This is a genomic window from Trichloromonas sp., assembly GCF_034006665.1.
GTDB lineage: Bacteria > Desulfobacterota > Desulfuromonadia > Desulfuromonadales > Trichloromonadaceae > Trichloromonas.
Genome location: NZ_JAVESI010000002.1, coordinates 115,063 through 162,992, shown reverse-complemented (window position 1 = coordinate 162,992; position 47,930 = coordinate 115,063). Strand labels below are relative to the sequence as shown.

Below are 47,930 nucleotides of genomic sequence, written 5' to 3'. Positions count from 1 at the left end.
CTTGCCGTTCAGCTAGCGGTTCCCGTCATCAGGGTCCGCAGAGGACTTTCACCTCCAAGTCACCATTCAGACACCACAGCTGAATGGATGGTGCTTTCGCACCACGCGCCATGCCGGGCGCACAAACAAAAAAGCTGACGATTTCTCGTCAGCCCTTGTTTTTTGTCTGGTGCCGAAGGCGAGACTCGAACTCGCACGGGCCTACGCCCACTAGACCCTGAACCTAGCGTGTCTACCAATTCCACCACTTCGGCATGAAGCGAGGGTGTTTATAACAAAAGGCTTTTGCCATTGCAACAAAAAAAATTTCATCCCGGGTTTTTCCCGGCATCTTTTTCCAGGCGGCGCGGCGCTGCCATCAGGGTCCGTTCCGGCTCGGCCAGAACCAGGCCGGGGCGGGCGCCCTTGGGCTTGCGCACCTGCTTTCCCGAGGTCAGCATCACTTCGACCTTGCGGTCTTGTCGCCCCCGGGAATAACCCGCCGCCAGCGAGGCGGCGTAGGCGATATCCTCCTCCGGAATCTCCCGCCGTCCGGCGCGCTTCAAGACCAGATGGCAACCGGGCAGATGATGCGCATGAAACCAGAGGTCGTCGGCATCCGTCAAGGATTTGCTGACCCGGTCGTTGACGCGGTTGTTCAATCCCCAGAAGATGGTCAGTCCCGAAGGACTGAGGGTTTGCCGGAGGCCCGCCTCGGAGCCGGAAGCCGCCGGACCTTTAGCGAGAGGGCGGGCCTGCTTGAGCAGTCCGGCAGCGGCCAGCTCTTGCCGCAGCGGTTCAAGTTCAGCAAAGCCATCCGCCTCTTCCAGAGCCAGCGCCACCCCTTCCAGCCAGTCGAGTTCCTCCAGCGTTTCGCGCCGGCGGCGCTCGGCGTGCTCCAGCCCCCGCTTTCCCTTGCGGTGACGTTTGAAACGGAGCTCGGCGTTTTCTTTGGGGGTCAACGCCGGGTCGAGGGGAATGGTCACGGGGGTCGGCGGCTCGGCATACCAGTCGTCCACGGTGATTTCCGTCATTCCCCGGCGCAATCGGGAGAGATTTGCTAAAAGCAGTTCCCCCCACTGGCACCAGCGTTGGTAATCGCCCATGCGCGCCGTTTCCGCCTCGATCTGCTCCAACCTCCGGCGCAGCCGGGTCCGAGCCTTGCCCAGCGTGCGCGCCAACTCACCGCGACCGCCGCCGAAAACCATCTCCCGCGCGCCATCGCGGTAATAGGCTTCGGTCGCTTCGGAGACGCTGGCGAAAGGGCGCACCGACTCCAGCTCCAGATACGCCGGAAGGAGCGGCGTCAGCCACAAACGCCCCCGCCAACCGACGACACCGGGCGAAAAGCGCTCAGCGAGCCAAAGGGCGCGAAAATCCTCCAGAACCGTTCGGGGATCGCCGCCGCAGGCGACGGCGGCATCCAGATCAGCTGCCAAGAGCGGCGTCATGGGCGTCACCGCCTGATTCAGCCAGTCGACGAACGGCCGATCATCCGGCGGTTCCGGAAGGTCGGCAAAGAGATCCAGCCGCTCAAGAACAGGCGGCGGAACGTAGACCGTACCGGGCAAAGCCGGTCGCCCCGTTTCCGTCTGCCGCTTCAGGCTGTCGACGATTCGCCCGTCACCATCGAGGAGCAGCAGATTGGCCTGCGAGCCGTGGAGTTCGGCAACCAGGGTCCAGCGGCTCGCCCCTTCCCCGCTGAAAACCAGGTTCAGGATGCGCTCACTGGGAACCCGGTCGATGCTCAGCAGGCGCCGTAGCCGCGAGCGCAGCAGCCGGCAGAAACGCGGCGGCGCCTGGGGATTGGGCGGGTTCTCGGCGGTGAGATGGAGGCGCGGGGCGCGAGCGGAGGCGGAGATGAGCAGACGCGGATTCTCCCGCCCGGTCCACAGACGCAGGATCAGCTCATCGGCACCGGGTTGGTGAATTTTGCCAATCGCCGCGCCGGTGAGCAGAGGCTTGAGTTCGCGGACGACTGCGTCGAGGGAAAGAATATCCATGACGACCAGCATAAGGGAGGAAAGGGAGAAGGGCAAGCCTTCATCCCGCTTGCCTGATTCAGGGATTAGTCCTTTTCATTCAAGCCATTTCTGCTATGATGCCGCTTTCCATATCCGTAGCGAGGAGGCCTCCATGAACAAATCCTGGAAAATCGAGACCCAGGCGGTCCAGGGCACTTATGCGCCAAAAGCAACCGAAGCGCGCATTCCGACTATCTGCCAAAGCACCACCTTCAAATATGACAGCGCCGAGCACGTCGCCAAACTCTTCGACCTCGACCTGCCCGATCCCTTCTACACCCGCCTCGGCAATCCCACCACCGATGCCTTCGAAGGAAAGATCGCCCTGATGGAAGGGGGCGTCGGCGCCCTCGCCACCTCGTCGGGACAGGCCGCCACCGCCTTGTCGATCATGAACATCTGCCGCGCCGGTCAGCATATCGTCACCGCCGGCACCCTCTACGGCGGCACCTATTCCCTCTTCGCCAACACCCTGCCGAAACTCGGCATCGAAGTGAGCTTCGTCGATCCCGCCGCGACGGCGGAAGAGATCAAGAAGCATTTCCGCCCGGAGACCAAGGCCCTCTTCGCCGAAACCATCGGCAATCCCGGCCTGAATGTGCTCGATTTCGAGAAGTTTTCCGCCGTCTCCCGGGCGATGGGAGTGCCGCTGATCATCGACAACACCTTCCCCACCCCCTACCTCTGCCGCCCCCTGGATCACGGCGCCGATATCGTCGTCCATTCGGCGACCAAATACATCGACGGCCATGCCAGCAGCGTCGGCGGGGTCATCATCGACGGTGGCAAATTCGACTGGACCTCGGGCAAGTATCCGGAACTGACCGAACCGGACAGCTCTTATCACGGCCTGCGCTACGTGGAAAAATTCGGCCCGGCCGCCTACATCGTCAAGGCCCGCGCCCAGTATATGCGCGATCTCGGCGCCACCCCTTCCCCCTTCAACTCCTTCCTCTTCCATCAGGGGCTGACTACCCTGCCCCTGCGCATGGAGCGGCACAGCGCCAACGCCCTGGCCCTCGCCCACTTCCTGCAACAGCACCCGAAGGTTTCCTGGGTCAACTATCCCGGGCTGGAGAGCCACCCGAGCTATTCCCTGGCGCAAAAATACCTGCCCAAAGGGGCGAGCGGGGTTTTGACCTTCGGCATTCAAGGAGGACGGGAGGCGGGCACCCGTTTCATGGAAGCGACGAGAATCATCGCCCTGGTGGTGCATGTGGGAGACGCTCGCAGCTGCGTACTGCACCCGGCCAGTACCACCCATCGGCAACTCTCCGAGGCCCAGCAGATCGCCTCAGGAGTCACTCCCGATCTGATCCGCCTCTCCGTCGGCATCGAGCATATCGACGATCTCATCGCCGATGTCGACCAAGCACTCAACGCCGGCTGATCCCGGCAAACATCCCCATTCCCCGGGCGGGCTCGCAAGAGTCCGCCTTTTTGTTTTCCCCATAAGTTGCTAGTTTTTTAATCAAAAAGTGTTCTTGACATAATTACTTTGTATTGCTAGATAAATATACAAATTAAATTGACTTTTAAACCCAAGAGAAGCTTTCCATCTTTCAATATCATAGAGGAGATGATCATGAGTGAATCCCATCCCCAGGGGATCGGCACCCGCGCTCTCCACGCCGGACAGGTTCCCGACCCGTCCACCGGCTCCCGCGCCGTTCCCATCTATCAGACCAGTTCCTACGTCTTCAACTCCACGGAACACGCTGCCAACCTCTTTGGCCTGAAAGAAATGGGCAACATCTACACCCGGTTGATGAACCCCACCACCGACGTGCTGGAAAAACGCCTGGCCGCCCTCGACGGCGGGGTCGGCGCCCTCGCCTTGTCTTCCGGGTCCTCGGCGATCTTCCTGGCGGTTCTCAACCTCGCCCAAGCTGGCGACAACATCGTGTCGAGCAGCTCCCTCTACGGCGGCACCTACAACCTCTTCCGTCACACCTTCGGACGCATGGGCATCACGGTGAAATTCGTCGACGCCTCGCGCCCGGAGACCATCGCCGCCGCCATCGACAACCAGACCAAAGCGGTCTTCACCGAAACCATCGGCAATCCCAAGAACAATGTCGACGATTTTGCCGCCATCGCCAAAATCGCCCACAACCACGGGCTGCCCTTCATCGTCGACAACACCGTCGCCACGCCCGCCCTCTTCCGCCCCATCGAGCACGGCGCCGACATCGTCTGCTATTCGTTGACCAAGTTCATCGGCGGCCACGGCACCAGCATCGGCGGCGCCGTGGTCGACAGCGGCAACTTCGACTGGGCGAGCGGGCGCTTCCCCGAATTCACCACGCCCGACCCGAGTTATCACGGCCTGATCTATCACCAGGCCCTCGGCCGCCTCGCCTACATCCTGAAAATGCGCCTGACCCTACTGCGCGATCTTGGCCCCTGTCTCTCCCCCTTCAACGCCTTCCAGTTGCTGCAGGGGTTGGAGACGTTGCATGTGCGCATGCCCCGTCACTGCGAAAACGCCCTGGCCGTGGCCCTCTTCCTCGAAGAGCATCCCGCTGTCGCCTGGGTCAACTATCCCGGCCTGGAAAGCCATCCGGACCACGGCAACGCCTTGCGCTACCTGCCCAAGGGGCAAGGGGCGATCATCGGTTTCGGCATCAAGGGCGGGACCGCCGCCGGCGCGCGCTTCATCGACGGAGTGAAACTGGCCAGCCATCTCGCCAACATCGGCGACGCCAAGACCCTGGTCATCCATCCGGCCTCCACCACCCACCAGCAGCTGACCCCCGAGGAACAGCGCGCCGCCGGGGTCACCGAGGATTTCATCCGGGTCTCGGTCGGCATCGAGGATCTCGACGACATTCTCGCCGATCTCGATCAAGCCCTGCGCGCCGCCGCCCACTAAGCCGCGCCCAGCCGCCATTTTAGAGGGATTTTCGCTCCAAGCGGACCCGGCTTCCGGGTCCGCCTTTTTATTGCCCCGGGTTCTCTGAAATGCTACACTTCGCGCCCGTAACCAACCTGGCGGAACGCTTTACCCCCGCCGCGACGAGGCGCCCATGACCCCATCCCATGACCACCCCGCCCCCCACGGCTTCCGCAAGCAACCGCGAGAAAAGCGACACAGCCGCGCCCGCTACCGGCTCGAATACCTGCTCTTTCTGACCCTGGCCGCTCTGACCCGCGCCCTGCCCCGCGTCACCGCCCTGCGCCTGGGGGCAAAGCTGGGGGAACTGGCGCGCCTGACGCAGAAAAAGCGCGTCACCACCGCCAGCGACAACCTGCGCCGCGCCTATCCGGAAAAATCGAGTGCGGAGATCGAGGCCGATGTACGGGCAGTCTTTCGGAATCTTGGGGTGGGCGCCGTCGAGATGCTGCGCATCGACCTGTTTCGCGGCCAGGCCGACCTGGATCGCTACTTCACTCTCATCGGCATGGAACATCTGCACCAGGCCCACGCCCTGGGCAAAGGGGTACTGCTTTTGACCGGGCACATCGGCTTCTGGGAGGTGGGAACCTTTTTGATTCCGCAACTGGGCTTTCCCGTCGATTTCGTCGCCAAGCGCATGAAAAACCCTTACGTCGACCGCTATTTCGAACGATTGCGGGAAGCCGGGGGGGGCCGCTGCCTAGAGAGTAAAAAAGGCGCCCGGCGGATTTTGCGGGCCCTCGGCGAAAAACACATGATCGCCATCCTCCTCGACCAGCACATCAGCCGGAGCGAGGCGGTCCCCGTCGATTTCTTCGGGCGCAAGGCCTGGACGACGCCGATTATCACCCAACTCGCCATGAAGCAGGGCATCCCCATCGTCCCCATCTATTCTTACCGCACCGACGATTTCCGTTACGAAATCATCGCCCAGCCGCCGATCCTCTTCGCCGACGAGCCGGGGGAAGAGGCGGTAATCCGCAACACCGCCCACCTGACCGCCAACATCGAAGCGGCAGTGCGGCGGGCGCCGACCCAGTGGTTCTGGGTCCATCGCCGCTGGCGGGACTGAGTCCGTGACCGCGCCGCCCTTTCACATCGTCCTGGTCGAGCCGGAAATCCCCCCCAACACCGGCAACATCGCCCGGCTCTGCGGCGCCACCGGCACCATCCTCCATCTGGTCGGCAAACTCGGCTTCAGCATCGACGACCGCCAACTGAAGCGCGCCGGGCTCGACTACTGGGAAGCCATCGACGTGCGCCGCTGGGACTCCCTCCCCCAACTGGAAGCGGCCTTTCCCGGCGGGCACTGGTGGTACACCTCGAAAAAAGCCGCCCGCAGCCATGTCGAAGCCAAGTTTCTGCCCGGTGATTTTCTCGTCTTCGGCAAGGAGACCGAAGGGCTGCCCGCAGACCTGCTCGCCGCCCACCCCGAGCGCTGCCTGCGCATCCCTATCTTCTCCCCTATCGTCCGCAGCCTCAACCTCTCCACCGCCGCCGGCATTGTTTTATACGAAGCCTTACGGCAAACGGGACGCCTCTCCTAAGGGCTGACAAAAAACGCCAAGGCCGCTCCGGTATCATTCCCAAAGCGGCCTTGGCGTTGTGCGCGAAAATTCTGCCCTGAGCTGTTCCGGCGTCAGATCTCCACGGATACCTTGAACTCTTCCATTTGCACGATCGCATCTTTCCCTTCCCCGATCAGATGAAAAGAGAAGGACCGCCGTTCTTCCGGGTTGTCGAAGAAGAATTCGACCGTCCCTTCCTCTTGCGCACGCAGAACGGGGAACTCGGGGTAAGGGATGCTGTTGATGGTATGTTCCCACATCTTCAGAATCAACTTGAGCTGCACCCCTTCCGGCGGCGCCTGAAGCATCTTCACCCGGATCGAGACATGAACCCTGGAGTTCGCCGGGAAATCGAGCCCCTGGGCACCAACCAGGGTATCGGACCATTCGCTGCGGATCTTCTCCGGCAGGGAGCGGATTTCGCCGTCGGCAAAGTCCAGCACCCGCGCCCCCGCCTTGGGAAGAAGCTTGCGGTCGAGAGCAGCGTCGATGAGAAAGACCGGATTTCGGCGTCCCTGCGTATCCCGGGTGAACTCGGCCGGGGGCGGCCCAAGCAGACTGTCGGCCTTTCCGACCCGGCAACGACCGTCATCACTGCATTCGTAGCGGAGGTTGTCGGCCGTATGCCGACGGCGTTTGGAAGCGGTGAAGGCGACCATCTCCCGAGGCGTTTCGTAATCACGGAAGAAACTGCGGCCGATAACGCCCTCCGGCACCGGCAGGCCGAGATAATCGAGGATCGAAATCTCCGTATCGACCAGACCGTAACCCCCCGGTTTGAGACGCGGCAAGGCCTCGTCTTCCGGCGCCAGAATCATCCCCAGCCCCCAACTGCTGGTCCAGTCCCCGATTTCCGCGCCGTGAGATTCGTCTGAAGCGATGATCACCAAGGTATCCTCCAGCACCCCGTCCGCGCGCAGATCGTCGATGAAGCGGCCGAGGGCCTGGTCGAGCTGATCGACGGTGGCGGCGCGGCGGTCGGGATAGCGGGCGACGATTTCATCGGGCACAGCGTAGGGCTGATGGGTGCCGACAGTCAGCAAGGTCAGCATCCAGGGCTTCTCCTTCTTCCGCAGGTCGGCGATATACGCGCGGGCGCCGCGAAAGAGGACCGCGTCGATCGCCCCCCACTCAAAGGGATAGGGGTTGGGTTCGGTGAACCATTCCGAGCCGTGCACCTCATCGAAACCGATCAGGGGCATGAAGCGGTCTTTGCCCATGAAGGCGAGCCCGGCCCCTTGCAGATAGTGGTTCTCCCAGCCATGGGCGGCAAGCTGGGCGGGCAGGCATTGTGCGGCCCGCTGCGGATTGCCGGAAAGCTCCACCGCCTTGGCCGTACTCCAGGACTGTTTGCTGAAATCGCCACAGAGCAGGGCGTAAAGACCGCGAATCGTCTGATGGCTGTGAACGGTGAAGTCCGGGATCAGCATCGCCCCGGGGGTGCTTTCGGCCAGGCGGGTCATGGTCACCTTGTCGTAATCCCTCACCCCCATGGCCTGACGGATCTCGGGATGGTAGAGCCCGGGAATCCCCTCCAGAGTGATGATCAGCACATTTTTGGCCTTACCCTTGAGCATCAGGGGACTGCCGTCGAGATCGGCCCGATCAAGCCCTGAAGGAAGTTGGAAGTTGGCCAGATCCTCGGCGGTCAAGGGCGGCGGAGCAAAGAAGGTATCGATGATAAACCAGTGCAGGGCGTTGTGCCGGGGGATGACGGCGAGGTCGTCGCGAGCGAGGCTCAGATGGGTGTGCAGACCGAGAATGGCGACACCGACGGCAAGTAGAGGCACGGCATAGCGAAGACGCGGCCGGGCAAGGGGCAAGACAGCGACCAGCAGCGCCGAGACCGCCAGCGGCCAGACCAGCCCGGGAGCGGAAAAATTGAAACCGGAGGCGCTCTTTTGGACAAAATCGGGATTGGTCAGGTAGTGCAGATCCTGCCAGGTCGGCAGACGATTCATCGCCGCCACCAGTTCATGGGCGCCAATCATGAACGCCGTCCAGAGCAGGGCGAGCAGGATGCGCACCGGCCGAGGCGCCCAGACGAGCAGGACCAGCAGGAGCAGACCCACCCCGGCGTCGGAGAGCAGCCCGATATATTCACCGCCGCCGCTGAGCGCAAGGCGGCGGAAAAAGGGAGTCAGGGTGAGAACCAGCAGAGACAGATAGGCCAGAAGCTTAAACATGGGCAGTATGCTTATCGACAAAAAAGGTTGTTTTAATATCAGGGGCCGGTGAACAAACGCCGCACCACCTCGGGGAGATCCCCCTTCGGAAAGAGCTTGTTGTTCCGGCCCACTTCAAAGATCCCGAACCACTCCTCGGGGTCCCCCGCTTCGTGGCGGAACTCGTCCTCGGGGGTCCAGCCGATCTTCCACCACTCGTCCTGAAACTCGAAAAAGACCAGGCCGCAGAAGCGGTCGGCCCCGCGCGCGCTACGGATATCCTGCCAGACCGAACGGAAACCCTCGGCGACCCGCTCCGCCCGGTTGCCGCCGTAATCGGCCAGTTCCGGCCGGGGCATGATCGGCGAAGTCGAAAACCCCACCTGGGTCACCAGGATCGGCAGGCTGGTGGTCGCCGCGAGTTCCTCCAGATAGCCCTGATAGCTGGTCCCGGTCACCGACCCGGGCGGCGAGGTTTTCACCCCGTTGGCGTAGGTGTAGACATTCAGGCAGATGAGATCGCCCATGTCCGGCGCCAGCAGGTGCTCGCGGGGGAGTTCCAGGTCGGGGCGATCGGCGATGGGGCCGATGTGCGTCCAGCTGGTGTGGGTGTAGAGATGGCGGCGGCCGTAGCGGGTCAGCTCATAATCCATGGCCTGGTCGATGAGTCGGGCCAGGGCGACCTCGGACGCGGTGCGCCCGGTCACGGTCAGATATTTGCCCCGGTAGTCGCGCACTTCGGGATGAAGCTTGTTGGTGCGCTCCACCGTCGCCGCCTGCAACTCGTCGCCGATGGAGAAGAGCACCAGGCGCTCGGGCCGACCGACGGCATAGGTGTGGTCGATGACCTGACGGATAGTGGCGAGGGTCTTCGCTAGGTAGTCCTCGTCCAGCAGGTCGGTGGTGAAGGGGTCGATCCAGATATCCTGACCGTAAACCAGATCGGTGGCGTCGAGGGCAGTGAAGAAGTTGGCCGGCATGCGCAGGGGGAAGACGTGCAGGTAATTCACCCCCATCTCCTTGAGCAGCGCCAGATGCTGGGTATAGCGCCCGTCGTTTCCCGGCCCCGCCCCGTGCTGGGGGGTCTCCCCCGGCATATAGGGGGAATAGCCCATGCCGCGAAAAAAAACCGCCCGCCCGTCGGCGTGGTCGACAAGCCGCGTCCCCTCGACCACGAAACGGCTGGGCTGGGGGGTGTCGGGATGAATCCGGGCGGTCTTCCCGGCGGCCCGGGCCATGCCGGGGGCCAGGATAAGCATCAGCACCAGAAGAAAGATCGAGCGTTTGACCAGCATGAATTTGGACATGGAAGATCTCGCCGGGGGAATGGGGATTGCGAACGGACGATGAATAGCCGAGGACTAGGTGGTTGTCAACGGCATTCTTCGGAACGGCGCCAGTAAGGCAAAACCCTCCTGATTCCGAAGCTTTCGCATATTTTCCCTTTGGCTCAAGATCGTTGCAGCGATAGCCTATGCTACGGTTCCAGACAGACAGGAGGTTTTACTGATGAAAAGATTCATCCGACCATCTTGACCTTACCTTGTTGCCGCCCTCGTCAGGGCGCAATATCCGGGATTTTTATCACTTTCTGCTGGCCCGTCACGGGGAACCGAAGAAATCGGATCGGGGGACAAAGGGGGACTTCACGGACCTCTGCGAGAGATTATCCTGGCAGGGGATGCCTTGGCGGCTTAACGGAGCCTACGCGAGGTGTGGTAAACCACGTTCTTAAAATTTCCGTGAAAGCTACCTGCAGTAAAAATTGGCAAATTGTAGCGTTGCAAGATTTGCCCTCCCCCTCCACTCTCCGGTTACTGATTGCCAAAGACCAAGAAAACGATCGAGTGGTCATTTGTCCCAGTACACCGCCTTATCGGGGAAAATCCACCGTACACCGCCGCGCGGGTCGAGCATGTCCCCGGCATAGCGGGGGATCAGGTGGATGTGCAGATGCATGACGGTCTGACCTGCCGCGGCACCATCGTTGATGCCGATATTGAAGCCGTCGGGTTTTCGCTCTTCAATCAGACGCTGCCGCATTTCGGCAAGGAGGGCGAGCAAATCCGCCTGCTCTTCTCTAGTCGCCTCAAAGAAAGAGGCGATATGACGTTTGGGGATAATCAGGGTGTGACCAGGTGTGACGGGGAAACCATCGGGGATGGCGATGGCGTTGTCGTTGGCCGTGAGAACCCGGGATGTGTCCGAATTGCAGAAGGGGCAAATACTCATATTGGTCTTTTCTTCTGAGCAACTTAACCATAAACAACTGAATTTACCCATTTAACGACTCACACCCCCTGCGGCTGCGTGAGTCGTTAATAGTCTTTTCTCGACCATTGCGTCCCGCAAAACCGACGTTAGCCTAAAGCCCGCTGCCGGACAAGGCGAAAACTGCTCCCCCCTGCCCCCCAGCAAGAAAAGCGCCCGCAAGGGCGCCTTTCTTGTTATCGGAGTTCCTGAAACGGGAAAGATTCCCATGCTGAATTATTGCCCCAAAAACGGACTCATGAGCAAATAAACAATCCCCCCCATGGTAGCGGAAGCGGGGATGGTAAGCACCCAGGCCCAGACGATGCGGTAGGCCACGTTCCAGTTGACGGCCGTCATTCTCTTGGACACCCCCACCCCCAGAATCGCCGAGGTGATGACATGAGTGGTGCTGACCGGCATCCCGATGGACGCGGCGCCCATGATGACCCCAGCGGCCGCGGTTTCCACGCAGAAACCGTGAATCGGCTGCAACTTGACGAAATCCTTGCCGATAGTCTTAATGATACGCCAACCACCGACAGCGGTTCCCAGCCCCATGGCCACGGCGCAGGTCACCTTGACCCAGGTCGGAACGACAAAGGCGGACAGGGAACCGTAACTCACCAAGGCCAGGGTGATAATGCCCATGGATTTCTGGGCATCGGCGGTGCCGTGGGCAAAAGCCATGACCGCCGCCGAGAGAATCTGAAGTCGCCGGAAATTCCTGTTGAGTAGATAGGGCGCGCTGTTACGGAAAATCCAAAGGATGATCACCATGAAGAGAAAACCGACGGCGGTGCCGACAATGGGGGAGAGAATCAGGGAAAGGATAATTTTCTTGAGCCCGGCCCAGTGCAGGACCGAGGAGCCGGCATGGATAACGGTGGAGCCGATCATGCCGCCGATAATGGCGTGGGACGAGGACGACGGCAGTCCGTAATACCAGGTGATGAGATTCCAGGCGATGGCCCCCAGGATCGCCGCCAGCACCACCATCTGGGTCACGTTCACCGGATCGACGATTCCCTTGCCGATGGTGGCGGCGACCTTGGTCGAAACCATCGCGCCCAAAAAGTTGAGACCGGCGGCCATGATGATCGCCGATCTTACCGAGAGTGCCCGGGTCGACACGCAGGTGGCGATGGCGTTGGCCGTGTCGTGAAAGCCATTGATGTAATCGAAGACCAGGGCCGCCAGGATCACCAGCACCAGCAGGAGGAAAGCCGCTTCAGGCATTTTTCACCACCACACTTTCCAGAATGTTGGCGGCATCCTCGCACTTGTCTGTGGCCGTTTCCAGGGTCTCGTAGATCTCCTTCCACTTGATGAGTTGAATGGGATCTTTTTCCTCGTCGAAAAGTCGGCTGATGGCCTCGCGACAGACTCGATCCGCCTCGTTTTCCAGGGCGTTCACCTCCCGGCAGTGCTCGGCGATCTGTTCGAATTTGCCCCCCAAACGGGCCAGGGCCCGTTCGATGGTCTGGCAACTCTTGAGAATAATGAAAGCCAGTTCCTTGGATTCGGGCGTGGGCTTCTCCACGTTATACATAACGATGCGCTGGGCGCTGGCGTCGATGAGGTCGAGGATGTCATCCAGGGCCGCCGACAGGGCGTAGATGTCCTCCCGGTCGAAGGGGGTGATGAAACTTTTGTTGAGTTTCTTGATGATCTCGTGGGTCTGATGATCCCCCCGATGCTCCACATCCTTGATGCGGCGCTGACTTTCGACAGGATTTTCAAAATCGTTCAGCATCACCCGCAGGAGTTCGGCCCCCTCGGTGACGATGGTGCCCATCTCCTTGAACATCTGAAAGAATTTCTCGTCCTTGGGTATGAGTCCGAACATGGCGTAATCTATCCTCCCGGTGTCTGTTAAGGGATAACTGGAACAACTAATTTCTATAACACTCAGATGCGTTTCGTGAATACACAAATAACTTTAATTTCGTAAAAAACCGTCCCCCTCATTAACCGGGGTCGGAATGACGCCGAATAAAGCAAGACTCCCACTGCCCCGCCAACAAGAAAGGCGCCCTTGTGGACGCCTTTCTTGTCTTCAAACTCGGCTGAAATCTTCCCTACCCCAGCTCGTTCTCGATGCGGATGAACCGGCTCTGTTCCTTGATTACCGCCAAAGCGTCGATCTCAGCCAGGGCCTTGCGCACGTTGGCTTCTTTGGCGTCGTGGGTCATCATGACGATGGGCACGCCGCCGCCGATCTGCCGTTCGGGCTGCATCATCGAGGTGATGCTGATCTCGTACTTGCCGAGGATACCGGATATCTGCGAAAGCACGCCCGGCTTGTCGTCGGCGGCGAAGCGCAGATAGTACTGGCTGACGATGTCGTCCATCGACTTGATCGCCAAATCCTTGATCGCCTCGGAAACGTAACCCAGCGCCGGGGTGCGGCCGGCGACGCCGCAGAGCATATCCCGGGAAATGGCCATGACATCCCCCATGACCGCGCTGGCGGTGGCGTCCATCCCCGCGCCCCGGCCGTAGAGCATGGCCGGTCCGAGGAAGTCGCCGACCAGGCGCACGGCGTTGAAAGCGCCGTGGACATCGGCCAGGGGGTAGTTGTCGGGAATCATCGTGGGATGGACGCGGGCCTCGATCTGGCCGTTATCGTTCTTGCCGATAGCCAACAGTTTGATGCGATAGCCGAACTGGCTGGCGAAGTGGATGTCGAGGGCCGAGACGTTACTGATCCCCTCGGTGTGGATGTCCTTGAAGCGCACCCGGGTGCCGAAGCAGAGGGAGATGAGGATGGCGAGTTTGTGGGCGGTGTCGATCCCCTCCACGTCGAAAGTCGGGTCGGCCTCGGCATAGCCGAGTTCCTGCGCATCCTTGAGCACCGCGCCGTAATCGTCGCCGTCGTTGGTCATGCGCGAGAGGATGTAGTTGCAGGTACCGTTGAGAATACCAAAGATGCTGGTGAAGCGGTTGGCGCAAAGATTTTCCCTGATCGCCGAGATGATCGGAATGCCGCCACCCACCGCCGCTTCGAAATAGACATCCACCCCTTTTTGCTGGGCGGCCGCGAAGATCTCGGCGCCATGCAGGGCGAGCAGAGCCTTGTTGGCGGTGACTACGTGCTTGCCGTTGGCAATGGCCTTGAGCACGAAGCTGCGCGCCGGCTCGTAACCGCCGATCAGTTCGATGACCAGATCGATAGCGGGATCGGTAAGAACGGCGTCGGCGTCGGTGGTAAGCAGTTCGGGCGCGACGGTGACGGCGCGAGGGGTGGTGATGTCGAGATCGGCGATGCGGGCCAAGGTCAGCTTGGCCCCGAGACGATCCTGCAGAAGTTGGGCATTGTTCTGAAGCACCTTGACCACGCCGGTGCCGATGGTGCCGAAGCCAAGCAGGCCTATGCTGATTTCTTTCATGGAATCCTCGTGTTTGGCTGGTACATGAAGGACCGGAAACGAATCCTCAGAGATCGTCATCGATAGTCAAAAGACATTCCATTTTGGAACCGGCGGTCTCGGCCAGAATCTCGCCCAACGCCTCTTCCAGGGTTTCGGCCTCCTCCGCGTCGGCTGCGCTCAGGCCAATGGCCAGACGACTGAAGCCGGCCTGGCGGCAGACGTCGAGGAGATGGCGCAGAAGTTTGCGGGAGGAAGCGGACAGCCGCTTCGGAGCGGTCCCGCCGCCGACGAAAAGCGCCCAGTCGGCGGCCAGCTTGCCGTTATTGGCGACCAGAATATGTTCGCCGAGCCCACCTTCGGCCTCACCGTGGAGGAGCATGCGGCTGAGGCGCCCGTTCAGTCGCCAGTCGAGCAGAGCGGCGCCGCCCCGGGGTGGACGAACATCGGTGAAGATGAAGGCGGCGGCCACTTCTCCCGGCAACCGGTCGAGAGGCTCATCAGACCGGCTCAGACGGCTCATGATCCGGCAGGACGGCAAGCGCGGGATATTTTGTCGAGAATGCCGTTGACAAAGGCCGGGGTGTCCTTGGTGCCGTAGATTTTACCGATCTCGATCGCCTCGTTGATGGCGACGCTGGTGGGCACGTCAGGACGGGCCATCAGCTCGTAAGCGGCCAGCCGCAGCAGCGAGAGATCGACCCGGGCCATGCGGTCGAGGGCCCAGTTGGTGGAAAGCTCTTCGATCATCTGGTCGATGCGTTCGAGGTAATCGGCCACGCCGCGCACCAGTCCCTCGGCATATTCGCGCACCTCAAGCGGAATCGGGAGGTTGAACTCGTCGAGGGGATCGCCGAGGACATCGTCGCGAAAACGGAAATTCTCCCAGAAATCGGCGAAGACCTCTTCTAAGGACGAATCCTGATCCTGCAAGCTGTAGATGAGTTTCAGGGCCAGCTCCCGCCCCTGCCTGCGCATTCCCTTGGCCATGAATCCTACAGTTTCTTCAAGAAGTTGACCATTTCGATGGCGGTGACGGCGGCCTCGAAGCCCTTGTTCCCGGCCTTGGTCCCGGCCCGCTCGATGGCCTGCTCGATGGTGTCGGTGGTGAGCACGCCAAAGGCCACCGGCAGCCCGGTCGCCAAGCCGACGGAGGCCAGGCCCTTGGAAACCTCGGCGGCGACGTAATCGAAATGGGGGGTGGAACCGCGAATCACCGCGCCGAGGCAAACCAAGGCATCGTAACGGCCACTCTGGGCCAGACGTTGAGCCGCCAGCGGCAGTTCGAACGCACCAGGCACCTTGGCAATGTCGATACTCGCGGCATCGGCACCGTGACGGACGAGAGCGTCGACGGCTCCTTCCACCAGACGGTCGCAGATGAAGCTGTTGAAACGGCTGACCACCAGTCCGAAGCGCAGCCCACCGGCGTCCAGATGTCCTTCAATCACATGGCTCATATCGTTTCTCCCCCAATCCGGCTCAGAGATTTTCCAGCAGATGGCCGAGTTTCTCACGCTTGGTGGTGAGATAGCGCTTGTTCGTTTCGCAGGCGGGCATCTGGATCGGCACCCGCTCGACAACCTCCAGACCGTAGCCTTCGAGGCCGATGATTTTCTTCGGATTGTTGGTCATCAGACGGATCTTGCGCACCCCCAGTTCCGAGAGAATCTGGGCACCGATGCCGTAATCGCGCAGGTCGGCCTTGAAGCCGAGGGCTTCGTTCGCCTCAACGGTGTCGCAGCCCTGATCCTGCAAGGCGTAGGCCTTGAGCTTGTTGATCAGACCGATGCCCCGCCCTTCCTGACGCATGTAGAGGAGAACCCCACAGCCTTCCTCGTTGATCTGGTGAATGGCGGCATGGAGTTGCTCGCCGCAGTCGCAGCGCTGGGAAGCGAAGACATCCCCGGTCAGGCATTCGGAGTGAACCCGCACCAGAACCGGCTTTTCCGGATCGATCGTCCCTTTGACCAGGGCCAGATGCTGGGCATGGTCAACGTCGTTTTCGTAGGCGATGGCCGCGAATTCGCCACAGTCATGGATGGGAATGACCGTTTCAGCGGCGCGCCGCACCAAGAGCTCCTTGCGCATGCGGTAGGAAACCAGATCGGCAATGGAGATGATTTTCAGTCCGTGCTGCTTGGCGAACTTCCTCAGTTCCGGCAGACGGGACATGGTGCCGTCTTCGTTCATGATCTCGCAGATCACCCCGGCTGGTTTGAGTCCAGCGAGGCGAGCGAGATCGACGGACCCTTCGGTCTGACCGGCGCGTACCAGCACGCCCCCCTTTTTCGCCCGCAAGGGGAAAACGTGACCGGGACGGGCGAGATCGCGAGCAGTGCTGTCATCGGCGATGGCGACCTGGATGGTGCGCGCCCGGTCGGCGGCGGAGATGCCAGTGGTGACACCACGGCGGGCCTCGATGGAGATGGTGAAGGCGGTGCCAAAGGACGAGCTGTTGTTCTGGACCATGAGAGGCAGATCGAGGTGATCGGCCCGCTCTTCGGTCAGGGAGAGGCAGATCAGGCCGCGTCCCTCCCGAGCCATGAAGTTGATGGCCTCGGGGGTGACCTTTTCGGCGGCCATGGTCAGATCGCCCTCATTTTCACGGTCTTCGTCATCGATAAGAATGACCATTTTGCCTTGGCGGATATCCTCCAAGGCGGCTTCGATCTTGGCGATAGGCATGAGAAAAACTCCTTTTTTTCGGCCCGCCACTATGTCACAGAAATCCATGCTTGGCAAGGAATTCAAGATCGACGGCAGCGCGGGTCTCGTCCCGGGGAGAGCGCCCGAGCAGGCGCTCCACATACTTGCCGAGAATATCCGTTTCGATATTCACCCGCATCCCGGCCCGGGACTCCTTGAGGGTGGTCATTTCCAGGGTATGGGGAATGATCGCCACGGAAAAGGTTTCGTCGCCGACACTGTTGACGGTGAGGCTGATGCCGTCGATGGCCACCGAACCCTTCTCCACCACATAACGGTTGACCTCTGCGGGAAGGCGAAAGGTCAGGCGCCAGGCGTTACCATCCAGCCGCCGTTCTTCCAGGATACCGACCGCGTCGACATGCCCGCTGACCCAGTGTCCGCCGAGGCGATCGCCGAGGCGCAGGGCCCGTTCGAGATTGACCCGGTTGCCGGGGAGGAGTCCGCCGAGACTGGAGCGCCCCAGGGTTTCGGGGGAGACGTCCGCGGTGAATGAGCCGCCGCCGAACCCCGTCACCGTCAGGCAGATGCCATTGACGGCGATGCTTTCCCCCAGTGCCAGTTCCTCCATGGGGATGGCGGTTGCCACGGTCAGACGAGCGCCGGCAGCCCCCTTGCGTAGTTCACGCACCGTGCCCAGATCCTCGATCAGTCCGGTGAACATGACAGCACCTCCCCGTCGATCAGCAGATCGTTTTCAAAGCGGCTGAAACGCACATCCTCCAGGCTCAAGGCGTCGGCCAGGCGCAGCACCCCGGAACCGGCGAAGATACCGTAGCCATCCGCCCCCCCCACCAGCTTCGGCGCGATAAAGGCGAGCATGCGGTCAATCAACCGCCGACGCAGAAAGACCCCGTTGAGGCCGCTTCCCCCTTCGAGAAGCAGGCTCTGCACCCCCCGGGCACCGAGCAGGCGCAAGAGAGCAACGAGATCGACATGGCCGTCGGGACCGTCGATGACCTGTACCTCCACCCCCCGCGCGCGCAGGCGCTCCAACTTCTCTTCAGGAGCGGCGGAAGTGACGGCAAGCAGGGTCGGCGCTTCGGTCGTGTCGAAAATACGGGCATTGGCGGAACAGCGCAACTGCCCGTCGACAATCACCCGCAGGGGATTGCGCCCGCCCTCAGGGAGGCGGGTGGTCAGTTGCGGATCGTCGTGGAGGACGGTACCGCTGCCGACGAGAATGGCGTCGATGCGGTCACGCAGGCGATGCACATGCAAACGGCTGGCGCCGCCCGAGATCCAGCGGGAGTCCCCGGAGGCGGTGGCGGTCTTGCCATCCAGGGTGATGGCGGTCTTCAGGGTGACATGGGGCAGACCGGTGCGGATGTGCTTGGCGAAGGGAGCGATCAGACGCCGGCAATCGCTTTCACAAACCCCCACCACCACCTCGATACCGGCATCTCGCAGGCGACCGATGCCGCGACCGCTCACCTGGGGGTTGGGATCCTCGCAGCCGACCCAGACCCGGACGATCCCGGCGGCAATCACCGCGTCGGCACAGGGACCGGTACGACCATAATGACTGCAAGGTTCGAGCGTGACATAGAGATCGGCTCCCCGGCTCCGTTCCCCGGCCTGGCGCAGAGCAAAAATTTCGGCATGAGGCTGTCCCGCCGCCGGATGAAAACCCTCTCCAACCACCTCGCCGCCGGCAACCACCAGCGCCCCCACCGCGGGATTGGGGCGGGTCCGGCCCTCGGCCCGCCGTGCCAGGGCCAGGGCCTGTTCCATATAGTCCACAGCGCTGGGCATACACAGCTCCGAAAAGAAAAAACAGCAACTCCCCGGCGGCGCGAACCGCCCGGGGAGCACAAAGGACAACCGGCAACGCAAGAACTCAGGGAGACTTTTTGCCTCCCCCCTTGGCGAGAATATCGGTCAACTCGGCCATGAACTCGTTGATGTCGCGGAATTGCCGGTAAACCGAAGCGAAGCGAACATAGGCGACCTCATCCAGTTCATGAAGGATGTTCATGACCGCCTCGCCAATACGGCTCGATTCGATCTCCTTCTCGCCGCCTTCCTGCAGAGACTGCTCCAGACGATCGACCTCCTTCTCAATCACGGCGATGGAGATCGGCCGCTTTTCACAAGCGCGCTGCATGCCGGCGATGATCTTGGACCGGTCGAAGAGTTCTCTGCGGCCGTCCTTTTTGACCACCAGCGGCAGGGTCTCTTCGACCCGTTCGTAGGTGGTGAAGCGTTTTTCGCAGGAGATGCACTCACGGCGGCGGCGGATGTTGTTCCCCTCGCGACCGAGCCGGGAATCGACCACCTTGGTGTCGTGATAGGAGCAGAAGGGACATTTCATCGACGATCCCCCCGGCTCATTTCGACAATCTGGCTGAATTCCAGAACCTCGACCCCCGACTCGGCGAGCATCTCCATGGAGAGCAGGTCGGGATAGCCTTCCTGATAGATGATCCGCTGGATCCCGGCGTTGATGAGCATCTTCGAACAGATGATGCAGGGGGAATTGGTGCAGTAAAGGGTAGCGTCGGCGATATTGATGCCGTGCTTAGCCGCCTGGATGATGGCATTCTGCTCAGCATGGAGGCCGCGGCAAAGCTCGTGGCGCTCACCCGAAGGGACATTGAGCTGCTGCCGCAGGCAGCCGACCTGCGCACAGTGGGTGATCCCCGACGGAGTACCGTTATAGCCGGTCGCGAGGATATTCTTCCCCTTGACCATCACCGCCCCCACCTGGCGGCGCAGACAGGTCGAACGCCGGGACACCAGGCGCGCGATCTCCATGAAATACTCCTCCCAGCTCGGCCGCTCCATTTAGATCAGCCGGTGGGCGTAGAGGGGGAATTTCTTGCAAAGCTCCTTGACCTCGCCGCGGATTTTTGACAGTTCCTCGGCATTCTCCACATTCTTCAGGGCACGGTCAATCCAGCCGGCGACCAGCTCCATCTCCGCTTCCTTGAGGCCGCGGGTGGTGGTGGCCGGCGTGCCGATGCGGAAGCCGCTGGTGACGAAGGGGGAGCGGGTATCGAAGGGAACGGCATTCTTGTTGACGGTAATCCCCGCCTTCTCCAGGGTGGCCTCGGCAACCTTGCCGGTCAGTTCGCTACCGGAAAGATCAACCAGCATCAGATGGTTGTCGGTGCCGCCGGAAACGAGATTGAACCCCCGCTTGGTCAGGCCGGCAGCCAGAGCCTGGGCGTTTTTCACGACCTGGGCGGCGTAAACCTTGAACTCCGGGGTCAGGGCTTCCTTAAAAGCCACCGCCTTGGCGGCAATCACGTGCATCAGCGGCCCGCCCTGGATGCCGGGGAAGATGTTGCTGTTCAGGGTCTTGGCGAACTCCTCACGACAGAGAATCATCCCTCCCCGGGGCCCGCGCAGGGTCTTGTGGGTGGTGGTGGTAACAAACTCGGCGTGGGGAACGGGATTGGCGTGCTGACCGGCGGCGACCAGACCGGCGATGTGCGCCATATCGACCATGACCAGCGCCCCGACCTTGTCGGCGATGCGCCGGAAGGCAAGGAAATCGAGGGCGCGGGGATAGGCGCTGGCGCCGACCACGATCAATTTTGGCTTGTGCTCGACGGCGAGGCGCTCAACCTCCTCGTAATCAATGGTGCCGGTCTCTCTCTTGACGCCGTAGGGAACGATATTGAAAAGCTTGCCGGAAAAGTTGACCGGCGAGCCGTGGGTCAGGTGACCGCCGTGCGCGAGATTCATGCCGAGAATGGTATCGCCGGGATTGCAGACGGAAAAATAGACAGCCATATTGGCCTGGGAACCGGAATGAGGCTGAACATTAGCGTGCTCGGCACCAAAGAGCTCCTTGGCCCGATCGATAGCCAGCTGCTCGGCCTCGTCGACGAACTCACAGCCGCCGTAGTAACGCTTGCCGGGATAGCCCTCGGCATACTTGTTGGTCAGCACCGACCCTTGAACTTCAAGAACCCGTTCGCTGACGAAGTTTTCCGAGGCGATAAATTCAAGATTGTATTCCTGACGCTCGGTTTCCCGACGGATGCTGGCGGCGATTTCCGGATCGAACTGGGCAAGTTTCTCGGACATGATTTAAAGACCTTTCAGAGCGAGGCATTCCCCGCGAAACATGATGGCGTCGCAAAAACTCACCAACTGCTGCGTTGCTGCAACCGGCTCACTACTTTGACGTACGTAAGTACGCCTCATTGCTTGCCAATTGCGCGCCTTGCATTTGGCGCTTTTTGCTTAGCCATACAATCCTGATGCTTTCTGCGAAAGCATCAAACAGGAGTGGCTAAAAACAAAAGGGCAGACCCGCCGGCCTGCCCTGAAGCGCCGGCCGTCAACGGGCGGCCTTGCGAACTTCGTCCTCGATCCGGCTGATTTTATCGAGACGCCGCTGATGACGATCCCCCTCGAACTGACTGTCGAGCCAGATCTCGACCAGGCGACAGGCAACCTCGGGGGTGATGACCCGCCCCCCCATCACCAGCACGTTGGCATTGTTGTGTTCCTTGGCCATGCGTGCCGTAAAGGGATCGTTGACCAAGGCGGCACGTACGCCGGGAAATTTGTTGGCGACAATGGACATGCCGATACCGGTGCCGCAGATCAGGATACCTCGTTCGGCCTCACCGCCGGAGACGGCCCGCGCGACCTTCTCGCCGAAATCGGGATAGTCGACGGAATCACCGTTGTCGGTGCCGAAATCCCGGACGGAGAGGCCACGGGAAACGAGGCACCTCTTGATGGCATCCTTGAGTTCAAGTCCGCCGTGATCGCTCGCGATGACCATCATCATCAAACCTTTTTGAAGATCAGGGTGCCGTTGGTACCGCCGAAACCGAGGGAGTTAGACATGGCTACCCGGACCTCGGCCTGACGGGCCACATTCGGGACATAGTCAAGATCGCATTCGGGATCGGGTTCCTCGTAGTTGATGGTCGGCGGAACCGCGCCGCGCTCCATGGCGAGCAGGGAATAGACCGCCTCGATACCGCCGGCGGCGCCCAGGGGATGACCGGTCATGCTCTTGGTGGAGCTGACCATGAGCTTGCGCACGTGCTCGCCAAAAACGCTCTTGATCGCCATGGTTTCATAAAGATCGTTGAAATGGGTCGAAGTGCCGTGGGCGTTAATGTAATCGACCTCTTCAGGGTTCATGCCGGCGTTTCTCAGCGCCATCTTCATACAGCGTGCCGCGCCTTCACCATCGGGACCGGGAGAGGTGATATGATGGGCATCGCCGGTGGCGCCGTAACCGACGATCTCGGCATAGATTTTAGCGCCGCGTTTTTTCGCCGATTCGTACTCCTCCAGCACGACGATACCGGCCCCTTCGGCCATGATAAAACCGTCGCGTCCCTTGTCGAAAGGGCGACTGGAGGCCGCCGGATCATCATTACGGGTGGAGAGGGCTTTCATGACGCTGAAGCCGGCGATCCCCAGGGGCGTAATGGTCGACTCGGCGCCGCCGGCAATCATCGCGTCGGCATCGCCACGCTTGATGATGTGATAGGCATCACCGATGGAATGCGTCCCGGTGGCGCAGGCGGTGACGGTGGAGAGATTCGGTCCCTTGGCACCAAAACGGATGGAGATATGGCCGGGCGCCAAGTTGATGATGAGCATCGGGATGAAGAAAGGCGTGACCTTCTTGTAACCGCTGTTCATCAGTACGCCATGATATTTCTCGATCGCCGGTAAGCCGCCAAGACCGGCACCGACGACAACGCCGACGCGCTCGGCGTTCTCCTCGGTGACCTGCAAACCCGAGTCTTGCATGGCCATTTCCGAGGCGGCCAGGGCGTAATGGATGAAGCTGTCCATCTTCTTGACTTCTTTTTTGTCGATGAAGTCTTCGGGATTGAAGTCTTTGACCTCCCCGGCGATCTGGCTGGGCAGGTCGGAGGCGTCAAAGCGGGTAATCCGGCCGATTCCGGACTTGCCTGCCATCAAGGCCGACCAGTTCTTTTCGGTCCCGGTGCCCAGGGCGGAAACAACACCGACTCCCGTCACGACGACTCTTCGCATGGTTTCTTCCTCCATCGACGCGCGCTTTGCTGCCGCGGATTATCTATTTAAAGTCAGAAATTATAGAGACGATTCAAGGTCAAGAAAGCCGACAAGGTGGGATTAACCGATGAAGGAGGAGAAAACCCTGCTTCTCCTCCTTCATCGTGGAGCGGCTAATCAGGAGTTTTCACTAAGGTAATCGATAGCGTCCTGAACCGTCAGGATCTTTTCGGCATCTTCGTCGGAGATCTCGATATCAAACTCTTCTTCGAGAGCCATGACCAGTTCCACGGTGTCGAGGGAATCGGCGCCCAGATCATCCATAAAGGATGCGTCGTTGGTCACCTGGTCGGCGTCCACACCCAGTTGTTCCGCCACAATCTGTTTTACTCTTTCGTCAATAGAAGCCATCTGCTTCACCTCCCTTTGTGATTCGAGCCGATCTCCGATCGGGCCGGTATTTGGTGTTTCTGTTACGATTCCTACATGTACATTCCGCCGTTCACGGCCAGCACCTGTCCGGTGATGTACCCCGATTTCTCCTGGGCAAGGAAGACGACGGCATGGGCGATATCTTCCGCACTGCCGAGCCGCTCCAAGGGGATCTGGGCCGCCAGTTCCTCACGGGTCTTCTCAGGCAGGGCGTCGGTCATATCGGTAGCGATGAAGCCGGGCGCCACGGCGTTGACGGTAACATTGCGCCGGGCAAGCTCACGGGCGTTGGAACGGGTCAATCCCATGAGCCCGGCCTTGCTGGCGCAGTAGTTGGCCTGACCGGCGTTGCCCATCTGCCCGACCACCGAAGCAATGTTGATGATCCGTCCGTAGCGCTGCTTCGACATAACCTTGGCAGCCGCCCGGCTGCACAGGAACGCCCCCTTCAGGTTAACGTTCAGCACCGCGTCCCAGTCCTCATCCTTCATCCGCAGCAAGAGGGCGTCGCGAGTGATCCCGGCGTTGTTTACCAGGATATCCACCCGCCCGAAAGCCTCAACGGCTGCCTGAACCATCTTTTCGGCGTCGGCTGTCAGAGTCACGTTCCCCGGCACTGCGATCGCCTCGGTTCCGCCAGCCTTCAGTTCGGCGACCAAGGCCTCAGTGGCGGCCAGGTCGATATCGACAGCGACAATCTTGGCGCCGCAAGCCGCCAGGGCCAGGGAAATGCTCTTGCCGATTCCACGGGAAGCCCCGGTGACAATCGCGACACGGTCTTTGGCCATGGTGATTCCTTTCTTTACCAGTAAAGGTTCTACCCTGTCAATGCGCCATTCGGCAGAAATGGGCAGATAGCGATTACAGTTTTTTCAGACTAGCGACATCCTCGACATTCTGCGCGCCAGCCCCCTTGACGATACGCTTGATCAATCCGGAGAGGACTTTACCGGGGCCGATCTCGACAAAGCGATCCACCCCGAGTTCGGCCATGCAGACCACTGATTCGTCCCAGCGCACCGGGGCGCTGACCTGACGAACCAGCAGTTCTTTGAGACGGGCCGAATCCTGGTTTGGACGGGCCTCGACATTGGAAACCACGGGCAGGTTCATGGGGGCGAAGGCAATGCCGTCAAGCACTTCAGCCAGACGCCGACCCGCCGGCTCCATGAGGGCACAGTGGAAGGGAGCGCTCACTGGTAACGGCAAGGCGCGTTTGGCACCGGCCGCCTTGGCCAACTCGATGGCGCGATCGACCGCTTCGACATGACCGGCGATGACCACCTGCCCCGGGCTGTTGAAATTGGCGGGAGAGACGACCTGCCCCTGAGCGGCCTGAGCGCAGATCCCTTCGATGGCGCCCTCTTCCAGACCCATCATCGCCGCCATCGCACCGACCCCCACCGGAACCGCTTCCTGCATGAAAGCGCCCCGCTGTCGCACGGTGCGCACGGCATCGGCAAAGCTAAGGGTTCCGGCGGAAACCAGGGCGGAGAATTCTCCGAGACTGTGGCCGGCAGCGTAATCGGGACGCAGCCCGGTCTCCTGCTCCACTACCCGCAGGGCGGCGACACTGACGGTGACGATCGCCGGCTGGGTATTGGTGGTCAGTCGCAAGTCCTCCTCGGGCCCGTTGAAACAGAGGGCAGCGATATCAAAACCGAGGACATCGTTGGCTTCTTCGAAAATCTGGCGCGCCACGGGAAAGTTGTCGGCCAGATCGCGCCCCATGCCGGCAAACTGGGATCCCTGACCGGGAAAGACAAAAGCGAGCATTGAACGACCACCTTCCTTGCAAGGGTGCATCAAAATTTTTCTTTCACGACCGGCGATTACGCCACGGGGCTCAGATCCCGGCCGCTTCGACGACGGGCCCGGAACCCTCTTCCTGTCGCTCAAGCAGTTCAGTGAGCGACTTCTCATCGAAGAGACTCTTGCTCAACTGGACAACAAGGGCATTGTTGATGGCCTTGGCCACCGATTCCCGCGCCTGGAAAATGGCATTGCTGAGCGCCTTGACGTTGGAGCCGCCATGACAGATCACCCCGGTTCCTTGGATGCCGAGTAGGGGAGCGCCGCCGTATTCGGCATAATCGACCTTTTTCTTGAACGCTTGGAAGGCCGGACGAGCCAAGAGATAACCCAATTTAGCGAAGAACCGGTTGGAAATCTCCTGTTTGAGCATGGAGCCGATAGCCTCGGCCAACCCCTCGGAGAGTTTGAGAACAACGTTACCCACAAAACCGTCACAAACGACTACGTCGACGGAGCCGTTGAAAACATCGCGACCCTCTACATAACCGACATAACCGGAACGACTGCCCTTGAGCAGTCCGTGCGCGCCGCGAGTCAGATCGTTCCCCTTGCACTCTTCCTCACCGTTCGAGAGCAGCCCGACACGGGGAGCCGTCTTGCCCAAGACATGACGGGCGTAAACCTCCCCCATCAGCGCGAACTGGGCCAGATGCTGGGGCTTGCAATCGACATTGCCGCCAACATCGAGAACCAGGGTGTTGTCCTTGCGATTGGGCATGATCGTCGCGATCGCGGGGCGGTCGATCCCCTTGATCCGGCCGAGGACAAACATGCCGGCCGCCATGGTTGCACCGGAGTTGCCGGCGCTGACCACCGCCTGGGCCTCACCGCCCTTCACCAGATTGAAGGCGACGCGGATCGACGAATCTTTCTTCCGGCGCACCGCATCGGAAGCCGAATCGTGCATGCCGACAACTTCGCTGGCATGACGCACGGTGATGGGCAAATCGGCGGTCTGGTGTTTTTTCAGTTCGGACGCGATACGCGCCGAATCCCCAACCAGAAGGATGGAAATACCCCAGCGTCGGGCGGCCATGACCGCCGCTTCGACCTCGACCACGGGAGCATTGTCGCCGCCCATAGCATCCACCGCTACGACGATTTTCTCACTCAAGGAGAGAATTCCTTAGTCTTGAGTGCTGACGACTTCTTTGCCCTTATACGTGCCGCAAGCGGCACAGACCCGGTGGGGCTGCTTGGGCTCCTGGCACTGGGGACAGATGGAGATGCCGGGGGCGGTCAGAAAATCATGGGCGCGGCGCATGTCGCGCTTGGATTTGGAAGTCTTTTTCTTGGGTACAGCCATGATTCGTTACTCCTTGTAGGCCGGATCAGTCCGGCGGTCGTTCACCATCGCCTTCCCGTCCTTACGGTTAAGGCGCGCCCCATCAGGGCGGCGGTCATTTATTGATCTTGAAATCCTTGAGCGCGGCGAATTTCAGGTTGAAATCCGTCGGTGCGCAACGACAGGTCTCTTCGTTGAGGTCGGCACCACACTGGGGGCACAAACCCCGGCATCCGGGAGTGCAAAGAGGATGAAAAGGAATCGCCAGGACGACCTGTTCCTGCACCGCCTCGCGCAAGTCGATCTCGTCCCCCTGCAGAAGAATCAGGCCCATCTCCTCGGCGCTGATCTCCCGCCCCTCCTCGTCGTCTTCCACATCGATCTCGGGAAGTTCGCGGGCATAGGACAACTCGAAGGGGATGTCCAGGGTCAGAAGGGTCGGCTTGAGGCAGCGGGAACAGGGAACTTGGATTCGGGTCGAAATTCGACCGGAAACCTCAAAAAGCCCCCCCGCCGGCTGAATGCGCAAGGCAACCTGCAGAGGCTCGGGAAAGCGACATTCACGGCGCTCCTGAAGCTCGGCAAGCACCGGGAAATTCTCGGCCGGCTCGACAAATTCCAGAGCCAGTCCTACATCCCTGATGTCATGAACGGAAAGACGCATACCACCCCCAACCACTCAGAAAGGAGTTATGTATAGGAACTTCCCCCGCTTTGTCAAGGGAAAACCTGGGTCACCCCATCCCCTTCCGAAGGCCGCCCCTTGTATCCCAATCAGGCGGTTTTTGCAAGAGATTAATTGCCCCGCGCTCCGCTCTTATTGAAATCCTGCCGCGCATGGGTTAGGGTCTTCTCCTGACGTGTTTCGTTTACCTTCTTTCTTAAATACAAAGCGACCGACACCTATGTCTACCCCTTCCGCCGACCCCGCCGCGACCGAACTTTCTCGACTGTTGAGCATCATGGAACGCCTGCGCGCCCCCGGGGGGTGCCCCTGGGACGCTGAACAGACGCCCGAAAGCCTGAAACCGTACATTATTGAAGAAGCCTACGAGGTCATAGAGGCGATCGACCGGGGAAACGTCGCCGAACTGCGGGAAGAACTGGGAGATCTCCTGCTGCAGGTCGTTTTCCAGTCAAGGATCCATGAAGAGCGGGGGATTTTCGCGATGGTCGACGTGATTCGCGCCATCGCCGACAAACTGGTGCGTCGTCATCCGCACGTTTTTGCCGGCATGCCCACCGGCGACGCGACCATGCTCGCTAGTCAGTGGGAAGCCATCAAGCGGGCGGAAAAGCCGGAGAATCCCGGTGAACACCCCTTGGAGCATCTTCCCCGCCAACTTCCCGCACTGCAAAAGGCCGGCAAACTTGCCAAGAAGACCGGTTTCAACGAAGCGGCGGGAGGATGTGCCGGATTTCTGGAACAGGCCGAAGGGGATATGCAGGCTCTGGGCCGTTCCCTCGCCCGGGATGATCGCGCCTTCGCCCGTAAACACTTGGGAAGTCTGCTTTTTACGCTGGCCGGATTGGCGGCCGCCATCGACGACGACGCCGAAGACATCTTGCGTGATCACAATCGCCTCGTTTTGTCGCGCCACATCGAAAAATTAGAAAATCGAAATTTCCCCGAATTGCCCGAGACACAAAAAAACAAAAAGCCCTGAACTCTCAAGGGCGTGGCGGGCTTTTCCACATTTTTTGTGGAAAAGCTGTTGAAAACCATGTGGACAGATAGCCAGAGATCACGCCAGACAAGCTCTTGACCTCCATGCCTATTTTTTAGTCAAACAAAATATAAAATAATTTCGAATAGTTATAAAATTAATACAAAATTTCAGCATGCCAACGTAAAATCACACACCATTTTCGAGGTTTTCGCATGTTTATCCGCCTGTTGCTGCTGTTTACCTTCATTCCGGTTCTGGAACTAATCATTCTCATCAAAGTCGGAGCCTGGATCGGTGTCGCGCCGACCATCGCCCTGATCCTCCTCACCGGCCTCGCCGGTGCTTATCTGGCCCGCACCCAGGGCCTCGAACTCGCCTTCCGTATACAGCGGGAGCTGAATCAAGGGAGACTCCCCACCGAGGAACTCCTTGACGGCGCCATGATTCTGGTCGGCGGCATCCTGCTCTTGACTCCCGGGTTCTGTACCGACCTGTCCGGCTTCATCCTTCTGGTGCCGGTCACCCGACAGATCTGCAAAAAAAGCGTACGCCTATGGATGAAGCGTTATATCGACCAGGGGCGCATGACGATCCACCGTTATTGACATAAAGTTTCATATCCCCCTCTCAACCGGGAATACGCGGACATTGCTATTGCCGAGGCGTCCTATCCTTCCCTCCCCGGACGGGCCCCCGTCGGTCTGGGCAGCCCCCCCCGCGTTGTACCAATTCGTTGAAAAAGAGGGGTTCCTGACAGTATTGCATGGGCGACTCCAGGGTGACTTTGTGCTCCCGCACCAGCTGCGCCAGGCTCACATCAAGCGACCAGAATTCGTCCATGTTCTGCTGCATCAGTCTGCGGATCTGGTTTTCCTTGCGATCCCTGATGAGATTTCTGGTACGTGGGGTGTTCTCCAGTTTTTCGAAAGCCAATACTCGCCCTTTGCCGTCCTTGCTCACTACCAGTCGCTGATTGAGGATACAGACAAAGTTGTCCGCCAGTTGGGCACGCACCTGATGCTGCTGCTCCGGCGGGAAGATGTCGATGATGTGGTTGACCGCCATCACCGCGTTGTTGGCGTGCATGCAGCTGATCACCAAATGGCCGCTGTCGGCCGCCTGCAGGGCGATGGAGAAGCTTTCCAGGTCGCGCATCTCGCCGATAACGATGACATCCGGCGCCTCGCGGAAGATGCGGCGCAGTCCCGCATGAAAGGATTCGATATCGACCCCCACCTCGCGCTGGTTGACGTTGCTCGATTTGTGGGTGTGTAGATACTCGATGGGATCCTCGATGGTGATGATATTCTTCTTCTGCCGGGTGTTGATGATGTCGATCAACGCCGCCAAGGTCGTGGTCTTACCGTGGCCGGTGGGCCCGGTGATGAGGATGAGGCCCTGGGTTTTCAAGGCGAAATTTTCAAAGGACGGAGGCAGCCCGAGGCCGGCGAGACTCGGAATCTCCTCGACGATATGACGGATCGCCAGGGAAATGCTCTTGCGCTGGCGGTAGGCACTGACCCGGAAGCGCCCCCACTCGGGAAGTGAATAGGCGAAGTCCGCCTCCTGGGTTTGCAGAAACTGGTCCCACTGAAAATCGGTCATCATCCCCCGGGCGTAATCATGTACCGTCTGCGGCGTCAGCACCGGCAAAGGAAGGCGCACCAGTTCGTTGTTAAGCTTGAGGCTCGGCACCGCGCCGGCCACCAACAGCAGATCGGAAGCGCGGTTGACCACCAGCTTGCCGAAGAGGTCGCGCACATCGGGAAGCACCGTCTCCTTGGGTTTGGAGACGCAGGCCCGGGCGATATCAGCTCCGCTAATCACTTGCCCCGAACGGCTCTCGATCAACCCGAGGGCGGCGATCATCTGGAAGGCAGGGACCACCAGTGGCCGGATCGACTGACCGAGAATGAATTGCAGTTCGCCCAGGGTCTGGATATCCCCCGGATTGACCATGGCCATGGCGATCTTGCGATCCTTGGCCGCCACCGGAATAACCTGATGCTTTTTCATCGTTTCCAGGGGCAACAAGGCAAGTAGGGCGGGCTGAAGATCGATCCGCTCCAGATCGAGTCCCTCCACGCCACATTGCATGACCAGGGCCTTGACCAGATCGTCGACACTCAGATACCCCAGCTCGACCAGTGTCGAACCGAGCTTGTGCCCTTCGAACCCCTGCTGACGCCGGGCATTCTCCAGCTGTTCCGGGGTCACAAAATGATTTACCAGCAGCAGTTCTCCCAGACGCAGGGTGCGCCGACTCTTGTTCTCTTGGGTCATGACCACCTCCTTACCGGTGCGACCGGCGCTCAATGCGAAAGGCCGGGGAGCACTTCCCCTCCCCACCTTTTTCCTCTTTCAAGTCTGCGGCAAACCTTTTTCACGCAGCAGTTCCAGCACCTGGCTCGACCGTGGCCGCTCCAGATGGCGAACTTCACCGCCAAAAGCCCGGGCCAACCGGGCCATCTCCTGATGCCGCCCGTCCGGCGGACAACTGTCGATAACCAGGGCGGGAATCCCCTCGCTACTCATGCGCGCGGCGATATCGAGCACTTCCTCGATGACCTTGCGCCCCGGCTCCAGGGGGACATTCGCTTCGCCGTCGGAAATCACCACCAGCAGCGGCCGCGCCCCGGGGAAGCGGGCGCGCTCCCGGCGAATCAGCCGCCAGGCGCTCCACAGTCCGTCGGCCAAGGGCGTGGCGCCGCCGATCGGCAGCCGCCGCAGCCGTTCCCGCGCCAGGGCGATGCTGCGAGTCGGCGGCAGAAGAATCTCGGCCCCTTCCCCCCGGAAAGCCACCAGCGCCACCCGGCAACGCTCGATATAGGCCGCGCGTAAAAGGACCAGTACCGCCCCCTTGGCCGCCGCCATGCGTGCCACCGCCCCCTCCCCCATCGATTCGGAAGCATCGACAAGAAAAACGATCAGGGGATAGCGCCAACGTCGACGGATCTTCTTGTGCAGATCGGCGGCCAGAACCCGTCCCAGGCTCCCGCTCCGTCGCGCCGCCGCCCGCAGACTCGCCTCCAGCGCTACTTCGAAACCCCGTTCGCCGGAACACGTCGGCCGCACCGCCGTGACCGGACCAGCGGACTCCTGCCCCCGCCGCCGCAGGCGCGGCGGCAACCGCCGGGGACTGAGTTCAAGATCGCCCAGATCGATCCGGTCATCAGCCTCTATGAAGGTTTCCGGACTTTTTTTTTGAGGAAGGCGAAGAGAATGCTCCCCGCCGCCATCGATCCGGGAACTTCCATGGAATCGGTCATTTCGTCCAGAACTTCAGGGACTTCGGCCTCCACCTCGGCCGGACCGGGGGGCTCTTCACCGGCGATCAGGCGGCCGATCACCCCAGCCAGACGCTCGTCGAGATTGGCGTCGCTATCGAGGGGCGAACGGGCCATGCGGTGCGGCAGCGCCAGCCGCGCCGCCTCGGCGATCTCCGTCGCCGTCACCGTCGTCTTTTCGAGAAGAGCGGCCAACGCCCGCGCCCCCTTGATGATGGCCAGATCGGCGCGGTGCCCCTGGGCGCCAACCTCGATGGCCAGGCGCACAGCCAGATCGACCATCGCCTCAGGGACGGCGACAAAAGACAACCCTGCCCGGGCTTGAACAACCTGGTCGGCAAGCAGGCGCTCCTCCGCTTCCCAGCGCCGGTGAAAAGCGGCGGCATCGGCCTCGAACGCGAGCCGTCGGGCGACGATCTCACGGCGAGCGGCTACATCCTCCAGTCCCTGGGCGCTGACGCAGAGGCCGAAACGGTCGAGGAACTGGGGGCGTAGCTCTCCCTCTTCGGGATTCATCGTCCCGACCAGCATAAAGCGCGCGGGGTGCTGATAGCGCAGGCCTTCCCGCTCGACCAGATTGATCCCCGAGGCGGCGGCATCAAGAAGCAGATCAACCAGATGGTCGGCGAGAAGATTGACTTCATCAACATAGAGAATGCCCCGGTTGGCGGCGGCCAAAAGACCCGGCTCGAAACGGCGCTCGCCGGTCTTGAGCACCTGCTCCAGATGCAAGGATCCGACCACCCGGTCTTCGGTCGCCGACAGGGGTAGATCGACCACCGGCATCGGTCGGCGCAAGCGCGGCAAGGTCTCCCCCCGGGCCAGACGTTCGGCGCATTCGGCGTGAGGCGTGGCGGCATCGTCCGGATCGCAATGGCAGGGGCAACCGTCGACCACTTCGATCTCCGGCAGCAGCGCCGCCAAGGCGCGGGCCGCCGTCGACTTGCCGGTCCCCTTCTGACCGCGAATCAGCACCCCGCCGATGCCCGGATCGACAGCATTGATGAGCAGCGCGGTCTTCATGGCATCTTGGCCGAGAATCGCAGAAAAGGGATAAAAGATCACGGGCATGGGGAATTCCTTTAAAAAATCTGGAGAGTTGCAAACAGTTTTACTAAAAATAACAGAGCCCGGGCTGGCAAAGCAAGAATCTCGTCAATCTCCGTCACCGTAGCGGGCCAGATAGCCCTTGACGGAAAACTTCCGAGCGGTGTTCTCCGAACTCATGTAGCGCACCGTGCCAAAAATCGGCCGCTCCGGTCCCCAAGGGCGGTCATAGAGCCCCAGGCACCAGCCGATGCCGCTTAGGGAATTGGGATCGCGCCCGTCCAAAGCGTAGCGGTCGTTGAGTTCCCGCAAGATCGCCAGTGCCGCCTCGGGACTCGCGCTCCATTCGAGAATCTTTTTGCCCCAGAGCATGCGCAGATAGTTGTGCATCCGCCCCTCCCGCCGCAACTGGCGCTGAGCCGCGTTCCACAGGGGGTCATGGCTGCGCGCTTCGGCGAAATCCGCCAGATCGTAGCGATAGGGACGAAAATCGTCGCGGTGCTTCGCCAAGGTCAGGCGTGACCAGTCCGGCAGGGCCTGCCAGAGGTCGTTCAGTTCACCCAAGGCGCACCCGTTGAAACCGAGTTCACGCCAGGTCACCAGTTGATCGACAAAGGCCTCAGCCGCCGCACTCAACCCCCACCAACCGCTGCGCTTGCCCCGGCTCTCCGGCGAAAGACGGCCGGGAGACCAGCCTTCGCGGGCAAAAAGTGCCGTCAGTATTTCGTGACTGCCGATCTGTCCAAAGTGCAGATAGGGGGAGAGACCGCTGGTGAATTCCCCTTCCGGCTCGCTCCGATGCTCGCCATAAAAAGGTAGACGCGCTTCAAGAAAGTCTTCTAGGATTTCCCGGGTCGCCGCGAACCCGCCCCGAATCGGCGCCGGCGGAATCTCATGGTCGATGGGCAGACGGGCCAGGGCCGCCGGATCACCGGCCAACAGCGCCTCGTCGGCGCGGGGCCAACGGCCCGTGATGCCCTCCGGCAAGGATTTCAGCGGAGGAAGATTCACCCCTGCCAGCGGATCGGCCTCGGGAAACTCCAGCAGATGGCCGGGCAGGGTCTTTTGCAGAAAGCGGCGAAAAGCATAAGCGGTGGGAAAGGCGCGATCGGCGGAGCGCAGGGGGAGGATACCGTTGGCATCGACCGCCTCCAGCAAAACCGGGACGCGGCCGGCGGCAGTCGCGACCATGCGCGGCAGAAAAAAGGCTGGATAATCGTCGGAAACGATCAGACAGGAGCGCGCGGCCAAAGCTTCGAGCAGCCCCCGTCCCGCTCGCGGAGCTGCTTCAACATAGGGATAGTAAAGCACTGAATAATCGGCGAAATGTCGGACATGGTCGGCCATGCCGTCGAGCACGAACCGATGCAGGCGATCGCTGGCGAAGGGATAATCGCAGCGCAGCGCCTCGAGTATGAGCAGCGGCTTGCGCAATGCCAGCGCCCGCTCCACCGCCCGCTGCAGGGCGAAATTATGAACAGGGCGACGAAAGGCGGTCATCCAATGGAGCACGAAAGCGCCGTCGGGATTGATCGGGGCGGCGTTGAGCGGGCGCAACCGCTGGGGGGAGATCTTGTTCATAGCGAATCGCGATTTCCTTTCCAATACCGGAGTTGGTGCCGCCACCGCGGCACGACCTACCCCGGCAGCAGGATGTCGACAATCAGTCCGCCGTCTGGAGCGTTGGCGGCGACGACCGTCCCCCGTGCCGCCGAACGGCGCGTTCGACGATGGCCAGGCCGATGCCGCTGCCGCCACTCTGGCGGTCGCGAGCCACGGCGGTACGATAAAAGGGCTGAAAAATTTTTTCCAGTTCCTCTTCGGCGACGCCTAGGCCGTGATCGCGAACCCGAATACCGACCCTCCCCGTTGCCGCGTCTTGGGTCAGCGCCACCTCGACGGCGCTCCCCTCCCCGGTGTAATGCACGCCGTTGCGAATCACGTTTTCGATCCCCCGCCGCAGCAACTCCCGCGAGCCCTGCACGGCGATGCGATCCGTTCGCCGAAAAACCACCGCGCGCTGGCGATCGCGCGCCTCAAAATCGGCATCGGCGACGATTTCCGACACCAGCGCCGAGAGATCCACCTCTTCCCGGGGAATTTGCCGGGTGCCGGTTTCCAGCAGGTTCAAATCGAGCAGTTGGCCGATCATCTCGTTCATGAGCTCCGCTTCCCGCCCGATCCGGTCGAGGGCGGCGGCGGATTCGCTTCCAACCCGCCGCCGCGCCAGTTCCAGGGCGATGTTGAGACGCGTCAGCGGGGAGCGCAGTTCGTGGGAGATGTCCCGTTGCAAGCGTTGCTGCGAATCGACCAGATCGGCGATGCGTTCGGCCATCCGATCGAAATCCCGCGCCAATTCGCTCAATTCGTCCTTGCCGCCGATCCCTTTGCCGACCCGCGTGGTAAAATCCCCGGCGGCGAACTTCCGCGTAGCTTCGCGCAATTTCCGGATGGGCGCGGTCAGCGAACGGGTCAGCCAGAAACAGATGCCGCCGCCGATCACCAGAAAGATCGCCAGTTGGCCGACCATAAAACCGGGCGGGGGGCCGTGTTCCGGCCGGGACGATCCGGGCAGTTCCGGTTTTTTCAAGAGCACGACGAACACGCCCAGTGTCCCATCGGGCAGGGTCAAGGGCCGGCCAAAGCCAAGAAACTCCGGACTGGTCAGCGCCTGGATCGCGCGGTCGGCGAAGATCCGCCCGGCGAATTCGACGGCCGCCGCCGGAACGGGTGCATCGCCCAGGGTACGGTCCTTCCCGGTGAAGACCATCGGTAGGGGAGAGCCGGCATCGAGAGTCGCCAAATGGGCGCGCCAGGCGTCGACGCCACCGGCCCGGAGAATGTTCAGCGCGTCCTCGGCATAGCCGTCGAGGCCGCGTGCGGCGAACTGGAGATTGCGATCCAGATGGGCCTGGGACTGGGGCGGTCGGGACAGATAGGCGACCAGGGCCATGAGGCCCCCAGCTAGGGTCACGGTGAGCCAGAAGCCGAGAAAGATCCGGACGAAAAGACTACGCATCGTGGTTGATCCCTGGTTTCGCATAGATGTAGCCGACCCCGCGCACGGTCTTGATCCGTTCGTGGGGACCGAGGCGATGGCCCAGTTTTTTCCGTAGACTACTAATGTGCACGTCGATGCTGCGGTCGTAGGGGGACAGCCGCCGGCCCAACACCTTGCGCACCAGATCTTCCCGCAGGATGACCTTGCCTGCGGAACGCAGCAGCACTTCGAGAAGGGAAAATTCGACGGAAGTCAGGTCGACGGCAACGCCGTCGCGCCATACCGCGCGGGCACTGACATCCAGTTCGAGATCGCCGACCGTCAACCGCGCCTCAATCGCCCCGGTCCCCTCGACTCTCTCGCCAGGCGCTTCGACCCGGCGCTGGATGGCGCGGATGCGGGCCACCAGTTCCCGTGGGTTGAAGGGTTTGGGCAGATAGTCGTCGGCGCCCATCTCCAGGCCGACGATACGATCAACGTCGTCCCCCCGCGCGGTCAGCATGAGCACCGGCACCCGGGATTTTTCCCGAAGCTGGCGCAACACATCGAAACCGCTCATCCCTGGCAACATCACATCCAGCACCACCAGAGCGAATCCGCCGCCGACGGCACGCGCAAGACCCGTCGGCGAATCGTGGATCGTCTCGACGGCGAAGCCCTCGGGGGTCAGATAGTCGGTCAGCAGTTCGCACAGTTCAATGTCGTCGTCGATCACCAGAATACGGTTCATCCAAAACTCCCCGTGGGTTGGCCTGTGATCATTCTAGTACAATCCTCTCCGGGTCACGGTAAAGAAATGTAAAACCCGTGGCGGGCGAACTTTACAAAACTTTACCCGGAAGACACAGCTCTTAACATCGTCTTAACGGCACGGGGCGTATGCTGAATCGCAACAACGACACCAAACCCAAGGAGAGTTGACGATGAAAAGACAGCTTCTGGTGGTCGCGGCCATGCTCTGCATGGTGGCCGTCGGATGTTTTCAGGCCTCGGCCGTTCCCGCGCCACCCATGGGGCCCCCGGAGGTTCCCGGCGGCGAAGAACCGGGCAGAGGTCCGGAACGGGATGTGGCTTTGCTGATCGTGGCCCTCGATCCGAGCGATGCCCAGCGGGAAGAGTTCCTGAATCCCGCGCAACAAGCCAAGGCCGAACAAATCCTCCGGCTGACGGCCCCCCCTCCCCACGGACCGGGAAAACCCTTTTGAGAAAAACGTTTGTAACTATTCACCCGCCAGCGACAGGCCATCGGATTTTGGTCGCACGTCACCATCCGGCGGCATGAAATCCGGCTGCTTGCCTTCGAACAGTAGACGCAAGGCTTCGGCGGCCGTGATGCCGTTTTTGCGGCAGGTCGACAGGTAACCACGAACTCGGCAGAAGATCTTGGCCCCTTCCCAAGAGCGGAAGCATCCGGAGATTTTCTGCTGAACCTTGGTCATCCTAAGGTCGTTTTCCGCTTGGTTGTTGGAGAAGGGGACGTGGGCTTCGACCATGAATCGCAACACATCCTCTTCGTAATCCCGCAAGCGCTCCAGCAGGTTGCGGGACTTGGATCGGGCCAGACGGCCCCGTTGCCCCTCTTTTCGTTGGTCTTCGTCGGGCGGGGGGCATTCCCGTTCGGCCTCGGCCAGCAGCGCTCGGTAGCGGCTGCGGTAATGATCGGCGGTCGGAGGATCGAGACAGCCCCCGGCGTCTAGGGTGGCTTTGTTGATTTCCTTGAGTAACAACGCCATCGGTTGTGCCCACGACTGCTGGTCCTGTTCGAAGGCCCGCTCCAACTCACGGAGGTGGTGAGCGTTACACAACGCATGCCGGGCGCCATAGCGATAATAGGGCTTCCAGTGATCGTGACACAGGGTGCCTTGGTATCCAGGTAGAATTCCGATCTCCTCGATGGCTTCGCCGCCGCGTTTGGCATGCGGAGCGAAATAGGTCAGGCGGTCGCTGGAGACGGTGTGCAGCCAGCGGCGTTGACCGCCGACATTGATCCCCGTTTCATCGACATGCAGAAGGGGAGAGGCAGCCAGCTGACTTTTGACCCAATGATCGAAGACCTCGAGGCGCTCATACGCTTCCTGGTTGAAGTTGTAGAGGGATCCGAGGCTGACCGGCACCCCCATCTGTTCCAGTAGATGGTCGCCAATCCGCTGATAAGGAACCAACTGATACTGAGACATGTAGACGGCATGAACCTTGACTCCGTTGCCGTACTGAACGGAGCGGGTCACCCCCTCGGGAAAGGGGGCGACAAAGCGTTTCCCCTGGTGATCCTTGAGAATCTCGGCACGATACTCGGTGACGACGCGAGAGATCTCCAGATCGAAGACCTGGCGGGTTTCGTAGCCGACATGCTGGTACCGCCCCGGAGGGAGGGTTTTGCGGTCGAGAGGAAGAACCTTGATCTCGTCCGGCTCCGCCACCGGGCAGAGCGTTTTACCAATGCGTCCGGGTTGTCCTCCCGGCTTGCGCCCGCTCGGGGTTTTCGGTGACTTCTTGCGGTTCGGGTCGGTCGAAGGCGGCTTGCTGCTGTTCTTGCTGTTAAGCCCGAGGCGGTTCAGCAAGAGGGTAACCAAAAGCAGCAGAACCTCCAAGCTGGACCGAAGGGCCGGCGACAGATCCGGTTCCTGGGTCAGTTGCGCCTTGACCTGCTTGATGGTGGCGTCGACATCAATGTTTTCAATCGTCATTCTTGCGTCACCCGCGTATGAGATGACGCATTGTAACACGGGTTTTCAGGACGGAATTTTTGTCCCTGTAGCGCATTCTGCCTTCATGAAATTTTTGGGCCGGACCGGGGGATAGCTTATCTCTCCATCATCCCCCAGGGAGGAGCGCGGTTCTCCTGAGAGGTCTTTGCGCACCCCTCGAACAAATCATGTAGAGTTTACAAAAATGACATAAAGACCGTGTCAAGAACTTTTTTCAAATTCCGTGCTGAATAGTTACCCAACGTTTTTACCTTTTGTTACACGTTCGCAACCGATTGTCGATAAACCGCATGGGGGCGGACCGCGGACAAAGGGGATGCGGCGGTTTCCGACAAGTCGTCGAAAAGAATGACGCAACGACAAAGGCACAGGAGGGAGAACAATGGTCGCATGACGGAAAAAACGCTATCGGAAAAATCGATTTTGCTGCTGACGGAAGACGCTGAGTCGATCGCTTCGCTCACGGCCTGCCTGCGTGAAGACGGCTTCGCCATCGCCTGCTCGTCGTTAAGAGAGTTTCGCGCCGAGGCCCTTGGCGACGAAAACTGGGTGATGCTGCTGCTGGATGTCCGGGTTCCGCCGCTGGATGGCATCACCCTCTGTCACGAGACGCGCTCCCGGTTCCGGGGACCGATCATGTTGTTGGCCACCTGCGAGGACGAGATGTTTCAGATTCTCGGCCTGGAACTGGGCGCCGACGATTTCCTCTGCAAACCGGTGAATCCCCCCCTGTTCCTGGCGCGGGTGCGTGCCCTGCTGCGCCGGAAGAAGCTGACCGAAGGAGGCAACGGCCGCGCCATCGTTCAGGGCGCCCTAGCCATCGACGCCGGCCGCCGGGAGGTGAAACTCGAAGGGAAAACGGTCTGCTTCACTTCCCGGGAATTCGATCTCCTCCACTATCTCGCCGGCCATGCCGGCAAGATAGTCAGCCGCGACGCCATTCACAGGTTTCTCTACAACGCCGAATACAACGGTTACGACCGCTCCATCGATATTTACGTTTCGCGCATCCGCCAAAAACTCGGCGACGATCCCTTCGAACCTCGTTACCTCAAGACCGTGCGAGGAGCGGGTTATCTCTTCGCCGGTAACAGCGCCTGGCAAGGCTGACCGGCTAGCTCTTTCGGAATCGGAATATGACGACAAAGACCGGAATTTTCCTGCCGACCCTGGCCTGGCTCTGGCTGGCCGGTTGCGCGGCGGTCGGGCCAGATTACCGGGCTCCGGAATCAAAGGTGCCCGAACACTGGCACGCCACGCTGGGAAACGGCGTCACCCCGGCCGCCCATCCCGAGGCGCTGGCCGAGTGGTGGCGCGCCTTCGATGATCCGCTGCTGACCGAACTCGTCAAGCAAGCGGTCGCCGGCAACCTCGACCTGCGCCGGGCCCAATCCCGGCTGCGCCAGGCCCGCGCCGAACGCGGCGGGAAACAAGCCGACCTCGCGCCGACGGTCGACGCTACCAGTTCCTTCAGCCGCGCCCGGACCAGCGATTCCGGAGCGTTGAACAATCTCTATCAGCTCGGACTCGACGCCGGTTGGGAGGTGGATCTCTTCGGTGGCCGTCGACGTGCGGTGGAAGCCGCCGACGCTGGGGTGGCATCCGGCGAGGCGGATCTGGACGACGTGCTGGTTTCCCTGCTCGGCGACGTGGCCCTCGACTACCTCGATCTGCGCACTTATCAGGCCCGGATCGAGGTGGTCGAAAAGAACCTCGCCTCTCTGAGCGAAACCTTCGCCATCGTGCGCTGGCGTGCCGAGGCCGGCCAGATCGGCCACCTCGACGTAGAACAGGCCCGCGCCAACCTGGAGCAGACCCGATCCCAGCTCCCCGACCTGAAAACCTCGCTGATACAGGCGGAAAACGCCCTCGCCGTACTGCTAGGCGTACCTCCCGGCTCATTGAATAATCTGTTGGCCGAAACGCGACCCATCCCTAACCCGCCAGCGGAAGTGGCAGTCGGGGTGCCGGCGGAAACCTTGCGGCAGCGCCCCGACATCCGCAAGGCCGAGCGGGAACTGGCCGCCCAGACCGCCACCGTGGGGGTGGCCACGGCCGAACTCTATCCCAAGTTCAACCTGTCTGGTTCCATCGGGCTGGATGCCCTGTCGTCCGGCAAGTTCTTTACCGCAAGCAACCGCACCTGGCGGATCGCGCCGGGAATCAGTTGGAACCTATTCGACGCCGACCGCATCCGCCAGAACATCGCTATCCAGAGCGAACTGCAGGAGCAGGCCCTGCTCACCTACCAGGCGACGGTTCTCGGTGCCCTGCGGGAGGTGGAAAACGCCCTGACCGCCTACGCCGACGAGCAGAAACGCCACGCTTTACTCGATCTGGCGACCCAGGCCGCCGAGCGGGCGGCGGAACTGGCGAGCATGCAATACCAGGCGGGGCTGATCGACTATCTGACCGTCCTGGAAACCGAACGCTCACAGCTCAGTTTGCAGCAACAACTGGCCGAAAGCCAAGGGCAGGTCATGATCAATCTCGTGCGTCTGTACAAAGTTCTGGGCGGCGGCTGGAACGCATTACCGGCAAACGCCGCCTCTCATCAGGAGGATACTCTTTGAAAAATACAAGCCAAGCATCGTCCGGCGAAAAGATTCGCGAAACCCTCGGCCTCGCAGGCGCCGCTTCCAAATCGTTCTGGAAGCGTTGGTATTTCTGGCTGGCGCTGGTGATCCCCATCGCGATTGCCGCCCTTCTCTGGCCGGGGCGAACGGAACGGATCATCCTGCGCTACCAGACTGCCCCCATCGAACAGGGCAATCTCGCCGTCACCGTAACCGCCACCGGCAACCTGGCCCCGACCAACGAAGTGGAAGTGGGAAGCGAACTTTCGGGGATCGTCGCCAGCGTCGCTGTCGACTACAATGATCGAGTCAAGGTCGGCCAGGTTCTGGCCAAACTGGACGTCACCAAACTGAACACCCAGATTCTCCAGTCCGAAGCCGCCCTCGAATCGGCCAAGGCCAAAGTGCTGCAAACCCAGGCCACGGCCAAGGTCGCGCGGAGCAATCTGGAGCGTCTGCGCCAGGCGCGGGAACTGTCCGGTGGGAAAGTACCGGCGCCACAGGATCTGGACAGCGCCGAAGCCGAACTGTCCAAGGCGCTGGCCGACGAAGCCGGCGCCACGGCCGCGGTCGCGCAGGCGCGGGCGACCCTGGAGGAAATCCGGACCGATCTGAGCAAATCGACCATCGTCTCGCCGATCAACGGCATCGTCCTCGAACGTTCGGTGGAGCCGGGCCAGACCGTGGCCGCCTCGCTCGAAGCGCCGGTGCTCTTCACCCTGGCCGAGGATCTCGCCCGCATGGAACTACAGGTGGACGTGGACGAAGCCGACGTCGGCTCGGTCAAGGCGGGCCAAGAGGCCGTCTTCACCGTCGACGCCTACCCTGCCCGGACCTTCCCGGCTCGCGCCGTCCAGGTCCGCTACGGGGCCGATAACGAGGACGGCGTGGTCACTTACAAAACCGTGCTCGACGTCGACAACGCCGACCTGGCGCTCCGTCCGGGGATGACCGCCACCGCCGACATCACCGTCGAAAAGCGGGATAACATCCTGCTGGTGCCCAACGCTGCCCTGCGCTTCACCCCCGCCGCCTCGGCACCGGCCCAAACCACACAACAAAAAAACAGCCTGCTCGGCAAAATCCTCCCCCACCCGCCGACCCACCCGGAGAAAAAACCGGCGACGGCCGCGCCTGCCCCCGGCCGGCGACAGCTCTGGATTCTGCGTGACGGCCAGCCGGCGGCCGTCGAGGTGACGACCGGCCTCACCGACGGCCTGAAAACCGAGATCGTCGACGGCCCCCTGCAACCGGGCACGGCGGTCATCACCGGCGCCGAGGAAGGCGGCGCATGAAAACCCCATCCTCACCAACAGCCGCCCCGCCGCCGTTGATCGAACTGCAGGGGGTGGTCAAAACCTACGGCCAGGGGCAGGCCAGCATGCAGGCCCTGCGCGGCATCGATCTGCGCATCGAGCGGGGTGACTTCGTCGCCGTTATGGGCCCCAGCGGTTCCGGAAAATCGACCTGCATGAACATTCTCGGCTGCCTCGACACGCCAACCTCGGGCTGCTATCTCTTCGAGGGAGTCGAGGTCGGGGCGCTGCCGCGCAACCGGAGGGCGCTGCTGCGACGGCACTATCTCGGCTTCGTCTTTCAGGGGTTCAACTTGCTCAACCGCACCTCGGCCCTGGAAAACGTGGAACTGCCCTTGGTGTACCGGGGTATGCCGGCCCAGCAGCGGCACGCTAGGGCGATGCGGGCGCTGGAAACAGTGGGACTCGGCGGCTGGGCCGGCCACACGCCGAGTGAGCTCTCCGGAGGGCAGCAGCAACGGGTGGCCATTGCCCGCGCCATCGTCACCGATCCCAAGGTCCTGCTGGCCGATGAACCGACCGGCAACCTCGACTCGGCGCGCGGCATCGAAATCATGGAACTGCTCACCGCCTTGAACCGGGACAAAGGCATCACCATCGTCATGGTCACCCACGAACCGGATATGGCCGACTTCGCCTCGCGCACCATCCGTTTTCGCGACGGCCTGGCGCAAAGCAACGGGAGGAACGTCTGATGATGTGGAACACCCTGCTGCTGGCCATCCGGGAAATCCGCCGCAACGTCCTGCGCTCGTTGCTAACGATGCTGGGAATCATCATCGGCGTGGCGGCGGTCATCGTCATGGTCACCCTCGGCGGCGGCGCCACCGCCCAGGTGCGCGAACAGATCGCCAGCCTCGGCAGCAATCTGCTGATGGTCACCCCCGGCCAGCGGATGGGACCGGGCACCGAATCCGCCGCCGCGCCCTTCGATCTGGACGACGCCGTCGCCATCGCCGCCGCAATCCCCAACGTCGCCGCCGTGGCCCCGGCCGACTCCAGCGCCGTGACCGCCGTCTTCGGCCACAAGAACTGGTCGACCCAGGCCACCGGCACCACCAATCCCTATTTTCAGGTGCGCAACTGGAAGCTCCATACGGGTCGGGAATTCGCCGACACCGAACTGCGGGCGGGCAAGGCGGTGTGCGTAATCGGCGAAACCGTGCGTAAGGAGCTGTTCGACACCACGGACCCCATCGGCAACAAGATCCGGCTCGGTAAAATCTCCTGCCAGGTGGTCGGCCTGCTGGCCGCCAAGGGGCAATCGACCATGGGCCAGGATCAGGACGACATCATCGTCCTCCCCCTGCGGACCCTGCAACGGCGAATCACCGGCAACCGGGACGTCAAGTTGATCCAGGTCTCTGTTCGCGACAGCGCTTCTACCGAAAAAGCCAAGGAAGACATCATCGAGCTGATGCGCAAGCGGCGCCGCGTCTCCACTCTCGAAGACGACGACTTTCAGGTGATGGACATGAAGGAAATCGCCAAGATGCTCACCAGCACCACCCAGACCCTGACCGCCCTGCTCAGCGCGGTGGCGGCGGTGAGTCTGCTGGTCGGCGGGGTCGGCATCATGAACATCATGCTGGTTTCGGTCACCGAACGCACCCGGGAGATTGGCATCCGCCTGGCCATCGGCGCCTTGGAACGGGAAGTGCTGATGCAGTTCTTGGTGGAAGCGGTGGTCCTCTCCTCTTTGGGCGGCCTCATCGGCATCCTGACCGCCATCGCCGGGTCGGTCACGTTGACCCGGATCCTCAACATTCCCTTCGTCTTCAACGGCGGCATCATGTTCGTCGCTTTCCTCTTCTCCGCCGCCGTCGGCATCATCTTCGGCTACTTCCCGGCCCGGCGCGCCGCCAGCCTCGATCCCATCGACGCCTTGCGCCACGAATGAACGGATTGACGCCGTTCAACCAGCCCGTCATTCCACCCTGATCTTCCGCTTGCCACCTGTGTTCCCCCTTTTTCAAAGGGGGAGACCCTTCATTGGCCCCTTGGCTGGAGATTGACACCAATCAAAATAGGTTTTGCCACCAACCAAAAACACACCGGCAGAGCCAGTGGTTTACTGAAAAGCTCAACAACCGCGACGCTGGCCAGATCAGCGTCGCCACCGACATTTCGCAGGCGGAACTGGCGCTGGAAGCCGCCATGGGCGTGGTTGCCAAGGTCGCGAAAATCTCCATCTTGATTACCTGGATTGAAGCGGCCCGGTCCTGCGTTACAAACCGTTACGATTTTTCAACCCGACTCCAATAAATCCATTTTTCCGAACAGCCGAAAAGCCTGTCAGGGAAGGCAACGGTCTTCGAACTCACGACCAGGAGGTTGACCATGATCGGTGGCATCAGCGGAACCAGCGGTTACCAGAGTCTCACGGCGCTGCAAAGCGCGAAACAACGGCCCGACCCGAAAGAGTTTTTCAACAAGGTGGACAGCAACGCCGACGGCGGCGTCGATCAGACCGAGCTGTCCGGCCTGCTGGAAAAAATGGCGGAAAAATCGGGCACGACCATCGACGCCGAAGAGGCGCTCACCACCTTCGACGCCAACAGCGACGGCGTACTCGACCAACAGGAACTCAAGAGTCTGATGGAAGAAAGTGGTTTCCGGCCACCGCCGCCGCCCGTGGGCCAGGCCATGGGTGCCTACGAAATGTTCAGCGCGGTGGATAGTAGCGGCGACAGCAGCATCGACGAAACCGAACTGACCACCCTGCTGGATAAAATAGCAGATCTGACCAGCTCCAGCCTCGACGGGGAAGAAACCCTGGCGAACTACGATGCCGACGCCAGCGGTTCTCTCGACGAGGACGAATGGCCCGGTCTCATGCAAGACCTCGCGTCGCCACCGCCCATGGAGCAGGCCACGGCCGCCTACGGCATGAACATGGAAGATCCGATGCAGAGCCTGCTCGACACCTTGACGGGCAGCGACAGCGGAAATCAACAAAACATCTTTTCCCGACTAAACGTCATTTCCTGAATGCCCAAACGCCGGCTCTTCCCCCCAGTCGCCTCGCCTTGTCAACGCGACTGGGGGGGGAACCCAACGCCCCCCAGAACCCCCAGACGCGAACTCCGGAAATCCCTCTCCTCTTTTGCCGTAAGCAGTGCTAGAATCCCCGCCGTCGAAAATCCCCACCCTCTCGCTTTCGGAGTCTCCATCATGCGTGCCCTCGTCGCCTGCCTCCTCGCCCTGACCCTGCTCACTTCCTGCGGCGGCGATCCCCTCGACCGGATGAAATCGGGGATTTCCCATTTTGCCGAAGACACGTTCCGGAACAACCTGGCCAGGCAGCTGGTCAAAGGACTGGGTCAGGGCATCCGGCTAGCGGCAAACGAACTGGCCGGCCCCGGCGGATACCTGGACAACCCGCTGGTTCGCATCCTCTTGCCGCCGCCGGTAAATCTCGCCCTCGGTCTGATTCGCGATATCCAGGCCAAGCCCGATGTCAACCCGCTGTTGCTGGCCATGAACCGGGCGGCGGAAACCGCCGTACCCGGCGCCGTCCCAATCCTTCTCTCCACCCTCGACCAGATCAATACCATTCGGGCGCGGGGCCTGCTCGACGCGGGAAAAACCGCCGCCACCGACTATCTGAAAGAGCAGACCGAAAGCAAGCTCAAGGAAACCCTGGCCCCGGTGGTCATGGAGTCCCTGACGAAAAATAACGGCCTCGCCCAGTACGGGCAACTTCTGACCGCGCTCCACGCCCAACAGAAAGTGCGGGAAGTCGATCCGGCTGCGCCGCCGACCTTCGACGAACCGCAAGTCGATCTCGTCGACTATGTCACCCAACAGACGGTGAACGGCCTGTTCAAGACCATCGGCGTCGAGGAAGAACGGATCCGCAACGAACTGGATCGCACCGAACTCGATTTACCGGAGACCCTCAAGCCTTCGGCATCGCGAAGCTGATTCCTACCGGTTCGAAGACCTCATATCCCGCACAAAAAAAGGGGCGTTCATGACCCCGTCATTCGTAACGCACTTCCATCAGGCAGAGCCCCTGCGGCGGAGCGGTGCGCCCCGCGCGCAACCCCGGTTCCGCACGCAGCACCCCGGCAAGCTCATCGAGATCCATCTTGCCCCAGCCGATTTCCACCAGGGTGCCGGCCATGATCCGCACCATGTTACGGAGAAAGGCGGTCCCCCGGACGTCGATATGCAACAGCTCGCCATCCCGCACGAGCTCCACCGAACGCATTTCCCGCACCGTGGTCACGGCATCGCAACCCGAAGTGCGAAAAGCGGCGAAGTCGTGGCGCCCCACCAGCAGTTCCGCCCCCTGACGCATGCGCTCCTCGTCGAGGGGGCGGGGCACATGCCAGGCATATCGCGCCGCCAGGGGGGAACGTACCGACGCAGTGTGCAGGGTGTAGCGATACCATTTGCCCCGGGCGTCGAAACGGGCGTGAAACCCGCCCGCTGCCTCGACCGCCGCGCACACGGCGATATCCGGTGGCAGCAGGCAGTTCAGTCCTTCGCGATAGGCGCTCATCGGCAGTTCGCGCTCGGTACGAAAATGGGCCACCATCCCCCGGGCATGGACCCCGGCATCGGTGCGCCCCGACGAAGTGAGGCGCACGGTATGGCCAAGCACCTTCGCCAGGGCTTCTTCCAGCACCTGCTGCACGGCCGTGCCGTTGGCCTGGATCTGCCAGCCGACATAAGCGGTGCCGTCATATTCGATGGTCAAACGGATGGTTTTCATCGGAATTCAGCCGTGAAGAAAAGGGATTAGAGGAAACCCCAGATAAGCAGCAGCGCCAGCAAAGCCCCGGCAGCCAAAGGACCGTTCCAAGGGGATGGGACGAACGCGGCGGGGGAGGATTCCAGCGTCGAGCCGGTCATCGCACTCGCGCGGGCCAAGGCATCAGCACGCTCGACCAGACCGATAATCAGGGGCGCCAGCATGCGCGCCGCCAGCCGTCCCCGCGCCGCCGGGGACCCCCGGCCAAGATCCTCGCCTCGGCTGCGAAAGACCGCGATCTGCAGAGCCGCTTCTTCCCGCATGAGGGGGATAAAACGCAACACCAGTTGCCCGAGACGGATCGGCTCAGCAACCGACAGACCGAACCGACCCAGCGGCGCCAACAGGGTGGCGACGGCAGCGGCCAGCGCCTCGGCGGAGGTGGTCAGGGTCAGCAGCGAGGAAAAGGCCATCGCCAGCAACAGCTGAACGGAGACGGTGAGCCCGCGCAGGAGGCCGTCATAAGAGAGCATTTCCAGGCCGAAAAGGGTTCGGCCGGGGGTCAGGAAAAGATGCAGCAGCAGGGTAAAAAGCAGCAGCCAACGCAAAGATCGCAGGCTCCGTGAAACAAAACGCCAGGGCAGTCCGGAAAGGATGAAGAGCGTGACCAAGCAGAAAGCCAAGGCCGCGAGCCGCGCCGGGGCGTCGTTGGCGAAGCTCGCGATGGCAAAAAGGGGCAGGACGCCCAGCTTGAGCCGGGCATCGAGACGATGCAAGGGGGAATCCCCCGGCACATACCGCCCCAGCATCAGATCATCCAGCACCGACGCCACTCCTCATTCCTCACTCCCTAAAAGCAGTAGCTCAGCGAGCCGTACCGCCGGCAAAGCTGCCCCGGTTCGCAGATTATCCGCCGCCAGCCAAAGATCGAGCCCGCCCGCGCGCGATGCATCGGCGCGTAAACGCCCGACCTGCACCTCGTCCCGGCCGGCAGCATCGAGGGGCGTGGGATAATCCCCGGCGGTCGGATCGTCCACCAATTCGACCCCAGGGGCCACGGTCAGGGCCGCGCGAGCCTGATTGGGATCGAGCGCCCCTTGCGCCTCGACATTCACTGCCGCGCTATGACCATAGAAGACCGGCATTCGCACCGTCGTCA

At 61.3% G+C, this 47,930-nt stretch carries 49 protein-coding genes and 1 tRNA gene (1 of these 50 running past the window's edge); 15 read left to right on the top strand and 35 right to left on the bottom strand.

Annotated features, from left to right (window positions below):
- Positions 1–167 precede the first annotated feature (167 nt).
- A tRNA-Leu gene (locus RBR25_RS02055) sits at positions 168–254 on the bottom strand.
- Positions 255–308: 54 nt separating this feature from the next.
- A complete protein-coding gene (locus tag RBR25_RS02050) occupies positions 309–2,018 on the bottom strand; it encodes an Rqc2 family fibronectin-binding protein (RefSeq protein ID WP_432817864.1) in 1,710 nt (569 codons plus the stop codon).
- A gap of 97 nt (positions 2,019–2,115) precedes the next feature.
- Here RBR25_RS02050 and RBR25_RS02045 point away from each other — a divergent pair, with 97 nt between their 5' ends.
- The 4 genes from RBR25_RS02045 (at position 2,116) to RBR25_RS02030 (ending at position 6,449) form a co-directional block, all read left to right on the top strand.
- Complete coding sequence (locus RBR25_RS02045; protein WP_432817863.1) at positions 2,116–3,393, top strand: O-acetylhomoserine aminocarboxypropyltransferase/cysteine synthase family protein; 1,278 nt, start codon at positions 2,116–2,118, stop codon at positions 3,391–3,393.
- Positions 3,394–3,588: 195 nt separating this feature from the next.
- On the top strand, positions 3,589–4,878 hold the full coding sequence (locus tag RBR25_RS02040; protein WP_432817862.1) for an O-acetylhomoserine aminocarboxypropyltransferase/cysteine synthase family protein: 1,290 nt from the start codon (positions 3,589–3,591) through the stop codon (positions 4,876–4,878).
- A 154-nt stretch (positions 4,879–5,032) separates the two neighbouring features.
- Entirely contained in the window at positions 5,033–5,974 is a 942-nt protein-coding gene (locus RBR25_RS02035) for a lysophospholipid acyltransferase family protein (protein ID WP_432817861.1), read from the top strand.
- Between the two features lie 4 nt (positions 5,975–5,978).
- Entirely contained in the window at positions 5,979–6,449 is a 471-nt protein-coding gene (locus RBR25_RS02030; RefSeq protein ID WP_432817860.1) for a tRNA (cytidine(34)-2'-O)-methyltransferase, read from the top strand.
- Between the two features lie 92 nt (positions 6,450–6,541).
- On the opposite strand, the gene RBR25_RS02025 is transcribed toward RBR25_RS02030, so the two are convergent.
- The 23 genes from RBR25_RS02025 to RBR25_RS01915 all read right to left on the bottom strand — a co-directional run bounded on the left by RBR25_RS02025 (position 6,542) and on the right by RBR25_RS01915 (position 27,128).
- Positions 6,542–8,656 carry an LTA synthase family protein gene (locus RBR25_RS02025; protein WP_432817859.1) on the bottom strand — a complete coding sequence of 705 codons (2,115 nt, stop codon included), beginning with the start codon at positions 8,654–8,656 and terminating at the stop codon, positions 6,542–6,544.
- Positions 8,657–8,694: 38 nt separating this feature from the next.
- A complete protein-coding gene (locus RBR25_RS02020) occupies positions 8,695–9,942 on the bottom strand; it encodes a hypothetical protein (protein ID WP_432817858.1) in 1,248 nt (415 codons plus the stop codon).
- Between the two features lie 544 nt (positions 9,943–10,486).
- Complete coding sequence (locus tag RBR25_RS02015; protein ID WP_432817857.1) at positions 10,487–10,918, bottom strand: HIT family protein; 432 nt, start codon at positions 10,916–10,918, stop codon at positions 10,487–10,489.
- A gap of 204 nt (positions 10,919–11,122) precedes the next feature.
- On the bottom strand, positions 11,123–12,124 hold the full coding sequence (locus RBR25_RS02010) for an anion permease (protein WP_432817856.1): 1,002 nt from the start codon (positions 12,122–12,124) through the stop codon (positions 11,123–11,125).
- Positions 12,117–12,734: a DUF47 domain-containing protein gene (locus RBR25_RS02005; RefSeq protein ID WP_432817855.1), complete on the bottom strand. Its 618-nt coding sequence runs from the start codon at positions 12,732–12,734 to the stop codon at positions 12,117–12,119. The genes RBR25_RS02010 and RBR25_RS02005 overlap by 8 nt, the downstream gene beginning before the upstream one ends.
- Before the next feature lie 232 nt (positions 12,735–12,966).
- The gene (locus RBR25_RS02000; protein ID WP_432817854.1) at positions 12,967–14,277 is read right to left on the bottom strand and encodes a homoserine dehydrogenase; all 1,311 of its coding nucleotides are present in this window, start codon (positions 14,275–14,277) and stop codon (positions 12,967–12,969) included.
- Positions 14,278–14,323: 46 nt separating this feature from the next.
- On the bottom strand, positions 14,324–14,779 hold the full coding sequence (locus RBR25_RS01995; protein WP_432817853.1) for a M17 family peptidase N-terminal domain-containing protein: 456 nt from the start codon (positions 14,777–14,779) through the stop codon (positions 14,324–14,326).
- Entirely contained in the window at positions 14,776–15,246 is a 471-nt protein-coding gene (gene nusB / locus RBR25_RS01990; RefSeq protein WP_432817852.1) for a transcription antitermination factor NusB, read from the bottom strand. The genes RBR25_RS01995 and nusB overlap by 4 nt, the downstream gene beginning before the upstream one ends.
- Positions 15,247–15,251: 5 nt before the next feature.
- Positions 15,252–15,716: a 6,7-dimethyl-8-ribityllumazine synthase gene (gene ribH, locus RBR25_RS01985; RefSeq protein ID WP_432817851.1), complete on the bottom strand. Its 465-nt coding sequence runs from the start codon at positions 15,714–15,716 to the stop codon at positions 15,252–15,254.
- A gap of 22 nt (positions 15,717–15,738) precedes the next feature.
- Complete coding sequence (locus RBR25_RS01980; protein WP_432817850.1) at positions 15,739–16,944, bottom strand: bifunctional 3,4-dihydroxy-2-butanone-4-phosphate synthase/GTP cyclohydrolase II; 1,206 nt, start codon at positions 16,942–16,944, stop codon at positions 15,739–15,741.
- Positions 16,945–16,978: 34 nt separating this feature from the next.
- Positions 16,979–17,629: a riboflavin synthase gene (locus RBR25_RS01975; protein WP_432817849.1), complete on the bottom strand. Its 651-nt coding sequence runs from the start codon at positions 17,627–17,629 to the stop codon at positions 16,979–16,981.
- Positions 17,614–18,720, bottom strand: a complete 1,107-nt coding sequence (gene ribD / locus RBR25_RS01970) for a bifunctional diaminohydroxyphosphoribosylaminopyrimidine deaminase/5-amino-6-(5-phosphoribosylamino)uracil reductase RibD (protein WP_432817848.1) — start codon at positions 18,718–18,720, stop codon at positions 17,614–17,616. The genes RBR25_RS01975 and ribD overlap by 16 nt, the downstream gene beginning before the upstream one ends.
- Before the next feature lie 85 nt (positions 18,721–18,805).
- Positions 18,806–19,279, bottom strand: coding sequence for a transcriptional regulator NrdR (gene nrdR, locus RBR25_RS01965; RefSeq protein WP_432817847.1), 474 nt, complete (start codon positions 19,277–19,279; stop codon positions 18,806–18,808).
- Positions 19,276–19,752, bottom strand: a complete 477-nt coding sequence (locus RBR25_RS01960; RefSeq protein ID WP_432817846.1) for a deoxycytidylate deaminase — start codon at positions 19,750–19,752, stop codon at positions 19,276–19,278. Before RBR25_RS01960 ends, nrdR begins: the two co-directional genes overlap by 4 nt.
- Entirely contained in the window at positions 19,753–21,003 is a 1,251-nt protein-coding gene (gene glyA / locus RBR25_RS01955; protein ID WP_432817845.1) for a serine hydroxymethyltransferase, read from the bottom strand.
- 256 nt (positions 21,004–21,259) lie between these two features.
- Positions 21,260–21,715: a ribose 5-phosphate isomerase B gene (gene rpiB / locus RBR25_RS01950; RefSeq protein ID WP_432817866.1), complete on the bottom strand. Its 456-nt coding sequence runs from the start codon at positions 21,713–21,715 to the stop codon at positions 21,260–21,262.
- Between the two features lie 2 nt (positions 21,716–21,717).
- Positions 21,718–22,950 (bottom strand): beta-ketoacyl-ACP synthase II, encoded by a 1,233-nt coding sequence (gene fabF, locus RBR25_RS01945; protein WP_432817844.1) that lies wholly within the window; start codon positions 22,948–22,950, stop codon positions 21,718–21,720.
- Between the two features lie 159 nt (positions 22,951–23,109).
- Positions 23,110–23,343 carry an acyl carrier protein gene (gene acpP, locus RBR25_RS01940; RefSeq protein WP_432817843.1) on the bottom strand — a complete coding sequence of 78 codons (234 nt, stop codon included), beginning with the start codon at positions 23,341–23,343 and terminating at the stop codon, positions 23,110–23,112.
- Positions 23,344–23,414: 71 nt separating this feature from the next.
- The gene (gene fabG, locus RBR25_RS01935; protein WP_432817842.1) at positions 23,415–24,152 is read right to left on the bottom strand and encodes a 3-oxoacyl-[acyl-carrier-protein] reductase; all 738 of its coding nucleotides are present in this window, start codon (positions 24,150–24,152) and stop codon (positions 23,415–23,417) included.
- 73 nt (positions 24,153–24,225) lie between these two features.
- A complete protein-coding gene (fabD, locus tag RBR25_RS01930; protein WP_432817841.1) occupies positions 24,226–25,140 on the bottom strand; it encodes an ACP S-malonyltransferase in 915 nt (304 codons plus the stop codon).
- Between the two features lie 70 nt (positions 25,141–25,210).
- A complete protein-coding gene (plsX, locus tag RBR25_RS01925) occupies positions 25,211–26,281 on the bottom strand; it encodes a phosphate acyltransferase PlsX (RefSeq protein ID WP_432817865.1) in 1,071 nt (356 codons plus the stop codon).
- Positions 26,282–26,305: 24 nt separating this feature from the next.
- Positions 26,306–26,485 carry a 50S ribosomal protein L32 gene (gene rpmF, locus RBR25_RS01920; RefSeq protein ID WP_432817840.1) on the bottom strand — a complete coding sequence of 60 codons (180 nt, stop codon included), beginning with the start codon at positions 26,483–26,485 and terminating at the stop codon, positions 26,306–26,308.
- Between the two features lie 94 nt (positions 26,486–26,579).
- The gene (locus RBR25_RS01915; protein WP_432817839.1) at positions 26,580–27,128 is read right to left on the bottom strand and encodes a YceD family protein; all 549 of its coding nucleotides are present in this window, start codon (positions 27,126–27,128) and stop codon (positions 26,580–26,582) included.
- Positions 27,129–27,369: 241 nt separating this feature from the next.
- On the opposite strand from RBR25_RS01915, the gene mazG reads away from it, so the two are divergent.
- Together mazG and RBR25_RS01905 are read left to right on the top strand one after the other, a co-directional pair.
- Positions 27,370–28,131: a nucleoside triphosphate pyrophosphohydrolase gene (gene mazG / locus RBR25_RS01910; RefSeq protein WP_432817838.1), complete on the top strand. Its 762-nt coding sequence runs from the start codon at positions 27,370–27,372 to the stop codon at positions 28,129–28,131.
- Positions 28,132–28,346: 215 nt separating this feature from the next.
- Complete coding sequence (locus RBR25_RS01905) at positions 28,347–28,739, top strand: FxsA family protein (RefSeq protein ID WP_432817837.1); 393 nt, start codon at positions 28,347–28,349, stop codon at positions 28,737–28,739.
- A 46-nt stretch (positions 28,740–28,785) separates the two neighbouring features.
- On the opposite strand, the gene RBR25_RS01900 is transcribed toward RBR25_RS01905, so the two are convergent.
- From RBR25_RS01900 to RBR25_RS01875, 6 genes are all read right to left on the bottom strand, one after another.
- Entirely contained in the window at positions 28,786–30,417 is a 1,632-nt protein-coding gene (locus RBR25_RS01900) for a PilT/PilU family type 4a pilus ATPase (protein ID WP_432817836.1), read from the bottom strand.
- A gap of 78 nt (positions 30,418–30,495) precedes the next feature.
- Complete coding sequence (locus RBR25_RS01895; protein WP_432817835.1) at positions 30,496–31,263, bottom strand: VWA domain-containing protein; 768 nt, start codon at positions 31,261–31,263, stop codon at positions 30,496–30,498.
- Between the two features lie 50 nt (positions 31,264–31,313).
- Entirely contained in the window at positions 31,314–32,492 is a 1,179-nt protein-coding gene (locus tag RBR25_RS01890) for an ATP-binding protein (RefSeq protein WP_432817834.1), read from the bottom strand.
- An 84-nt stretch (positions 32,493–32,576) separates the two neighbouring features.
- Positions 32,577–34,049, bottom strand: a complete 1,473-nt coding sequence (locus RBR25_RS01885) for a deoxyribodipyrimidine photolyase (RefSeq protein WP_432817833.1) — start codon at positions 34,047–34,049, stop codon at positions 32,577–32,579.
- A gap of 82 nt (positions 34,050–34,131) precedes the next feature.
- A complete protein-coding gene (locus RBR25_RS01880; RefSeq protein WP_432817832.1) occupies positions 34,132–35,487 on the bottom strand; it encodes an ATP-binding protein in 1,356 nt (451 codons plus the stop codon).
- Positions 35,480–36,199, bottom strand: coding sequence for a response regulator transcription factor (locus RBR25_RS01875; RefSeq protein WP_432817831.1), 720 nt, complete (start codon positions 36,197–36,199; stop codon positions 35,480–35,482). The genes RBR25_RS01880 and RBR25_RS01875 overlap by 8 nt, the downstream gene beginning before the upstream one ends.
- A gap of 193 nt (positions 36,200–36,392) precedes the next feature.
- Here RBR25_RS01875 and RBR25_RS01870 point away from each other — a divergent pair, with 193 nt between their 5' ends.
- Positions 36,393–36,674 carry a hypothetical protein gene (locus tag RBR25_RS01870; protein WP_432817830.1) on the top strand — a complete coding sequence of 94 codons (282 nt, stop codon included), beginning with the start codon at positions 36,393–36,395 and terminating at the stop codon, positions 36,672–36,674.
- A gap of 15 nt (positions 36,675–36,689) precedes the next feature.
- Here the strand turns inward: RBR25_RS01870 and tnpC are convergent, their stop codons facing one another.
- Positions 36,690–38,156 (bottom strand): IS66 family transposase, encoded by a 1,467-nt coding sequence (gene tnpC / locus RBR25_RS01865; RefSeq protein ID WP_432817829.1) that lies wholly within the window; start codon positions 38,154–38,156, stop codon positions 36,690–36,692.
- Positions 38,157–38,567: 411 nt separating this feature from the next.
- On the opposite strand from tnpC, the gene RBR25_RS01860 reads away from it, so the two are divergent.
- The 8 genes from RBR25_RS01860 (at position 38,568) to RBR25_RS01825 (ending at position 45,996) form a co-directional block, all read left to right on the top strand.
- Positions 38,568–39,287, top strand: a complete 720-nt coding sequence (locus RBR25_RS01860) for a winged helix-turn-helix domain-containing protein (RefSeq protein WP_432817828.1) — start codon at positions 38,568–38,570, stop codon at positions 39,285–39,287.
- Between the two features lie 26 nt (positions 39,288–39,313).
- Positions 39,314–40,750, top strand: coding sequence for an efflux transporter outer membrane subunit (locus RBR25_RS01855; protein WP_432817827.1), 1,437 nt, complete (start codon positions 39,314–39,316; stop codon positions 40,748–40,750).
- Positions 40,747–42,048 carry an efflux RND transporter periplasmic adaptor subunit gene (locus tag RBR25_RS01850; RefSeq protein ID WP_432817826.1) on the top strand — a complete coding sequence of 434 codons (1,302 nt, stop codon included), beginning with the start codon at positions 40,747–40,749 and terminating at the stop codon, positions 42,046–42,048. The genes RBR25_RS01855 and RBR25_RS01850 overlap by 4 nt, the downstream gene beginning before the upstream one ends.
- Positions 42,045–42,764 carry an ABC transporter ATP-binding protein gene (locus RBR25_RS01845; RefSeq protein ID WP_432817825.1) on the top strand — a complete coding sequence of 240 codons (720 nt, stop codon included), beginning with the start codon at positions 42,045–42,047 and terminating at the stop codon, positions 42,762–42,764. The genes RBR25_RS01850 and RBR25_RS01845 overlap by 4 nt, the downstream gene beginning before the upstream one ends.
- Positions 42,764–43,969, top strand: coding sequence for an ABC transporter permease (locus RBR25_RS01840; RefSeq protein ID WP_432817824.1), 1,206 nt, complete (start codon positions 42,764–42,766; stop codon positions 43,967–43,969). The genes RBR25_RS01845 and RBR25_RS01840 overlap by 1 nt, the downstream gene beginning before the upstream one ends.
- A gap of 92 nt (positions 43,970–44,061) precedes the next feature.
- Positions 44,062–44,334 (top strand): hypothetical protein, encoded by a 273-nt coding sequence (locus tag RBR25_RS01835; RefSeq protein WP_432817823.1) that lies wholly within the window; start codon positions 44,062–44,064, stop codon positions 44,332–44,334.
- Positions 44,335–44,409: 75 nt separating this feature from the next.
- Complete coding sequence (locus tag RBR25_RS01830) at positions 44,410–45,060, top strand: hypothetical protein (RefSeq protein ID WP_432817822.1); 651 nt, start codon at positions 44,410–44,412, stop codon at positions 45,058–45,060.
- 183 nt (positions 45,061–45,243) lie between these two features.
- Positions 45,244–45,996: a DUF4197 domain-containing protein gene (locus RBR25_RS01825; RefSeq protein ID WP_432817821.1), complete on the top strand. Its 753-nt coding sequence runs from the start codon at positions 45,244–45,246 to the stop codon at positions 45,994–45,996.
- 58 nt (positions 45,997–46,054) lie between these two features.
- Here the strand turns inward: RBR25_RS01825 and truA are convergent, their stop codons facing one another.
- The 3 genes in view from truA to RBR25_RS01810 are tightly spaced (at most 26 nt apart) and all read right to left on the bottom strand, a layout consistent with a single transcriptional unit that may run on beyond the window.
- Positions 46,055–46,792, bottom strand: coding sequence for a tRNA pseudouridine(38-40) synthase TruA (gene truA / locus RBR25_RS01820; protein ID WP_432817820.1), 738 nt, complete (start codon positions 46,790–46,792; stop codon positions 46,055–46,057).
- Between the two features lie 26 nt (positions 46,793–46,818).
- Positions 46,819–47,595, bottom strand: coding sequence for an energy-coupling factor transporter transmembrane component T family protein (locus RBR25_RS01815; protein WP_432817819.1), 777 nt, complete (start codon positions 47,593–47,595; stop codon positions 46,819–46,821).
- A 12-nt stretch (positions 47,596–47,607) separates the two neighbouring features.
- On the bottom strand, positions 47,608–47,930 hold the 3' portion of the coding sequence (locus RBR25_RS01810) for an aspartate-semialdehyde dehydrogenase (protein ID WP_432817818.1). 700 nt of this gene lie beyond the right edge of the window; 323 of the gene's 1,023 nt are visible here — the last part of the coding sequence; its start codon lies off the right edge, out of view; the stop codon is at positions 47,608–47,610.

Coding starts and splice junctions, on each gene's coding strand:
- RBR25_RS02045 (WP_432817863.1), top strand. CDS start 2,116: ATGAACAAATCCTGGAAAATCGAGACCCAGGCGGTCCAGGGCACTTAT.
- RBR25_RS02040 (WP_432817862.1), top strand. CDS start 3,589: ATGAGTGAATCCCATCCCCAGGGGATCGGCACCCGCGCTCTCCACGCC.
- RBR25_RS02035 (WP_432817861.1), top strand. CDS start 5,033: ATGACCCCATCCCATGACCACCCCGCCCCCCACGGCTTCCGCAAGCAA.
- RBR25_RS02025 (WP_432817859.1), bottom strand. CDS start 8,656: ATGTTTAAGCTTCTGGCCTATCTGTCTCTGCTGGTTCTCACCCTGACT.
- RBR25_RS02020 (WP_432817858.1), bottom strand. CDS start 9,942: ATGTCCAAATTCATGCTGGTCAAACGCTCGATCTTTCTTCTGGTGCTG.
- RBR25_RS02015 (WP_432817857.1), bottom strand. CDS start 10,918: ATGGGTAAATTCAGTTGTTTATGGTTAAGTTGCTCAGAAGAAAAGACC.
- RBR25_RS02010 (WP_432817856.1), bottom strand. CDS start 12,124: ATGCCTGAAGCGGCTTTCCTCCTGCTGGTGCTGGTGATCCTGGCGGCC.
- RBR25_RS02005 (WP_432817855.1), bottom strand. CDS start 12,734: ATGTTCGGACTCATACCCAAGGACGAGAAATTCTTTCAGATGTTCAAG.
- RBR25_RS02000 (WP_432817854.1), bottom strand. CDS start 14,277: ATGAAAGAAATCAGCATAGGCCTGCTTGGCTTCGGCACCATCGGCACC.
- RBR25_RS01995 (WP_432817853.1), bottom strand. CDS start 14,779: ATGAGCCGTCTGAGCCGGTCTGATGAGCCTCTCGACCGGTTGCCGGGA.
- nusB (WP_432817852.1), bottom strand. CDS start 15,246: ATGGCCAAGGGAATGCGCAGGCAGGGGCGGGAGCTGGCCCTGAAACTC.
- ribH (WP_432817851.1), bottom strand. CDS start 15,716: ATGAGCCATGTGATTGAAGGACATCTGGACGCCGGTGGGCTGCGCTTC.
- RBR25_RS01980 (WP_432817850.1), bottom strand. CDS start 16,944: ATGCCTATCGCCAAGATCGAAGCCGCCTTGGAGGATATCCGCCAAGGC.
- RBR25_RS01975 (WP_432817849.1), bottom strand. CDS start 17,629: ATGTTCACCGGACTGATCGAGGATCTGGGCACGGTGCGTGAACTACGC.
- ribD (WP_432817848.1), bottom strand. CDS start 18,720: ATGCCCAGCGCTGTGGACTATATGGAACAGGCCCTGGCCCTGGCACGG.
- nrdR (WP_432817847.1), bottom strand. CDS start 19,279: ATGAAATGTCCCTTCTGCTCCTATCACGACACCAAGGTGGTCGATTCC.
- RBR25_RS01960 (WP_432817846.1), bottom strand. CDS start 19,752: ATGGAGCGGCCGAGCTGGGAGGAGTATTTCATGGAGATCGCGCGCCTG.
- glyA (WP_432817845.1), bottom strand. CDS start 21,003: ATGTCCGAGAAACTTGCCCAGTTCGATCCGGAAATCGCCGCCAGCATC.
- rpiB (WP_432817866.1), bottom strand. CDS start 21,715: ATGATGGTCATCGCGAGCGATCACGGCGGACTTGAACTCAAGGATGCC.
- fabF (WP_432817844.1), bottom strand. CDS start 22,950: ATGCGAAGAGTCGTCGTGACGGGAGTCGGTGTTGTTTCCGCCCTGGGC.
- acpP (WP_432817843.1), bottom strand. CDS start 23,343: ATGGCTTCTATTGACGAAAGAGTAAAACAGATTGTGGCGGAACAACTG.
- fabG (WP_432817842.1), bottom strand. CDS start 24,152: ATGGCCAAAGACCGTGTCGCGATTGTCACCGGGGCTTCCCGTGGAATC.
- fabD (WP_432817841.1), bottom strand. CDS start 25,140: ATGCTCGCTTTTGTCTTTCCCGGTCAGGGATCCCAGTTTGCCGGCATG.
- rpmF (WP_432817840.1), bottom strand. CDS start 26,485: ATGGCTGTACCCAAGAAAAAGACTTCCAAATCCAAGCGCGACATGCGC.
- RBR25_RS01915 (WP_432817839.1), bottom strand. CDS start 27,128: ATGCGTCTTTCCGTTCATGACATCAGGGATGTAGGACTGGCTCTGGAA.
- mazG (WP_432817838.1), top strand. CDS start 27,370: ATGTCTACCCCTTCCGCCGACCCCGCCGCGACCGAACTTTCTCGACTG.
- RBR25_RS01905 (WP_432817837.1), top strand. CDS start 28,347: ATGTTTATCCGCCTGTTGCTGCTGTTTACCTTCATTCCGGTTCTGGAA.
- RBR25_RS01900 (WP_432817836.1), bottom strand. CDS start 30,417: ATGACCCAAGAGAACAAGAGTCGGCGCACCCTGCGTCTGGGAGAACTG.
- RBR25_RS01890 (WP_432817834.1), bottom strand. CDS start 32,492: ATGCCCGTGATCTTTTATCCCTTTTCTGCGATTCTCGGCCAAGATGCC.
- RBR25_RS01885 (WP_432817833.1), bottom strand. CDS start 34,049: ATGAACAAGATCTCCCCCCAGCGGTTGCGCCCGCTCAACGCCGCCCCG.
- RBR25_RS01880 (WP_432817832.1), bottom strand. CDS start 35,487: ATGCGTAGTCTTTTCGTCCGGATCTTTCTCGGCTTCTGGCTCACCGTG.
- RBR25_RS01875 (WP_432817831.1), bottom strand. CDS start 36,199: ATGAACCGTATTCTGGTGATCGACGACGACATTGAACTGTGCGAACTG.
- RBR25_RS01870 (WP_432817830.1), top strand. CDS start 36,393: ATGAAAAGACAGCTTCTGGTGGTCGCGGCCATGCTCTGCATGGTGGCC.
- tnpC (WP_432817829.1), bottom strand. CDS start 38,156: ATGACGATTGAAAACATTGATGTCGACGCCACCATCAAGCAGGTCAAG.
- RBR25_RS01860 (WP_432817828.1), top strand. CDS start 38,568: ATGACGGAAAAAACGCTATCGGAAAAATCGATTTTGCTGCTGACGGAA.
- RBR25_RS01855 (WP_432817827.1), top strand. CDS start 39,314: ATGACGACAAAGACCGGAATTTTCCTGCCGACCCTGGCCTGGCTCTGG.
- RBR25_RS01845 (WP_432817825.1), top strand. CDS start 42,045: ATGAAAACCCCATCCTCACCAACAGCCGCCCCGCCGCCGTTGATCGAA.
- RBR25_RS01840 (WP_432817824.1), top strand. CDS start 42,764: ATGATGTGGAACACCCTGCTGCTGGCCATCCGGGAAATCCGCCGCAAC.
- RBR25_RS01830 (WP_432817822.1), top strand. CDS start 44,410: ATGATCGGTGGCATCAGCGGAACCAGCGGTTACCAGAGTCTCACGGCG.
- RBR25_RS01825 (WP_432817821.1), top strand. CDS start 45,244: ATGCGTGCCCTCGTCGCCTGCCTCCTCGCCCTGACCCTGCTCACTTCC.
- truA (WP_432817820.1), bottom strand. CDS start 46,792: ATGAAAACCATCCGTTTGACCATCGAATATGACGGCACCGCTTATGTC.